A 54897-nucleotide genomic window follows, 5' to 3' on the forward strand; every position below is an offset into this window, starting at 1 on the left:
GCATCACCAGGCGCTTGCCGGGGAAGGACCGGCGGGCCAGCGCGTAGGCGGCCGGGACGCCGACCGCCACCGACACGGCGATCACCACGAGCGCGACGACCGCCGTCGTCAGGAGGACGTCCGAGAGGCCGAACTCGCGCCACGCGTCGGCGTACCAATGAGTGGTGAAGCCGTCCGGGAGCCAGGTGCCGAACCACTGCTCGCCGAACGAGTCGACGACCACCGAGAGCACCACGCCGGCGAGGTTGACGAAGAAGAACGCGACGACGGCCCAGACGACCCAACGTCCAGGACGCGCGACCCAACCGGTCATCCCTTGCCTCCGGTCGCTCCGCGGTACAGGGTGGCGCGCCACGCCATGACCAGGCCGATCACGAGCAGCATGACCACCGCCATGAGCATCGCGACGGCCGAGCCCATCGAGTAGTCGTACTCCTCGAACGCGGCGTGGTAGGCCGCGATCGAGATGACGCGGGTCTCGTTCGCGGGGTCGCCGACCAGCTGCGCCGAGGGGAACACCGAGAACGCCATGACGAACGACAAGCAGAAGGTGATCGCCAGCCCGGGAGCCAGCAGGGGCAGCGTGATCCGCCGGAAGCGCTGGACGCCGTTCGCGCCCAGCGTCGCGGCGGCCTTCTCCAAGGAGGGGTCGATGCCCGAGAGATAGGACAACGTCAGCAGGAAGGAAAACGGGAAGCCGGTGATCACCAGTGACAGCAGCACGCCGGTGTAGTTGTGGATCAGCGGCAGCGGCTGGTCGGTGCTGCCCAGGACCGTGAGCACCTTGTTCAGCCAGCCCGCCGGGCCGCCGTACATGATCAGGCCCTGCGCGGTGAGCACGGTGCCGAGCGTGATGGGCACGACCAGGATCGTGGTCAGGAGGCGCTTGCCGCGGACGCGGCCGCGCAGGACGTACGCGATCGGGATGCTGGCGAGGACGTTGATGAACGTCGCGGGCAGCGCGATGCCGAGCGTCGTCCAGATGGTGTCGCGCAGGTAGGGGTCGCCGAAGAACCGGGCGTAGTTCGCGAAGACGCCGCCCCGGCGTGGGGCGAAGGACAACTGCAGGCCGTAGAGGAAGGGGTACAGGAACAGGCAGGCGATCACCAGCAGGCCGGGAACCAGCAGGAGCAGGGTGCGGTCGATGCCGCGTTCGGCCAGGCGGTGCCGGAGGGCCGGGCGGGCCGTCGTCACGGCGGTCACGGCGCGAACACCAGGACGCGCTCGGCCGGGACGCCGATCTTCGCGGTGTCGCCGGGGGCCAGGCGCTTGTCCGTCCGGAAGTACACCGGCACCCCGGTCGGCAGCCGGGCGGAGACGGACAGCTCGCGGCCGTGGTACTCGACGATCTCGATCGTGACGTCGAGGGCGTTCTCCGCGCCGTCGCCGACGACGAAGTCCTCGGGGCGGATGGCCACCTTCGCGGGGCCTTCCGCGAGCGAGCCGCGGTTCGCGCCGGTCAGGCGGACGCCGTCGCCTTCGACGGTGACCGAGGAGCCTGCGGTGCCGGTGACCGTCACGTCCAGGAGGTTGCGGTAGCCCATGAAGGAGGCGACGTAGCTGTTCACCGGCTGCGCGTAGACCTCCTCGGGGGTGCCGATCTGCTGGACCTCGCCCTCGCGGAGCACCACCAGGCGATCGGCCAGCGACAGGGCCTCCTCCTGGTCGTGGGTGACGTAGACGGTGGTCAGGCCGAGCGTCTGGTGGAGGCGGCGGATCTCCATCCGCATCTCGAGGCGGAGCTTGGCGTCCAGGTTGGACAGCGGTTCGTCCATCAGGACCACCGGTGGCTCCAGCACGACGGCGCGGGCGATGGCGACGCGTTGCTGCTGGCCGCCGGAGAGCTGCGCCGGGAACTTCGCCGCGTGCTCGGTGAGCTGGACCAGGCGGAGGGCTTCGTCCACCCGGCGGCGGGCTTCGGCGCGGGCGACCTTGCGCATCTTGAGGCCGAAGCCGACGTTGGCGCGGACGGACAGGTGCGGGAACAGCGCGTAGTTCTGGAACACCATCCCGAACCCGCGCTGCTCCGGCGGGCGGCCGTCGATGCGGGTGTCGTCGAGCCAGATGCTGCCGCCGGTCAGCGGGAGCAGGCCGGCCAGGCAGTTGAGGGCGGTCGACTTGCCGCAGCCGGACGGGCCGAGCAGGGCCACGAACTCGCCGCGCGTGATGGCGAGGTCGAGGTCGCGCAGGGCGTTCGCGGTGCCGAAGCTGCGGGAGACCCCGTCGAGGCGGAGCTGCTCGAACGTCACTTCTTGCCGACCTTCGAGCCGCCGACCAGCTGGTTCCACTTGTCGAACGCCTTGACCTGCTGTTCGGCGGGCAGCGACGTCTCCTTGGGGTACTGCGCGATCCACTGCTCGTACTCCGGGCGCCCGAACTGCTTGATCGTGTCCTGGCTCTTCTGCGGCGCCATCCGCAGGGTGACGTCCTTGACGGCCGGGCCGGGGTAGAAGTAGCCGTCGTCGTAGGCGATCGCCTGCTGGTCCGGCTTGAGCATCCACGCGATCAGCTGGAGGATCGCCGACTCCTGGTCGGGCGAAAGGCCCTTCGGCATCAGGGCGTACTGGGCGTCGGTGACCCAGTGCATCGGCTGCATGATCGCGGTCTTGACCGTGTTCGGCACGGTGCCGAGCTTGCGCGGGTTGATGTCCCAGCCGGTGGTGGACATGATCATGTCCACCGAGCCCGAGGCGAGGTTCTTCATCGTCTCGGTGGTGCCCGACGGGTAGTACTTCACGTACTTGCCCAGCTCCTGCAGGTACGCCCAGGTCTTGTCCCAGCCCTTGTCCGGGTCCTTCGGGTCCTTGTCGCCGAGCAGGTACGGGAGTCCCATCAGGAACGTCCGGCCCGGGCCGGAGTTGGCCGGCTGCGCGTACTGGAACTTGTCGGGGTGCGCCTTGGCCCAGTCGAGCAGCTGCTGCGGGGACGCGGGGGCGGCCGGCACCGCGCCGGGGTTGAACTCCAGGAGCGGGCCGGAGGGGTAGTACACGACCTCGACGCCGTAGCCGTTGGCGAGCTCCTGCATCTTGGCGGCCGGTTCGAGGTAGTTCTGCATCAGGTTCGGGAAGCGGCCGGCGAAGTCCGGGAGGACCTTGGCCAGGGTGCCGTTGGCGATTCCGGCGGAGAGGCCGTCGGTGCCGCTGAGGACCAGGTGCGTCTGGGCGACGCCGCCGTCCTGTTCGGCCTTGAGCTTGCCCGCCATGCTCGGCGCGGGCGCGGTCGAGTACGTGACCTTCGCGAGGACTTCGGGGTGGGCGGCCTTGAAGTTCTCGATCATCTGCTTGGTGAGCTGCAGGTTGCCCGCGACGTCGAGGATGTTCAGCTCGACCGGCTTGCTCGGCTTGTCCGGCACCGCCTGGGGATCCGCGGCCTGGCCGCCGCCGTCACCGCCGGGGGCGCCGCACGCCGCCAGGCCGGCGGCGAGGCCGGCCGCCAGCAACATTCGTCGGAATCGGAAGCCGGTGCGACGGTGCATGGCTGCTCCTGGGTCCGTGATAATGTTGTACGCCGCATCGTATATCAGATAGGACATGCCATTGGCCACGTTCGAGGAGCAGAAGCACCGACTCTCGGGCGTGGTGGCCATCCCGGTCACGCCGTTCGACGCCGAGGGCGCCGTCGACGCCGGGACGTACGCGAAGCTGGTGGACCGGCTGGTCACCGGCGGCATCGAGGTCGTGACGCCGAACGGGAACACCGGCGAGTTCTACGCGCTCGACGCCGCCGAAGCCCGGCAGTGCCTGGAGATCACCGTCGAGGCCACCGCGGGCCGGGCCAGCGTGCTCGCCGGGATCGGGCACGACGTCGCTTCGGCGACGCGGGCCGCTATCCATGCGCGGGATGCCGGTGCCGACATGATCATGGTCCACCAGCCGGTGCACCCGTACGTCTCCGGCGAGGGCTGGGTGGACTACCACGCGGCGATCGCCGGCGCGGTGCCGGAACTCGGCGTCGTGCTCTACGTCCGCAACCCCGCGATCGCCGGCGAACAGCTGCGCGCGCTGGGCGAGGCGACGCCGAACGTCATCGGCGTGAAGTACGCGGTGCCGGATCCGGTCCGGTTCGGGTCGGTGGCCCGCGACGCCGGGTTCGAGCGGTTCGTCTGGATCGCCGGGCTGGCGGAGCTTTCGGCACCCGGCTACTTCGCCGTCGGCGCCACCGGCTTCACGTCCGGGCTGGTGAACGTCGACCCGGCGACGTCGCTGGCGATGTTCCACGCACTGTCCACACGGGACTACCCGGCGGCGATGGCGGTCTGGGAGCGGATCCGGCCCTTCGAAGAGCTCCGCGCGGCGAACGGGAACGCCAACAACGTCAGCGTGGTGAAGGACGCCCTCGCCCAGCTGGGCCTGTGCCGCCCCGACGTCCGGCCGCCGAGCCGGCTGCTGACGGCGGCCGAACGGGAGCGGCTCTTCGGGCTCCTGTCCTCGTGGGGACTCTCCTAGAGCTCCATCGGCAGGCCGAACGACGGGAAGACCGCCGGGACGAACGTCGTCACCTCGGTCACCCGGTCACCGTCGATCGACAGCGCGTTCAAGCCGAACGCGTGGAAGCGGCCGTCGTGGCGCAGGTACGTCGCCACGGCCGGGCCGCCGTTCGCGCGGGTCGGCCGCATGCGCAGCTCCATCGACACCGGGCCGTGCAGCACCGGGGCCCAGCCTTCGAGGACCGTCGCCAGGCCGCCGTACCAGGTCGGTTCCGGACCGTCGTGGCCGCCGGCGCCCGGCTGGTGGCTGCAGCGGACGTCGTCGCTCAGCACGGCCGCGATGGCCGTGTCGTCCGCGGCCGTGATCGCCGCGATGTAGCGGGACACGACCGCGCGCTCCTCGCTGCTCGACTCGACGCGCCACTCCGTGCGCCGCGCGGGCAGCTGCTCCTTCAGCTCGGCTCGCGCGCGCTGAAGCGAGCTACTCACCGAAGCGGGGGTTGTCTCCAACGCGGCCGCCGTCTCCTTCGCCGACCAGCCGACGACGTCGCGGAGGATCAGCACCGCGCGTTGCCGGGGCGAGAGGTACTGGAGGGCGGCGAGGAACGCCAGCTCGACCGTCTCGCGAGCGATCGCCGCGTCCAGCAGGTCGTCCGGTGCCGGCTGCAGCCACGGGACCGCCGCCGCCGGCCGGGGCGCCAGGTGCGAGCCGGACGCCACCGGCAGGTCCACCGACGGAACCACGCGCGGCGTGCGGTCGAGGAAGTCGAGGCAGGCGTTCGTGGCGATCTTGTACAGCCAGGCCCGCACGCTCGCCCGGCCCGCGTACTGCTCACGGCCGCGCCAGGCGCGCAGGAAGGTCTCCTGCACCAGGTCCTCGGCCTCGTCGAGCGACCCCAGGAACCGGTAGCAGTGCACCCGCAGCTCCCGCCGGTGCTGCTCGGTCAGTTCGGCGAACTCGGTCTCGTCCATCGTGTCGGTAACCATGCCCGGTGTGACGCCACCCGGCACCGGAAATCAACTCTTCGCAGGTCAACCAGGGTGTGGCCGAAGTTACTCGCGCGTTAAGGACGAGTAAGCGACCGGGTACCGGCCGTCAGGACCGCATTCACGGGGGACGCCCGGCAGCGCGGACGGCGGTGTCCTGGCGGGGTCCGATCCGCCGCGATGCCCGGAGGCACCCGTGACGCTCAGCGAGCTTCTTCCCAGCCTCGGCTGCGAAGCCGCCGATCACCTCGAGCCAGGAGTCTGGCCGCGAAGCACCCGACTCGGCGAAGACGGCGAACTCCTCTTCGCCGGCGCGCGAGTCAGCCACCTCGCCGCCCGCTTCGGGACGCCGTCCTACCTCATCGACGAGCAGCAGGTCCGCGACACCGCCCGCGAGTACCGCGAAACACTCCCGGACGTCGAGGTCGCGTACGCGAGCAAGGCCCTCTGCACCCGCGCCGTGCTGCGCTGGGTCGCCGAGGAGGGGCTGTCGCTCGACACCTGCTCCGCCGGGGAGATCGCCGTCGCCCGGTCCGTCGGCTTTCCCGCCGAGCGGATGCTGCTGCACGGCAACGCGAAGACGCCAGAAGACCTGAAAGCCGCGCTCGGGTACGGCGTGCGGCGGATCGTGGTCGACTCGCTCGACGAGATCGAGCAGCTCGGCGCGCTCGCCCACGGCGGGCAGCAGGTGATGATCCGGGTGACGCCGGGTGTCGCGGCCGGGGCGCACGCCGCCATCAGCACCGGCGCCGAGGGGCAGAAGTTCGGGTTCTCGCTGCTGGACGGCGTTCCCGACAACGTCGACGCCGCCGCCGAGGCCGTGCTGGCGCAACCCGGGTTGCGGCTGGCCGGCCTGCACTGCCACATCGGCTCGCAGGTCTCGCGGGTCGACCGGTACGAAGCCGCCGCGCGGCGGATGGCCGGGGTGCTCGTCCGGCTGCGGGACGCCCACGGCGTCACGTTGCGGGAGCTCGACCTCGGCGGCGGGCACGCCGTGCCGTACGTCGGCGGCGAGCCCGCGTTCGACCTCGGCGGGTATTCGCGGCGGCTGCGCGTGGCGCTCGCCTACGAGTGCGCGGCGCACGGTTTCCCGTTGCCCCGCTTGACGATCGAGCCGGGCCGGGCGCTCGTCGGTCCGGCCGGCATCACGGTGTACCGCGTGTGCGCGGTCAAGCGCGGCAGCCGCACGTTCGTCGCGGTCGACGGCGGCATGAGCGACAACGCGCGGCCGTCGCTCTACGGCGCCCGGTACACGACGCGCCTGGTCGGCCGGCGCTCCACCGCGAAGCGCGTCCCGATGACCGTCGTCGGCAGGCACTGCGAAGCCGGCGACGTCCTGGCCGACGGCCTCGCCCTGCCCGCCGACCTGCGCGCGGGCGACCTGCTGGCCGTGCCGTGCACCGGCGCGTACCACCACTCGCTGGCGTCGAACTACAACCAGGTCGGCCGCCCGCCGCTGGTCGGCGTGAAGAACGGCGTCGCGACGCTGCTGGTGCGCCGCGAAACCGAGGAGGACCTCAGCCGCCGCGACCTGGGCTAGTCGCTTCCAGCCCGGCGAGCAGCACACCGAGGGCGTAGCGGAAGTCCTCCTCGACCGTCGACCCGGCGCGTTCGCGCAGGCCACCGGCCATCAGCGGGAACGGGAAAGCCGCCGAAGCGATCGCGGCGGCTTCCTCCTCGGGCGGCAGCCGCGTCTGGTCCTCGACGGCCCGGCCGAGCACGAAGTGCACCAGCAGCCCGGCCGCGCGGGTCGCTTCGCCGAGCGAGAAGCCCGCGTCGTGCAGGACACCGGTCGCGCGTTCGGCCAGTTCGCCGAGCGCGCGGGCCACCCGGAGGTCCGCGCCGAGCGCGACGCGGGCGCCGTCGCGGTGCGCGAGCAACGCCGTGTGCAGCGCGAAACCCGCGTCCTCGAGCCACTTCAGCCACGGACCGGAAGCGGGCAGCCCGGCGACGACCGGCGCCACGATCGCGTCCGCCAGGTGGTCGAGCAACGCCCGCTTGCTCTGGAAATGCCAGTACAACGCGGGTGCTTTGACGCCGAGCTCGGTGGCGAGCCGCCGCACGGTCAGCTTGTCGAGCCCCTCGTCTTCCAGCAGGTTCAGCGCGACGCGCACCGCGTCGGCGACTTCCAGCGGCATGCTGCTCCTTGACGCCTTAACTTGTTAAGGACATCCTAGCCCTTAACAAGTTAAGGAGAAAGCATGGATGCCGACGTGATCGTCGTGGGCGCCGGTCCGGTGGGCCTGTTCCTCGCCGCGGAGCTCAAGCTCGCGGGCGCCGAGCCGCTGGTCCTCGAACGCCGGGAGACGCCTTCCGGAGAGCCGAGAGCACGCGGTCTCGGCGCGCTGGCCACCGAAGCGCTCTGGCGCCGGGGCCTCGGTGAGCAGCTGGCCGCCGCCGACGTCGAAGGCACGAAGGACCTCGCGCGTGACCACGGCAGCACCCGCGGCCACTTCGCGAACATCTTCAAGATCGTGCCCAGCGACGACCGGCCGCGGACCAACATCTGGCAGCCGGAACTGGAGCGCGTCCTGGCCGAGCACGCGGAAGGCGTCCGGATCCTGCGCGGGCACGAAGTCACCGCGCTCGAGTCCGATGTGGACGGCGTCACGGTCACCGCGGGGAGGACCTGGCGCGCCCGTTACGTCGTCGGTTGCGACGGCGGCCGCAGCACCGTCCGCAAGCTCGCCGGGTTCGGCTTCCCGGGCACACCCGCACTGCTGCGCACGATCGCCGGCCAGGCGCGGTTCGCCGGCGACGTGCCGCCGGCCGGACGCCACCCCGGTGGCACGTTCCTGCACGGCGGCAGCATGGTCGGGGTCACCGAACCCGCGTCAGCCCCGGAGACGGCCGGCTTCGCCGCGAGCGTCCGGCGCGTCACCGGCGTGGACGTCGTCGTCGAGGAGTTCCGCGAAGAACGGCGGTTCACCGACCAGGCCCGCCAGGCCGACACCTACCGCCGCGGCCGCGTCCTGCTCGCCGGCGACGCCGCGCACGTTCACTCGCCGAGCGGTGGCCAGGGCCTCAACCTCGGCATCCCGGACGCGGCCAACCTCGGCTGGAAGCTCGGCGCCGTCCTCCGCGGCGACAAGCCCGAAGCGTTCCTCGACACCTACACCCGCGAACGGCACCCGGCCGGCGAAGCGGTGCTGCGCAACACAAGGGCGCAGTCGGCGCTGCTCGCGCCCGGCCCGCACGTCGACGCGCTGCGGGAGATCGTCGCGGACGTCATGGACCTGCCCGAGGCGAACCGGTACTTCGCGGAACTCCTGGCCGGCACCAAGATCCGCTACGACTTCCCGTACCCCGCCGGACGACCGGCCGGCGAACACTGCCCGGACCTCGAGATCGTCGATGCCGGCGGCCGGAAGTCCCGGCTGCACGAGCACACGCGCACCGGCCGCGGCCTCCTGCTGACGTCGGAGGACCTCGCCGATCCGCGTGTCGACGTCGTCCCGGCGGCCAACACCGGCCCGCTGCTGCTCCGCCCGGACGGGGTGATCGCCTGGGCCGGCGATGGCGACCTGGCCACCGCCCTCGGTACCTGGTTCTAGCCCGGTTCGATGACGTCGCCCCCGCGCCGCACCACGCCACGCGGCAGGCGGCGCCCGGCGAAGAAGTCGCGGCAGGCGCGGTGCACCGCGAACATCAGCGGCACCCCCAGCACGATCGACACCACGCCGATCACCGCGACGCCGCCGATGCCGAACACCGTCGTCTCGCCCGCGTCCGGCCGCGCGTACTCGATCAGCGCGAACCCCAGCACGGCCAGGAAGAACACCCCGCCGGCGAACGGCAGCAGCCCGCGCAGCAGGAAGTTGCGCACGCTCGCGAAGAGCGTGCGGCGGAACACCCAGACGCACGCGAGCGCCGTCATCGTGTACTCGATCGCGATGGTCAGCCCGACCGCGTCGACCGAGTCCGCCAGCACGTTGTCGCTGACCAGCGCCAGCAGCACGTACACCGCCAACGACACCAGCCCGAACGTCCAGGTGGCCACCGACGGCGTCCGGAACTTCGGGTGCACGCGCCCGAAGACGCGGGGCAGCGCGCCGTGGCTGGCCATCGACAACGTCGTGCGCGCGGCGGGCATGATCGTCGCCTGGCTGGTGGCCGCGCCGCTGGTCAGCACCGAGACGATCAGCAGCACGCCCAGCACCTTGCCGCCCGCGCCGTCGCCGAAGACCGCGCCGCCGAGACCGGCGAGGACGTCGTCGGAGTTCGCCTCGTTGCCCAGCCCGATCCCTTCGGTGCCGACGCCCGCGAAGGCCAGCGCGGCGACCGTGACGAGCAGGTAGTTCAGCACCAGCAGCACGGTCGAAAGCACCGCCGCACGGCCCGGCGCGTGCCGCGGGTCGGCGGACTCTTCGTTCACCGACAGCGAGCTTTCCCAGCCCCAGTAGATGAACACGGCGAGCAGCACCGCCGAAACCGCGGTCCCGGCGCCGACCCCGCCCGGCCACAGCCAGTCGAGGCGCGGGACCGTCGCCTGCGGGCCGGCCGTGCCCTCGAAGACGCGGACCAGCGCCACGACCGAAAAGAGCACGAGCACGACCAGCTCCACGCCGAGCAGGATCCACTGCGCCCGCGCGGACACCTCGATGCCGCGGTAGCAGAGCCAGCACAGCGCGAGCAGCCACGCGGCCCCGATCGCCGTCGTGACCCACCGGTTGCCCGCCGCGTCGGACGCGCCGAACAGCAGCAGCGTGTACCGGCCGGTGAGCGCGGACTGGCTGCTCATCACCAGCAGCTGCGCGACCGTGACGACCCAGCCGGTGAACCACCCGGCGTGCGGGCCGAACGCGCGCGCCGCCCACGTGAAGTTCGTGCCGCAGTCGGGTTCCGCGGTGTTCAGCTCGCGGAACGCGACCGCGACGAACAGCACCGGCACGAACGACAGCAGGACGAACGCCGCTGCCTTGAAGCCGGTGCCCGCCAAGACGATCAGCCCGAGCGTGGCCGCGATCGAATACGCCGGGGCGGTCGACGACATGCCGATGACCATCGACGACACCATGCCCAGGGCGCCGCCGCGCAGTCCCTTTTCCGGGATGGCGGGAGCGGCGCCGAGCGCCACGGCCTCCGACATGCGTTGGTCCTCCTGGGGTAACGGCAGACGACAGAGCCGCCAGACGGTACCCGGCGGCGCCCGCCGGGCGCGTGCGGCTGTGCGCGGGCGCACAAAACCGCCTCGGAAAGCCTCGTGATCGTCCTCCCGAGCCACCGATTCCTCGGCTGACGGCGACGTGCACGCCGGATCACGCGAAGCTGGCGCTGGGGTCTCGCTTTCTGGTCAGGTCTCGATACGCTGCGCACTTGACAAATCACATGCCGAAACACAGGGAGGGACGGCATGGGTGACGATTCACGTGCGCGCGGACTGGACAACACGGACAGATCGTTGATCGCCCTGCTCCAGCAGGACGGCCGCGCGTCGTTCACCGCGCTCGCGAAGGCGGTGGGGCTTTCGGAGGGAGCCGTCCGCCAGCGCGTGCAGCGGCTGCTGCGCGACGACCTCATGCAGATCGTGGCGGTGACCGACCCGGTCAACGTCGACCTGACCAGACAGGCGATGGTCGGGATCAGCGTCGACGGCGCCGATCCGCGCGAGGTGGCGGGCAAGCTCTCCGAACTGCCGAACGTGCACTACGTCGTGTTGTGCGCCGGGCGGTACGACCTGCTGGCCGAGCTGGTCTGCCGGGACGACGACCACATGCTCGAAGTGCTCGGCGAGGAGATCCGGCAGATCCCGGGCGTCTCCGGCACCGAGCTGTTCGTGTACCTCAAGCTGGCCAAGCAGAACTACTCCTGGGGCCGGCTCACCGCGTAGCGGTCGGCGAGCCCCGACAACACCGCCGGCAACGGTTCCCGGTGCAGCACCCCGAGGCGCTGCGTGGCACGGGTGAGCGCGACGTACAACTCGGCCGCGCCACGCGGGCCCTCGGCCAGGATCCGCTCGGGTTCGACGACGAGGACGGCGTCGAACTCCAGGCCCTTGGTGGCCGACGGCGGAACCGCGCCGGGCACGCCCGGCGGACCGATCACGACGGCCGTGCCTTCACGGCCGTCTTCGTCGCGGGTGAAATCGGCGATGGCGTCCGGCAATTCGCCATCCGCAACTTGTCTGGACCAAGGCCGGACGCCGCTCGCGCGCACCGATTCCGGCGGCCGCGCGTCCGGCGCGAACCGCGCCAGCAGGGCGCCGGCGACGGTCATGATCTCCGCCGGGGTGCGGTAGTTCACGGTCAGTTCCCGGTACTGCCACCGGTCGCCGGCGTACGGCGCCAGCATCGCGGCCCAGGACGTCGCCCCGGCCGCCGACCGGCGCTGGGCCAGGTCGCCGACGATCGTGAACGACCGGCTCGGGCACCGCCGCACCAGCACCCGCCAGTCCATTTCGGACAGTTCCTGCGCCTCGTCGACGACGACGTGCCCGTACGTCCAGTCGCGGTCCGCGGCCGCGCGTTCGGCGAGGTCACGCGTGTCGCGCTCGCCGAAGCGGTCGGCCAGGTCTTCGGCGTACAGCAGGTTTTCCGCGCTCAGCAGGACGTCTTCGTCCATCTCCTCGCGGTCCAGCTTGAGCACGTCCAGGACCCCGGCGGAGTACTCGGCCGCTTCGGCCGCCCGCCGTCGCGCGGCGGTCCGGTCGGCGGCGTCGTCGCGGCCGAGCAGGTCGACCAGCTCGTCGAGCAGCGGCACGTCCGACACCGTCCAGGCACCGCCGTCCGCGCGGAACAACGCGGGATCGGCGCCGGCGGCGGCCAGCCGGCGCGGCGACATGTACAGCGGCGCCAGCAGCGTCTCCGGCGTCAGCTCCGGCCACAGCCCGTCGAGGACGGCGTCGAGCTGCTCGTGCTCCGCCAGTTCTTCGCGGACGTCGGCGCGCAGATCGGCCCACGCCCCGCGATCCGCCGGGGTCAGCCAGCCCTCGCCGATCTTCGCCACGGCGCGCTCGGCGAGGAGCGCGACGACGTGCTCGCGGAACACCGCACGGGCTTCGTTGTGCGGCAAGCCCGACCGACGGGCTTCGAGCCTGGCTTCGGCCGCGACGCCCCGGTCGAGGTCGACGGTGACGTCGGCCAGCTCGACCGGCACCGGCTCGTCCGGCACCCGCTGCCGGTCGGCGACCGCTGCCGCGAGGACGCCGACCATCTTCGAAGACCCCTTGAGCCGCGCCACCTCCGGCGCGTCTTCGGCGGTGACGCGCAGGCCGGGCACGAGGTCGCCGGTGGTCGCGAAGACGACGTCCGATTCGCCGAGCGAAGGCAGCACGCGGCCGATGTGGTCGAGGAACAGCGGGCTCGGCCCGACCACCAGCACGCCGGTGCGCGACATCCGCTCGCGCTGGGTGTAGAGCAGGTAGGCGACGCGGTGCAGCGCGACGGCGGTCTTCCCGGTCCCCGGGCCGCCCTCGACCACCAGGACGCCCGCGTGGCCCAGCCGGATGATCTCGTCCTGCTCGGCCTGGATCGTCGCGACGATGTCCCGCATGCCCTCGCCCCGGGGCGCGGTGACAGCGGCGAGCAAGGCGGCATCCCCGCGCTCGCCGGCCCCCGGCCGACCGAACACCTCGTCGGTGAACCCGGTGACGCGGCGGCCGACGGAATGGAACTGACGGCGGCGGCGCATGTTTTCCGGCGACGCCGCGGTGGCGACGTAGAACGGGCGCGCCGCCGGCGCCCGCCAATCCAGGAGCAGGGGCTCGTAGTCGTTTTCACCGTCGAAGAGGCCGATCCGGCCGATGTAGCCGCGTTCGCCCGAAAGGGTGTCCAGCCTGCCGAAGCAAAGCCCGTTGTCGACGGCGTTCAGCCGCGTCGCCTCCCGGGCCCGGATGCGCACGTCGGCGTCCCGGTCCACCAGCGCGATCCCGGTTTCCCCCAGCGCGGCGCGGTAGCGGGCCCGCGCCTGTTCGCGTTCGCGGTCGAGCCGCGCGTACAGCCCCGCGATGTACGCGCGCTCGTCCCGCAATTCCTCGTCGTACCCCTGATTTGACAATTTCCCCTCACAGCGGTTAGACTGGCACCAGATTCGGCGAGTTCTCCTTTTCGTTTCGGAGAGCACGCCGATTTTTTATTGTCCACCCGCTGTCAAGGGGCTCAGCCCAGCATGAATTCGCGCGGGTTCAGCGGCCGGTCCACCACCCGCACGTCACCCAGCAGCCCGGCGAAGCTCCGGTCGACCTTCCCGTCGTAGGAGGAGGCCCCGACCAGCCACGAGCCACCCGGGTCGGCGAGCCCGACCGCCGGCGTGGCCGGGTTCCGCACCACCGGGCAGCCGTCGACGTAGACGATCGTGCGCCGGCCGTCGTTGACCACGGCGACGTGCCACCACTTTTCGACCGCCAGCTCGTGCCCCCAGTTCGTCGAGGTCCGGTCCTGGTTGAGCGGGTACACCGCCCACTGCAGCTCCCCACCGTCCGAAAGGGACAGCGTGGCGGCCGATTCCTTCGGGTCGTCGCCGGTCTTGCCCGCCGCCGCGCCGCTGCCCTGCCGGGCGAACAGGCCGCACCAGCCGTGGTGGCCGTCCTTGAAGTTCGCCGGCAGCCGGAAGAACGCCTCGACGGTGTAGCCGCGCTCGAACTTCAGCCGGTTCATCGGCGCCGAGTCGACCGTGCGCAGGTACGCGCCCCGGCTCGGGTCGCGGCCGCCGTCGAAGCGCAGGCTCGCCCGCGACGGCTGCCGCGGCGAGAACTCGCTCGCGTACTTCAGCGCGTCGGGCCCGCTGCCGGGCGCGGTGACGCGCGTGAGGTCGTTGCCGCGGCCGGTCTGGTCCCGCACGACAACGCTGTCCGGCACGGGCTTGCCGTCCTGGCCGCCCTCGAAGCGCCAGTAGGCGACGGTTCCGGGCACGAGCAGCTGCTTCGCCGGACGTCCCGGCGGGACCGGCACCGGCGCGAAGCCCTTGAACCGCTCGGCGAAGTCGATCTCGAGGCTGAAGTAGTCGGCCGAGCCGCTGCGCTCGACCTCGATCCGCTGCATCTCGCTCAGGTGGTCCTGCGCGGCGAGCCACGGCGAGAACGTCCGGACGTCGATCACGCCGCGCGCGAGGTCGAACTGGTAGAGCCGGACCATCGCGCTGCCGCCGTAGTAGCGGTCCTGGTAGTTGGCGATGTGGACGTGGACGTCGTGCCCGGCGGCGTTCTTGCGGACCGTGCGCCCGGTCGGCCAGTAGTGGCCGTTCAGCGTCAGGAAGATCTGGTCGTTGCCGTCGACGAGCTCCTTCCAGACCAGCTCGCCGAAGGTGGAGAACTGCGCCTGGTGGTCGTCGTCGGCCCAGACCAGCTCGTGGATGGTGAGGATCGCGGGCAACGCCGGGTGCTGCGCGAGGACCTGCTTCGCCCAGTTCAAGCCACCCGCCGACGGCCGCCAGTCCAGGGCGAGCAGCAGCCATTCGCGGCCACCGCCGCGGAAGATGTGGAAGGTGTTGTAGCCGTCCTTGGACGCGCCCTTGAACGTCGGCGAGTTGCGGTGGCGCTGCGGGCCGAAGGCGTCGAGGTACGGCGAGGGCCCGCGCTGGTCGTCCTTCGAGCCGTCGATGTCGTGGTTGCCCGCGAGGGTGCTGTACGGGAACCGGCGGCGGTCGAGCGCCTGGAACGACTTGCTGATCCTGGCGAACTCGTCGGCGCGGCCGTTCTGGGTGAGATCTCCGAGGTGAGCGAGGAAGACAACGTTGTCATCCGACTCGTCGAGGACGTACCGCAGCGACGCGTCCAGCGGGGCCGCGTCGCCGCGGTCCTCGTCGAACAGGTACTGGGTGTCCGGCATGACCACGAGCGTGAAGCGCGGGTCTTCCTGGTCCGGGCGGTGCGGGCCCTGCGCGTGGGCGGCCGGCGCGCCGAGGACGCCCGGCAGGGTCGCGGCGGCGGCGACGGCCGGGGCGCCGAGGAGGAAGGTCCGGCGAGAAGTGTCAGTCACGGGCGGGAAGCTACGGGCGCCGCCCGACCGCACCGGCAACTGCCGCCGAACGCGGGATGAACAGCGGTACTGTTCGCGCATGAGCGGCCCGCGGGTGTTCCGGTTGATCCAGCCCGTCGACGACGTCGAAGTCGCCGTCGCGTTCTACACCGCCGTCCTCGGCGACCCCGGCGAGCGGATCGCCGTCAACCGCCACTACTTCCGCTGCGGCGACGTCGTGCTCGCCTGCGTGGAAGCGCCGCTCGAGCACCGCGAGCCGCGGCCGCGGCGAGACCCGCGGATCGTCTACCTCGCGGTCGACGACGTCGACGAGACCTTCGAGCGCGTGCGCGCGGCCGGGCCGCGCTGGATCGACGACGCCATCGAGACGCAGTTCTGGGGCGAGCGCTCCTTCTACGCCGACGACCCGTTCGGCAACCCGCTCTGCTTCGTGCAGGAGGACACGCTCTACTTGGGCGGGCCCGTCGGCTGATCGCCGTTGGCCGGGTGCATCCGGATCGGCATGACGAACCAGAGGATCCCGAAGATCAGCAAGCAGAGCGCGGCCATGACGACCATCGCGATCCAGCCGTAGACGACCTTCGCGATCAGCGCGACGGTCGACGTGATCGCCAGCGCCAGGCAGACCAGCCCGACCAGCACGAGCCGGTTGCCCACGGTCAGGATCCGTTCCCGGCTCCCCGTGCGGAACAGCAGCCGGTGCCAGGCCGCGGGCGCGGTCAGCAGCGCCGTCGCGGCCACGGCGAGCGCGACCGCGGACAGGTGCAGCGACTTCTCGAACCCGCTCGCGTCGTGGAAGCGGTCGGTGAACACCACCGACAGCAGGAACCCGAACAGGATCTGCACGCCGGCCTGCGCGACCCGCAGCTCTTGCAGCAGCTCGCCGACGTTGCGCGTCAGCTGCTCGTTGCGGGTCTCGCCGGTGTGTTCGGGCACACAACGACCTTAACCGGGCCCGGGATCTCCCACCGGATGGGAAAAGCGTGAGTTTCCCCCGCCGCCGGCCACTCCTTCGTGTGAAGATCATGGCGACCGGCGTTCGCGCTGCTAGAGAAGGACCATGCGTCTCCTCCCGGCTTTCGCCGCCGCGGCGGCCCTCACCGCGTTCTTCCCCGCCGTCGCGTCCGCCTCACCCGTGCACGTCGCGACCGCGCACGGCACGTTCACCGCGTATGCCCCCAGCGCACACGCGGTGACGTACCGCCCCGACCTCGTCCCCGCGGGTGCCCGCGCGCACGTGTTCAGCCTCTCGGCGGCGCACGCGGGCACGACGACCACGCTGGTCGTCACCGGCCTGCGGCCCGGGCGCGCGTACGGCGCCCACGCGCACGCGCAGCGGTGCGGCGCCACCGGTGACGCCGCCGGGCCGCACTTCCAGCACGTGCCGGACCCGGTGAAGCCGTCGACCGACCCCGCGTACGCCAACCCCCGCAACGAGATCTGGCTCGACTTCACCACCGACCGGCTCGGCACCGGCTTCGCCCGGTCCACTGTGGACTGGACGTTCGCCGGGCGGCGGGCCCGGTCCGTGGTCGTGCACGAGACGCACACGCACACCGATCCCGGTCACGCGGGCACGGCGGGCGCCCGGCTGGCCTGCCTGGACGTGGACTTCTAGTCACCACCCCCAAGAGCGCTCGGGCACCACGCGGATGCGCACGGAGTACTCGGCGTCGAAGGCTTCCGGTGTCCCGAAGCCGATCGCCGCGTAGTCGGAGCCGTACTTCTCGAGGTACCCCGGCGCCTCCGACGCCTTCGCCTCGTCGACGGTCGCCTTCCCGTTGACGACGAGGATCGAGCCGCCGTGCTCGTCGCCGTTGAGGTGGAAGCTCACCTCGGGGTTCGCCTCGATGTGCCGGAGCTTCGCGGTGTCCGGCTTGCTGAACAGCACGACGTCGTCGCCGTCGAGCACGAACCACACCGGCCGCGGTGCCGGCCGGCCCTTCGGCGTGACGGTGGTCAGCCACGCGATCTTCTCGCCCGCCCGGTCGGCGAGCTTCGGTTCCGCCATGTCGGTGCCCCCTGGCTCCTCGGTCCTGTGACCCAGGTAACCACGGGGCACCGACAATTCTTCCCGGCTAGCGCGAGGCGACCCGGCGGGCGTAGCGCGTCCCGGCCGCCAGCAGCACCAGCCCGGCGCCGAGGAACGCGCCGACCCGCGCCAGCCCGTCCAGCGCCGACAGGTCGAACAGCACCAGCTTGAGCACCGCGGCACCGACCAGGACCAGCCCGGTCACGCGCAGCCCGACGACGTCGATCCCGCGCAGCAGGAGCACGAGCGCGGCGACCGTCCAGGACACCGTGATCAGCGCGTGGCCGAGCAGGAAGCCCGAGCGGCCGGGTACCGCGAGCAGCGACCCGCACAGCACCACCCCGGCGGCGCCGTACAGCGCCGCGACCCCGGCGAGCAGCCACACCGGCAGGTCGTCGGCCGGCCCGCGGAACACCGCCAGCCGGGCCGCCGCCCACGGCAGCGCGACCGACACGGCGAGGATGAGCGCGGCCACCGCGAGCGCGCCGGCCAGCTCGGCGGCCGAGCGGGTGCGCGGGACGATCAGCAGCGCGGGCGTGACGTCGAAGAACACGCCGATCAGGCCGCCGATCGCGGCGAACCCGAGCGCGGCGCCGAGCGCGAACCGGTTGCGGCCGGCGACCGCGGCCACGACCAGCAGCAGCGCCTCGCCGAGCAGCACCCCGGCGCGGGCCGCGCCGTCGAACTGCGTGACGGTCGCCTGCAGGATCGCGAGCAGGCCGGCCAGCCCGGCCAGGTGCCCGGCGACGCCCGGCCAGAAGCGACGCGCCGCCCAGACGGCGAGCAGGAGCGCGCCGGCGCCCGCGGTGATCGGCACGGCCTGCGCCTTCGGCAGCAGCAGCGCGGCGAGGAGCGTGGGCAGCACGGCGGTCGCCAGCACCGAAAGCGCGGCGGGGTCGTTCTCGCGGCGGCGCAGCACGATCAGCGCGAGGACGATCCCGACGACGCCGGCCCCGCCCGCCGCGGCCGTGTTGGCCCAGCCGCCGCCCTGGCCGAGCACCGCCGTGCTGATCACGGAGGCGAACAGCGGCGGGACCCCGGCGGCGAGCGTCAGCGACGACCAGTCGCGGCGCAGCTGCACCGGCGTCGTCGCGAGCTGGACCATGAGCAGGAAGGTGACCAGTTCGGCGGTGAACCCGCGGGTGATCATCGGCGCGCAGACGACGCAGCCGACGACGACGGCGGAGGCCAGCAGCGGCGACTCCCAGCGCACGGCCACGAGCAGCCCGCCGACGGTGATCGCCAGCCCGGCGGCCAGCCCGGCGAGCACCGGCAGGAATTCGTAGAGCGACGTCGCGGCGACGGCGTCCAGGTAGAGCGTCGCGATGCCGGTGGCGGCGAGCGCGAAGGCCCCGGTGCGCCCGGCGGGCTTGCGGTGCAGCCACACGCCGGTGCCGGTCAGCGCCAGCCCGAAGGCGGCGCCGACGAGCACCCGCGGCAGCGGCCCGAGCCAGCCCCGCTGGACGGCCAGCACCAGCAGCAGGACGACGCCGAGCAGCGTGACGGCCCCGCCGACCCAGGCGAGCACGCGGCTGCCCGCGCCTTCCTTGCCGAGCTTCTCGCCCAGCGTCGGGCGCGGAACGGGCGGCTGGGGAGGCTGCGGGAAGTACTGCGGCCGGGGCGGCTGCCATTGGTACTGCGGCCACGGCGGCGGCATCGGCTGAGGTTGCGGCTGGGGCTGGGGTTGCGGCTGGGCCGGTGCGGCCTGCTGCGGAGCGGGCTTCGGCTGCTCGGCGCGGGCGGTCCGCAGTTCGGCACCCACCACGGCGAGACGACGCCCCAGGTCGTCGATCTCGCCGGCGAGCCGGAGGAGCACATCTGCTTCGGTGGTCATACCGCACAGGGTCACGCACCGGCGCCCACCTGCGGATCCGTAGCACTACTCAAACCCGGGTCACGTCCTGGTCGCGGCCAGCACCTCGTCCACGGTGGTCATGATCGAAACGGTCTCGGCCAGCGGCATCAGCGGGCTCTCGGTCTCGCCGTTCGCCAGCCGGAGCGCCACCTCGTCGGCCTGGTACCGCAGGCCACGCCCCTCGTCGACGTACTCGAACCGGCTCCGCTCGCCCTCGCGCGGGATGAGCGTGAAGGAGGCCGGCGCGTAGAAGGCGCCCTCGATCTCGATGCGCGCGTCGGTGCCCACGATCGACGCGGTGGTCGGCGAAGCCGCGCTGAGCGTGCAGCTGAGCACGGCCTGCGCGCCGCTCTCGTAGCCGAACAGCATGGACATCTGCGCGTCCACGCCGGTGAACGCGGGCGTCGCCATGGCGGCGACGCGCGCGGGCGGGCCGAGCACCATCGAGGCGAACGAAACGGGGTAGATCCCCAGGTCGAGCAGGGCGCCGCCGCCGAGTTCGGGGGCGAACAGCCGGAACCCGGGGTCCTCGGCGAACCACTGCCCGTGGTCGGCGGACACGGTGACGACCCGGCCGAGGCGCGGCAGCAGCTCGCGGACGTGCCGGATGTGCGGGAGGAACCGCGTCCACATGGCCTCCATGAGGAAGAGGTCCTTCTCCCGCGCCAGCTCGACGAGGTCCCGCGCTTCGGCGGCGTTCATCGTGAAGGGCTTCTCGACGAGCACCGGCTTGCCTGCTTCGAGCGCGAGCCGCGCGTTGGCGTGGTGCAGGGGGTGCGGCGTGGCGACGTAGACGACATCGATGTCAGGGTCGTTCGCGAGGGCTTCGTAGCTGCCGTGCCGAGCGGGGACGCCCCGCGCGTCGGCGAACCGCCCGGCGGCCTCGGCGGTCCGGGACCCGACGGCGGCGACGACGCCGGAGCTGGTCAGCGCCAAGTCGTCGGCGAAGGCCTTCGCGATGCCGCCGGTGCCCATGATTCCCCAGCGCAGGGGCTTGTCGTTCATGCCGACGAGCCTAGGCGCCCCACTTCGCGGCGCGCCCAGGCCGCGGCGAGCGAGCGCCGCCACAGCTCCTGCTCGTGGTCGGCCAGGTAGAAGGAGGCGGCCTGCCCGGTCGAAACCCCGTCGGGGACGGGGAAGACGAACCAGGCGTGCGTCGGCGGAGCCGTCACGCACCCGCCGCTTCGAAAGCAGGACTTCCCCCGCGCCGCCTTCCGTCAGTGACCGGTTGTGGCCACTCGCTTTTGGTCCACGCGGAAGGAAGGGAACGTGATCGGGGTGACGAACACGGTGGTGATCTGCGCGGCGCTGGACGTCGAATACCTCGCCGTCCGCGAACACCTCCGCGGTCCCGTCACCGAACGCGAAGAACGCGGTGCCCTGTACGACGTCGGCGCCTTCGGCGGCTGGACGGTCGCGCTGGCGCAGACCGGCGCCGGCGGTACCCCGGCGGGAGTCGAGCTGGAACGGGCCATCGCCGCGTTCCGCCCGCGGGTCGTGTTGTTCGTCGGCGTCGCGGGCGGCCGCAAGGACGTCTCGCTCGGCGACGTCGTGGTCGCCGACCACGTCTACGACTACGAGTCCGGCAAGGACACCGCCGACGGCTACCTGCCGCGCATCAAGACCGCCGCCGCGTCCATGCCGCTGGTGCGCCGGGCCCGGCAGCTCGCCCGCGACTCCGCGTGGCAGCACCGCATCCGGCCCGCGGTCCCGGACCCGGCGCCGCGCGCGGTGGTGAAGCCGATCGCGGCGGGCGGCAAGGTCGTCGCCGGCACCGCGTCGGCGACCGCCGGGTTCCTGGAGCGGCATTGCGGCGACGCGGCCGCCGTCGAGATGGAGGCCCACGGCTTCCTCTACGGCGCCTACGTCAACGAAGGCGTGCAGGCCCTGGTCGTCCGCGGGATCTCGGACCTGCTGTCCGGCAAGACCGGGACGGCCGACGAGCACTGGCAGCCGGTGGCGTCCCGGCACGCGGCCGCGTTCGCCTTCGAGCTGCTCACCGTGCTGAGCGGGCGGGACACCGAGCAAGCCGAGCAGGCCTACGCGACCGCCGGCGAGCTGAGCCTGAAGTGGGACAAGACGGCCGACGACCTGGTCGAGATCGAGCGGCTCTACCGCCAGGCGGCGGACGGCGGCCACCCCGATGCGATGGCCATGGTCGGGCTGAGCGCCGAAGGCAGGCTGCGGGCGAGCGTCCTCGGCCAGCCGTCCGGCGACCCGTCCGCCGCGGACGTCCGGGCCGCGCTGCACTGGTACGCCAAGGCCGCGGACCACGGCAGCGCGTTCGGCGCCTTCCACCTCGGCCGGGTCCACGAAGAGCACTACGGCGATCCCGACGAGGCCCTCAAGTGGTACGAGAAGGCCGCCGCCGGCGGTCACGGAGCCGCGCGCGCGAGCTTGGCCGGGCTGCGGCGCCGGCTGGAGCTGGGCCTCGGCGCGCTCGCGGGCCACACACCTTTCGAACGCCCACCGTTGGAGCAAGACCCGAGCGAAGGGGAACCCATGCCAGTCGACACCGAGTACGCGCGCTGGGCCAAAACGGAATTCCGCAGCGAGGTGGAGGCCACCGCCATCTGCCTCGGCGAATTGCAGGAAGCCTGCGGCGGCCAGTACGGGGAATGGGGCACGCTGGCCGAACAGGAGGTCGCGGCGGTCCTCAGCCACTTCTGCACCCTCATGCCCGCACAGGCGCACCTGCCCGCGGTCGCGTTCGAGTACTACGACCGCATCGGCGAAGGCAACCTGCGGGCGTTCGCGGCGCGGCTGCGGTCATCGGGCGCCCCGGCGCCCGCGGAGTGCACCCCCATCTGGTGGCGGCAGCGCGCCGAAAACCGGGTCAGCACGGTGGAAAACTTCTACGGGTTCAAGCTCTCCGTGCAGGACTACGACTGGACGACGTCCCTGGTCGGCGACCTCATCGAGCAGCTGAGGGGCGACGCGAAACCCGACGCCGGCCTCCGCGAGACCATCCTCCACCTGCGGCTGGTAGTCCGCGTCATGACGAAGCGGCGCGACCTGGCCACCCCCGTGGGTTCCGGCCAGGACGAGGCGTGGTTCTCCCTGCTGCTCACGCCGGAGCAGTTCGCGGTGCTCGTCCGCGTCGCCGCCAACGCGTCCCAGGTGACGGACGCCGAACCCGGCTTCCGCGAGTTCTGGCAGCGCGTCCACCGGGCCCTCGTGACGGCGAACGTCGAGCAGTTCGAGTAACAGCCCTAGCGGACAGCTCACTCCGGCGAAGTCGTCCACAAGGCACTGATCGGAAGACAAGCGAGATTCTCCCCGAAAGGGAGTTTCTGGTCGCCACAATAAAGTACGAAGCCGGCGCGCAAGCGGTCACCGAGACGCCGTTGGAGCACCCGAAGAGAACGAAAGTCGTCAGAGCGAACGGTTTCAGCGGCTTTCACCTCGACGGCGACGACACGGCCGGAGTTGTCCTCGAGAACGGCATCGACCTCGTAGCCATCACGGTCACGATAGTGGTGCAGGCGCGGCATCGTCTGGCTCCAAGTGACCTGACGCGCGAGTTCGCCGATGACGAAGGTCTCGACGAGCCCACCTGTCGTTGCGTCGTTGGCGACGCCGGACACCAGGTGCCCGGCCAGGCCGACGTCATTGAAGACCAGCTTCGGCGTGGCGACAGCTCGGGCCGTCGCGTTCGCAGACCAAGCGGGGACCAGCTTGATCAGGTAGACCAGTTCGAGGAGTCCGACATAGTCACGGACGGTCGACGCGGGTAGACCCAAGTCCGAGGACAAGCGACTGTAGTTGAGCAGACCGGCGGACTGAGCGGCAAGAGCTCCGACCAAGCGTCGCATTTCAGAGCCGCGCTGGATGTCCGCGACCTGGTGTACGTCCCGGCTCATGATGTCGTCGAGGTACGACCTGAAGAACTGGGCTCGCCGCCGAGGCGAAGTCCGGCGAACGGCCTCGGGGTACCCGCCGCGGGTCGCAAGAGCCAGGTAGTCGCGGCGCCGAAGTTCTGAAGGGACCGCTCGGATCCCACTACCGTGCTCGAACGCGGCATCGACGAATCCGTCGGGGTTGCCGTTGATCTCCCCTTGGGACAGGGGGAACAGCTCGATCGTCTCCGAGCGTCCGGGCAGTGCATCGGGAAGCTGACTCAGGCCGAGCAGTCTTGCCGAGCCGGTCAGCAGGAACCGGCCGGGGCGAGGGTCACGATCGACTACATGCTTGATCGTCAACCACAACTCCGGAACACGCTGGACCTCATCGATGAGCATGGGACCCGGAGCGTCGAGGAAAGCTACCGGATCCGCGGCGGCGGAGGCCCTCGTCCGAGGATCGTCGAGGTACCGCCGCAAGACATCCGGCTGGTCGCGCAAACACAACTCGGCAAGCGTGCTCTTACCCGTCTGGCGTGCTCCGTTGACGATGACCACGCGCGTGTCTCCGAGCGCTTCCGCGACCAGCTCAGCGGCCTTTCTCGGAAGGTAGTCGTCAGCTTCGCGCACGACTCGACAGTACCAGCCCTCCGTGGATCTGCCGATGAACGCTTCGCTGATTTGCCGATACCTCCGTCGCTGATCTGCCGACGCACGTGTCGTGCATCTGCCGAAGGATAGCCAGCTCAGCCGGCGCGGCCAGGCGTCATCAGCTGCTGACGTCGTAGAGTACTGGGCCGATCACTTGACGCCGACTGGGCGCAGCACGGAAGGACGCGTCTTTCTCCTTAACGTGTCCTCGACGGGAACACGCTTCGCACCCATGTCACCGTCTGGAACAAAAGACGCGGTAACAGCCCCTGGTCGACGTGATCGACACCACAAGCGACAATGGAGCACGTGACCGCCACCCTGAGCAAGCCCGCCCTGAAGATCGGCCCCTACCAGGTCGATCCGCCAGTCGTGCTCGCTCCGATGGCCGGCATCACCAACGTCGCCTTCCGCCGGCTCTGCCAGGAGTACGGCGCGGGCATCTACGTGTGCGAAATGATCACCGCCCGCGCCGTCGTCGAACGGCACCCCGGCACCATGCACATGATGACCTTCGGGGCGAACGAAAAGCCCAGGTCCATGCAGCTCTACGGCGTCGACCCGAAGACCATGGCCGAAGCCGTCCGCATCATCGTCGGCGAGGGGCTGGCCGACCACGTCGACTCCAACTTCGGCTGTCCGGTCGCGAAGGTGACGCGCAAGGGCGGCGGGGCGGCGCTGCCGTTCAAGCGGAAGCTGTTCGAGGCCATCGTCCGCGAGTCCGCCCGCGCGGCGGGTGACGTCCCGTTCACCGTGAAGTTCCGCATCGGCATCGACGACGACCACCGCACCTTCCTCGACGCCGGCCGCATCGCCGAGGCCGAGGGCGCCGCCGCCGTCAGCCTGCACGCGCGCACCGCCGCCCAGCGCTACTCCGGCCAGGCCGACTGGACCAAGATCGCCGAGCTGAAAGAAGCCGTCACCAGTATCCCGGTGCTCGGCAACGGCGACATCTTCTCCGCCGACGACGCCCTGCGCATGGTCGCCGAAACGGGCTGCGACGGCGTCGTCGTCGGTCGCGGCTGCCTGGGCCGGCCGTGGCTGTTCGGCGAGCTGGAGGCGGCCTTCCGGGGCACCGAAATCCCGACCCCGCCGAACCTCGGCGAAGTCGCCCGCGTGCTCCGCCGCCACACCGAGCTGCTCATCGAGCACGACGGCCACGACAAGGCCATGCGCGACATCCGCAAGCACATGGCCTGGTACCTGATGGGGTTCCCGGTCGGCTCCGAACTGCGCCGCGGGTTCGCGATGCTGTCGAGCATGGCCCAGCTGGACGACCTGATCGCCCAGCTCGACCACGACGCGCCCTTCCCCGAAGCCGCCACCGGACCCCGCGGCCGCCAGGGCTCGCCGGGCAAGGTCACGCTGCCGCACGGCTGGCTCGACGACCCGGACGACGACTGCGTCCCCGAAGCGGAAGACATGCACTCAGGCGGCTGAGGCTCACCCCGAACAGCAGCACCCCGAGCGGCACGTGCACGGCCGTGACGTGCGCGATCCCCAGCACGACCTGCGCGGTCACGAGCGCGAGGAAAACCACGGCGTACCCGATCGGCCACGGCGAACCCCCGCCCGGCTTCCACGCCAGTACCGCGGCGACCACCTGGACGACGGCGACGACGAACACCGTGTACGCCGCCGCGCTGTGCAGCGCATGCCCGTTCGGCGTGGTGAGCAGCAGGCCGGCGGTGACCGCCGAGAGGAAGACCGCGAGGGTCGGCAAGACGCGCATGAACGTTCCCATGCCCACCCGACGACGCAGCCCCGCGGAACGTGAGGCCGTGACATCTGTCAGGCCGAAGTCGTGGCGGACGGCATCCGTCCCACACCTCCCGCCGCGACAAGCTTTTCGCATGACGAAGAACGGTTCCCCGCTCCAGACCCTGGCCATCGAGATCGCCGTCCCGATCGGCGTCTACTACGGGCTCCACGCGCTCGGCGTCAGCGTCTTCCTGAGCCTCGCCCTCAGCGGTGTCGTCCCGCTCGCCCGGACGCTCCACCAGTTCGCGAAGAACCGGACCCTCAACGGCCTCGCGCTGGTCGTGCTGGTCACGAACGTCGTCGGCATGCTGCTGACGTTCGTCTCCGGCGACGCCCGCATGATGATCGCGAAGGACTCGATCGGCAGCGGCATCACCGGGCTCGTCATCCTCGCCTCCGCCTGCACCGCGGCGCCGATCATGACCAAGACGATCCAGCCGTTCCTCATCCGCGGCAAGGCCGAGAACGAAGCCGCGTGGGCACGCCTGAGCGGCACCCGGCCGTTCGACTCGATCCTGCGCCGCACCAGCGTCATCTGGGGGATCGGGTTCGTGCTCGAGTCCGCCGCCCGCGTCGTCGGTGCCTTCACGCTGCCGATCGAGACCATGGTGTGGCTGAGCACCGTCATCTTCGCGGGCACGTTCGCCGTGCTGATGGTCGTCGGCGGGAAGGTCGCCGAGCGGGCGGGCAAGCTGATCGTCGCCGACGTCGAGGCGCACTCCCGGCCGCTCGTCGCCGCTTGACCTGCGGCAACCCGGGGTGTACAGGTGTGTACATGTACAGCAAGCGGCAGCAACTGGTCGGCGACCTCACCGACCTGATCCGCTCCGGGCGCCTCGCCAACGGCGAACGCCTCCCCGGGGAGAACCAGCTCGCCCTGCGGTACCAGGTCAGCCGCGGCACGGTCCGCAGCGCGCTGTCCGAGCTGCAGCAGCTCGAACTCATCTCCACCCAGGCCGGCGTCGGGTCGTTCGTCACCTTCGACGGCGTCCAGCTCGACCAGCGGATCGGCTGGGCCCGCGCGCTCGCCGACGCCGGCGCGCCCGTCACCACCGAGCTCCTCGGCATCGAAACGGTCCAGGACCAGGCGCTCCACGAGGAGTTCGGCCAGGAGACCTACGTCGCCGTCCGGCGGCTGCGGCGGGAGCGCGACCGCGGGGTCTCCCTCGAAACCGCCACCGTGCCCGCCGTCGGGCCGCTCGCCGACCTCCCCGGCACCGGCCTGCGGGACGGCTCCCTCACCAAGACCCTCGAAGCCGCCGGCCTGGTCGCCGTCGGCGGCGACCAGTGGATCAGCACCGAACGCCTCGACGCCTGCGCCGCGGAGCTCCTCGGCCGCAGCATCGGCGAGCTCTTCCTCCGCGCCGAGCGCACCTCGGTCGACGTCGAGGGACGGCTGGTCGAGCGGGTGGTCAGCCTGCTGGACCCGGACCGCTTCCAGTTCCACCTCACCTTCGGACACCGGTGAACGCGCGGGACCGGGCGCTCGGCGCGTTCACCGGGCTGGCGGTTGGCGACGCGCTCGGGATGCCGACGCAGTCGATGTCCCGCGCCGCGATCGCCGCCACCTACGGGCCGGTCACCGGCCTGCTGACCGCCGCCGCCGAGCAGCCGGTCGCGCCCTTGATGCCCGCCGGGTCGGTCACCGACGACACCGAGCAGGCCGTCCTGCTGGCCCGGCTGCTCATCGACGGCCGCGGCACGGTCGAACCGCACGTCTTCGCCGACGCACTGCTCATCTGGGAAGCGGACATGGTCCGCCGCGGGTCCGCGGACCTGCTCGGCCCGTCGACGAAGCGCGCGCTTTCCCGGCTGCAGAACGGCGTCCCGGCCGACGAAGCCGGCCGCACCGGCACCACCAACGGCGCCGCCATGCGGGTCACGCCGGTCGGCATCGCCACGCCGGCCGACGACCTGCACCGCCTGGTCGACGCCGTCGTCGCGACCGCGCGGGTCACGCACAACACCAGCCTGGGCATCGCGTCCGCCGCCGCGGTCGCGGCCGCCGTCTCGGCCGGGGTCGACGGCGCGAGCCTGGCCGAAGCACTCGACGCGGGCGAGCGCGCCGCCGTCGTCGGCGGGGAACGCGGGCACTGGGCGCCCGGCGGTGAGATCGCCGCCCGGATCGGCTGGGCCCGCGGCTGGGTGCGGGGCATGGCGCCGGCCGCCGTCGCCGACGCGGTGGCCCGGGTGATCGGGACTTCGGTGGCGTCGCAGGAGTCGGTCGTGGCGGCGTTCGCGCTGGCCGAAGCCATGGGCGACGACCCGCCGTCGGCGCTGCGGCTGGCCGCCGGGCTGGGTGGCGACACCGACACCGTGGCCGCGATCTGCGGCGCGATGCTCGGGGCCGCGCACGGCGTCGACGCCTTCCGCCCCGACGTCGTCGAGACCGTGCTCAGCGTGAACCGCCTGGAGTTCGGTCCGCTGGTCGACGAGCTCCTCAAGCTGCGCCGTCGATGACCGGCCGGCTGGTGCACACCGGGCAGGTCGTCCTCGACCTGGTCATGGCGGTACCGGCCCCGCCCCCGCCCGGCGGCGACGTCATGGCGACGTCGACGAACCTCTTGCCCGGCGGCGGGTTCAACGTGATGGCCGCGGCCGCGCGGTCCGGTGCGCGGGTGCTCTACGCGGGCACGCACGGCACCGGCGTGCTGGGCGACCTCGCGCGCGCCGCGCTGGCCGCCGAGGGGGTCGAACTGGCCCAGGAACCGACGCCGGGCCTGGACACCGGCGTCGTCGTCGCGCTGGTCGACGCGAGCGGTGAGCGCACGTTCGCGACCGGTACCGGCGCCGAGGGGCAGCTGGAACCCGCGTTGCTCGACCGGGTCCTACTAAGTGATGACGACGTGGTGTACGTGACTGGCTACAGTTTGTTGCACGAGATCAATCGCGGGGCTCTCGTCGAGTGGCTGCCCAAGCTGCCCGGCTCGAGGATCCTGTTCGACCCCGGCCCGCTGGTGGCCGAAATCAACCCTGGAGACCTCCATGACATTCTGTCCATTGTAGACATCGTGAGCTGCACCGCCCGCGAAGCCGACGTGCTCGGCGAGCTGCCCGACGTCGCCGTCGTCCGCGAAGGCGCGAAGGGCTGCCGCGTCCACGAGCACGGCCGGACCACCGAGGTCCCCGGCCTCGCCGTCGACGCGGTGGACACCAACGGCGCCGGGGACACGCACTGCGGCGTCCTGGCCGCGGAGCTGCTGCGCGGCAGTACCCTCCTCGACGCCGCCGTGCGCGCCAACACGGCGGCGGCGCTTTCGGTGACCCGCCGCGGCCCGGCGACGGCACCGAGCCGGGCGGAGATCGACCACTGGGTGGAGGCCACGACATGAGCGGTACCCGCAGGCTCGAGGTGGAGACCAACGGCCTCGACGTGATCGACGACGCCGAGCGGCGCGGCAGGCCGCGGCAGCTGTTCTGGCCGTGGTTCGGCGCGAACGTGTCGGTGCTGGGGCTGAGCTACGGCTCGTTCACCCTCGGCTTCGGCATCTCGTTCTGGCAGGCGCTGGTCGCCGGCGTGGCCGGCATCCTGTTCTCGTTCCTGCTGTGCGGGTTCATCGCGATCGCCGGCAAGCGCGGGTCGGCGCCGACGATGCTGCTCTCGCGGGCGGCCTTCGGCGTCCGCGGCAACCGGCTGCCGTCGGCGATTTCGTGGCTGCTGACGGTCGGCTGGGAAACCGTGCTGACGGCGCTGGCGACACTGGCGACGGCGACGGTGTTCGACCGCCTCGGCTGGGGCGGCGGCACGGTGACGAAGGTGGTCGCGCTGGTGGTCGTCGCCGCGCTGACCGTCGCCGCCGGCGTGCTGGGCTTCGACGCGATCATGAAGCTGCAGACGTGGATCACGGCGATCACCGGCGTGCTCACGGTCGTCTACGTGGTCCTGGTGGCGGGCGACGTGCACTGGGAAGCTGTCAGTGCGCTGCCGTCCGGCTCGGCGCAGCAGTGGGTGGGCGCGCTGGTGTTCCTGATGACCGGCTTCGGCCTCGGCTGGGTCAACGCGGCCGCGGACTACTCGCGTTACCTCCCGCGCTCGTCGTCGAGCCGGGGCGTGGTCGGCTGGACGACGTTCGGCGCGTCGGTGGCGCCGCTGGTGCTGCTGGTGTTCGGGCTGCTGCTGGCGGGATCGTCGCCGGACCTGAACAAGGCGATCGCGGCGGACCCGATCGGCGCGCTGACGACGTTGCTGCCGCTGTGGTTCCTGGTGCCGTTCGCGATCGTCGCGGTGCTCGGCCTGGTCGGCGGCGCGGTGCTGGACATCTATTCGTCGGGCCTGGCGCTGCTCTCGGCAGGCCTGCGCGTCCCCCGCCCGGTGGCGGCGCTCGTCGACGGCGTGCTGATGGTGCTGGGCACGGTCTACATCGTGTTCTTCGGCGGCGAGTTCCTCGGCCAGTTCCAGGGTTTCCTGGTCACGCTGGGCGTCCCGGTGGCGGCCTGGTGCGGCGTGATGCTCGCGGACGTCCTGCTGCGCCGCCGCGACTACGCCGAGCCGGAACTGTTCGACCCGGCGGGCCGCTACGGCGACGTCCGCGCCGGCCCGATCGCACTGGTGCTGGCGGCCACCGCGCTCGGCTGGGGCCTGGTGACGAACACGTCCGCGGACTGGCTGAAGTGGCAGGGCTACCTGCTGGAGCCGTTCGGCCTCGGCGGCCGCGAAGGAGCGTGGGCGTTCGCGAACCTCGGCGTACTGCTCGCACTGGCCCTCGGTTTCCTGGTCACGTTGCTGACGCGGCAGCGGGTCCGCGCGCAGGAGGCGGCGTGAAAGCGATCCTGGCGGTCATCGACCTGCAAAACGTCTTCGCCGACCCGGCCAGCGAGTGGTTCACCCCGCGCTTCGCGTCGGTGGTGCCGCGGATCCGCCGCTTGGTGACGGCGTTCGGCGACGACGTCGTGTTCACCCGGTTCGTCGCGCCTTCGCGCCCGGAAGGTGCGTGGAAGCAGTACTACGCGCAGTGGCCCTTCGCCCTGCAACCCCCGGACGCCCCGCTGTACCAAGTAATCTCGGACTTCCAGCCGAAGTCCACAGTGGACGCGACAACGTTCGGCAAGTGGACCCCGCGCATGGCGACCCGAGTGGGCGGCGCCCGCCTGGTGCTGGCAGGGGTGTCGACGGACTGCTGCGTCCTGTCGACAGCCCTGGCCGCGGCGGACGCGGGCGTCGCGGTGACGGTGGTGTCCGACGCGTGCGCGGGCGTGGACGACGAGAGCCACGAGAAGGCCCTGGACATCATGAGGCTGTACGGCCCCTTGGTGACGGTGGCCGGCACGGAGGAGGTGCTCGGTCAGGCTCGTTGACCTCACGTTCACCCCGGCGAAGTAGATTCGGCCCCGTGATCGACCACATCAGCATCCCCACCGAGGCCGGAACCTTCGACGCCATCGCCGCCGGGCCCGAGGACGGGCGGCCCGTGCTGCTGCTGCACGGCTTCCCCGAAGCCGCGACCGAGTGGGAGCACCAGGTCGCCACGCTCGGGGTGCTCGGGTTCCGGGCCGTCGCGCCCGACCAGCGGGGTTACTCGCCCGGGGTGCGGCCGGAGCAGGCCACCGACTACTCCATCGACCACCTCGTCGAGGACGTCGTCACGATCACCGAAAAGCTCGGGTGGCAGCGGTTCGACCTCGTCGGGCACGACTGGGGTGGCGCCGTCGCGTGGTGGACCGCCGACGCGCACCCCGAGCGGCTGCGCAGCCTCGCCGTCGTCTCCACTCCGCACCCCGCCGCGCTCGCCGAGGCCATGAAGACCGACGAGGACCAGCACCTGCGCACGCGGTACATGACCGAGTGGCGGCAGACCCGCGTCACCGAGCGGCGCATGCTGGAGAACGACGGCCGGGCGCTGCGGGACATGTTCGAGCGGCGGGTGTCGCCCTCGAAGGTCGACGACTACGTGCGGCGGCTGTCCGAGCCGGGTGCGCTCACCGCGGCGCTCAACTGGTACCGGGCGGGGCGGCCGGGCGGGAAGATCGGGAAGATCGCCGTGCCGACGCTGTACGTCTGGAGCACCGAGGACGTCTCCTTCGGCTCGGCGGCCGCGCTCGACACCGCGAACTGGGTGACCGGGCCGTACCGCTTCGAGATGCTCGAGGACGTCACGCACTGGGTGCCCGAAGAGGCGCCGGAGGCCGTCACCTCGCTGCTCGTCGAACACCTCAACGCGCGGTAACCGCCCGTCACCCCGCCGGGCGGATCGCGGGTAACCCACCCACATCGCGGTACGGCCGGTTCGGCGCGTTCGTGTTCACTGGGGCGCGTGGATACCGCGACCGAACCCGAGACCGAGCAGGTCGTCTTCGTCACCGAAGACGGCGTGCCCACCGGCGAAACCGGCCCGAAGCTGGCCAGCCACCACGAGCACACCCGGTTGCACCTGGCCTTCTCGTGCTACGTCCTGCGCCGCAGCGACGACGCGCTGCTGATCACCCAGCGCGCCTTCGAGAAGCGGGTCTGGCCGGGGGTCTGGACCAACAGCGTCTGCGGCCACCCCGCGCCCGGCGAGTCGCTCGAAGCCGCCGTCGGCCGCCGCGCGGCCTACGAGCTCGGGCTGCCGTCGCTGTCCGGGCTGCGCTGCGTGCTGCCGAACTACCGCTACCGGACGCCGCCGTTCCAGGGGATCGTCGAGAACGAGTTCTGCCCGGTGTTCGTCGCGTGGGCCGACGACGAGCCGTCGCCGAACCCGGTCGAGGTCGGCGACTGGCGCTGGGTCGCCTGGGCCGACTACACCGAGCTACTGAACGACGTCACGGCGGATGTGAGTTACTGGGCCAAAGATCAGTTCGCGCAGCTCAAGGGCATCGAGCCGTTCTCCGGCCTCTGAGGTGCCCACTCCGCAGAGTCACCACCGCTGTCCCGTTTGAGCGAAATTCACCTTCGTCCGCACCGACGCCTCAAGAGTGGCCTCCGCCGCGACGACAACCAATGCGTGGTGGAGGTGGGCATGGTCGCCGAGGGTGAAGGCGCGCTGAGCCGGCCCGGTCGCCCTCGGCCGCCGGACCTGCTCCGCCTGCACGAAGCCATCGCCGGCCTCTTCGCGACCCAAGGCGACTGGCGGCGCGCGTACCACCACCTGCGGTCCGCGCTGGACATCGCCCGCGACGGCAGCCTGCGTGACGCACTGACGTCGAGCTACAACCGCCGCTACCTCGACGAGCGTCTCTACGGACCGTTCACCGACCGTCCCCCACTCGGGATCGCACTGGTCGATCTGGACCGCTTCAAGCGCATCAACGACACGTACGGTCACCTCGTGGGCGACCGCGTCCTCCGCCGGGTCGCCGATCTGCTGCAGGAGGAACTGCCCCCGGAGGCCTTCTGCGCCCGCTACGGCGGCGAAGAGTTCGTGCTGTGGCTGCCGGGTGTCGACGCCGGCCACGCGATCCGCATCGTCGACGCGGCCCGGGCACGCGTGGCCCGTCATCCCTGGTCAGAACTCCAGCCGGGGTTGCACGTGACGATCAGCGCCGGGCTGGCGCACGAGGCCGGGGCGCCGTCGTCCCCCGAGCGCCAGCTGCGAAGCGCCGACTGCCTGCTTTATGCGGCGAAACGCGCGGGCCGCAACAAAGTGGCCTATCACGACGCGGAAAGCACGCAGTTAATAACCCACTCTGAGTAACGTAAACACGGCATTACTCCGGATTGCCGACGAGGTGCTTCACCCGTTTGTCGACGCCGACCGGCCGTTCGTCGACTCAAGGTGAAGAAATTTCCGGGAGGGTGTCGTCACGAACGGGGGGTATCCGTACGATAACGAAAACCTCCGGGGGAACGATCACCTCCTGCGGGGGAGGACGTCCTAGTCGAGATCGTGCGGAAGGAGACCGAGTGCCGGACGAGCACGACAGCCCGGGAACCGGTCGCCGCACCGAGGGTCCGGCGCGACCCCGGACGGGTAGACGCAGGTCGATGGAGGACCAGGGCGGCATCAGCGTCTCGGACGTCGTGGCCAAGACCACCGGTGTGCGGCCGACGCCTCCAGACCAGCCGGGTCGCCGGGCCGCGGAGCCGCCGTCCCGGACGCGGGCACCGCAGCCTCCCGCCGAAGACCCAGTACCCACGGACGCGAACCGTCAACCACGCCCCCCGCGTCCCCGCCAGCCCCGCCGCACGACAGCGGCGGCCCCGGCTCCGGAGGCTCCCCTCCAGCGCCGCCCCCCGGCGGCCAACCCGGGCCCCCAGCAGACCTCGGCGGCCCCCCAGCCCCCGCGACGGCCCCGCCGCCCAGGCGCGGACGCAACGCCGCCGGCCGACGGCGCCGCACCCCGCCGCTCGCTCGAGGGCCCCGCGGCCCGCCGGGCGACCGCGCCCGAGGACCCCGCCCGCCGCAACCCCGCAGCCGACATCCCCGCCGGCCGACGTACAGCGGCACCCGAGGACCTCGCCGCCCGACACGCGCCCGAGGACGTCACCGGTCGGCGCGGCCCCGCAGCCGACATCCCCGCAAGCCGACGCGCCACCGCACCCGACGACGCCCGACCTACTCCCGCCACCGACGGCACCGCTCGTCGCACCGGCGCGCCCGACACCGCGGCCCCCGCAGGCCGACGCGCAGCCGTACCCGACGACGCCGCTCCTCGACGCGCCCCCGCCGCCGATGGGCCCGCCCGTCGCGCGGGTGCGCCGGACGGTGCAGCACCTCGCCACCCTGCCGCCGACATCCCCGCCGGCCGACGTGCGCCGGAGGGGCTCGCTCCCCGGGATGCCGCCACTCGCAACGCTCCGGTGGTCGATGGGCCTCGCCGGGGTGCCACACCGGACGGGCCTGCCCCGCACCGTTCTCCCGAAGCCGGCGGACCTCGGCGACCCGCGACCGCCCGGCCGGTCGGACCGCCCGGCACCCCGGACAGCCCGGCACCTCGCCGGGGAGCCGCGCCCGAGGACCACGTCGGCCGCGCCGCCATGCCCGAGGGGGCGCCCCGCCGTCCCGTTGCCGACAGCCCGGCCAGCCGGCGCCCCGACAACGTCGCCGCCGCGCCGGCCGACAGCCCGGCGCCCCGGCCCACGTCCGATGTGCCGCCGCGGGCCGCGCTCGATCCGCTCACCATGACCGATGAGATGGAAGCGATCGACGAGGCGACCCAGTACCGGCGCAAGATCGACCACACGCTCGCCCGGTTCTCCGCCGCGCACGACGAGATGGAAGCCGAAGAGGCGAAGCGGCGCGAACGCCGTGAGCGCCTCTCGCCCGCGTCGATCATCGAGAGCACCCGCACCGCCCTTCAGCGCGTTGTCACCGCCACGCCGCAGGGGGAAAGCGAAGCCGTCTCCGAGGAGCAGGCCGCGCAGACGCGGTTGCAGGAGAAGAAGGCGCGGAAGATCGAACGCTCCGTGCGGTTCGGGCGGATCGCCGCGGCCGTCGTCGCCGGGCTCGTCTTCCTCGGGATCGGGGGCGCGTGGGGCGCCCAGACGTACTTCGACGCGAAGTTCACCCAGGTTTCCGCGCTCGACGAGAACTCGTCCGACATCCAGGACGCCGACGCGCAGGCCAACGACGAGAACTTCCTGATGGTCGGCTCCGACACCCGCGACGGCGCCTCCGCCGAGGAGGGCGTCGGCACCGCGGACAGCAACCCGGGCGCGCGCTCCGACACCGTGATGGTGGCGCACATCCCCGCGGACCGGAAGCGGGTCGTCGTCACGTCCTTCCCGCGTGACCTCGAGATCGACCGGCCCGAGTGCCAGCGCTGGGATCCCGCGCAGAGCAAGACGACCGACGAGAAGGTCCCCGAGCAGAAGATCGCGAAGCTCAACACCGCCTACGCGGTCGGCGGCCCGCCCTGCACCACCAAGGTCATCCAGCAGCTCACCGGCCTGCGGATCAACCACTTCGTCGGCATCGACTTCAACGGCTTCAAGGAAATGGTCGACGCCGTGCACGGGGTCACCGTGCACAACGAGACCCCGATCGACGACACGACCCTCGGCAAGGTGCTGATGGAGACCGGCGACGTCACGATCTCCGGTGACCAGGCGCTGAACTTCGTCCGCGCGCGGCACGTCAAGGGCGACCCGACGTCGGACTACGGCCGGATCAAGCGGCAGCAGGAGTTCATCGGCGCGCTGCTGAAGAAGGTCATGTCGTCGGACGTCGTGCTCGACCCGGGCAAGCTCAGCGACTTCATCACCGCGTTCGCGAAGGCCACCTTCGGCGACAACCTCGGCGTCAAGCAGATGATGACGCTGGCGCAGTCGATGAAGGGCCTGGACGCCTCGAAGATCACCTTCCTCACCGTGCCGACGGTCGGCCTGCCCAACTCGCGCGGCAACGAGGTGCTCGTCCGCAGCAAGACGAAGGCGCTCTTCGACGCGCTGCGCAACAACACCCCGCTGCCCGACCCGAACGCGCCGGTCCCGGCGAGCGAGCAGGCGCCGCCGACCAGCACGTCGAAGTCGAAGACCGGCAGCTCCAAGAGCACCACGACCAGCAAGAAGAGCAGCACCACGGGCTGATCCGCGAGGATCGTTAGGCCGGGTTCACGTGCGGTTCACCCGGCGATGCGGTGTTTGGTCACGGTTGCCCGTAGGGTTGGGCCATGCGTGAGGCTTACCATGTCGAACTCGAACAGCTCGCCGACCACCTGGCCGCCATGTCGGTCCAGGTCGCCGACGCCATGGAGCGGGCCACGAGGGCACTGCTGGAGGTCGATCTCAGTCTCGCCGAGCAGGTGATCAGCGACGACGCCAAGGTCGACGACGCACGCGCCCAGTGCGAGGAGCAGGCGTACGCCCTGCTGGCCCTGCAGGCGCCCGTGGCGACCGACCTGCGCACCGTCCTCGCGGCGATCCACGCCGCGGAAAGCCTGGAGCGGATGGGCGATCTGGCGCTGCACGTGGCGAAGGCCGCGCGGCGCCGCCACCCCGACCCGGTGCTGCCCGAGTCCGTGCGTCCCTACTTCGCCGAGATGGGCGAGGTCGCGGTCAAGCTGGCCCGCTCGACCGAGCAGGTCATCAAGACGAAGGACGTCGAAGCGGCGAAGACGCTCGAGTCCGACGACGACCAGGTCGACGACATCCACCGCCACCTGTTCACGGTCCTGATGGACCGCGAGTGGCCGCACGGCGTCGCCGCGGCGGTCGACGTGACGCTGCTGGGCCGCTTCTACGAGCGCTACGCCGACCACGCGGTGTCGGTCGCGAAGCGGATGATCTTCGTCGTCACCGGCAAGATGCCGGGCTACGGCTCGGACGACGACATCTGAGTCCTGGCAAGGAAAAGCCCCCGGTCGCCACCGGGGGCTTTTTCGTTGCTCCACTTAGGACAAAAGAAGAAGGCCTTTCCCGCCGACCCCGAGCACCGGCGAGAAAGGCCTTCTCCGACAACGACAACTCAGCCGAAACGGCCGGAAATGTAATCCTCCGTGGCCTTTTCATCCGGGTTGGAGAAGATCTTCTCCGTGTCGTTGAGCTCCACCAGCCGGCCCGGCTGCCCCACGCCGGCCAGGTTGAAGAACGCCGTCTGGTCGGAAACCCGGGCCGCCTGCTGCATGTTGTGCGTGACGATGACGATCGTGTAGTCCTTCTTCAGCTCCCCGATCAGGTCCTCGATCGCGAGCGTCGAGATCGGGTCCAGCGCCGAGCACGGCTCGTCCATCAGCAGGACGTCCGGCTGGACCGCGATCGCGCGGGCGATGCAGAGGCGCTGCTGCTGACCGCCGGACAGGCCGCCGCCTGGCTTGTTGAGGCGGTCCTTGACCTCGTTCCACAGGTTCGCGCCGCGCAGGGCGCGCTCGGCGATGTCGTCGAGGGTCTTCTTGCCCTTGGTGCCACCCAGCTTCAGGCCCGCGACGACGTTGTCCTTGATGGACATCGTCGGGAACGGGTTGGGGCGCTGGAACACCATGCCGATCGTGCGGCGGACCTGGACCGGGTCGACCGAGGACGCGTAGATGTCCTCGCCGTCGAGCAGCACCTGGCCGTCCACGCGGGCGCCGGGGATCACTTCGTGCATGCGGTTGAGCGTGCGCAGCACCGTCGACTTGCCGCAGCCCGACGGGCCGATGAACGCGGTGACGTTGCGCGGCGGCACGGACAGGGTGACGCCGTCCACGGCGTGGAACTTGCCGTAGTAGATGTCGACGTCCTTGACATCGATTCGCTTGGCCATCAGGAACAGCTCACTTCTTCTTCGGGGCGACGAGGCGCGCGAACACGGTGGCGAGGAGGTTGATCAGCGCGATGATGAGCACCAGGGTCAGCGCCGCGCCCCAGATGCGGTCGAAGCCGACCGTGCCGGGGTCCATCGGGTTGCTGACGCGTTCGTTGTTCATCAGCAGCGGCAGCGCCGCCTGTTCGCCGCTGAAGATGTCCCAGTTCGTGTAAGCCGAGTAGCCGACGAGGACCAGCAGGGGCGCGGTCTCGCCCATCACGCGGGCGAGGGCCATCATGACACCGCCGACGATGCCGGACAGGGCCGTCGGGAGCACGATCTTCATGATCGTCTTCCACTTCGGCACACCCAGCGCGTACGACGCCTCACGCAGGTCGTCGGGGACGATCCGCAGCATTTCCTCGGACGACCGGACGACCACCGGGATCATCAGCAGCACCAGGGCCAGCGACACGGCGAAACCGCTGCGCGGCAGGCCGAGCGTGGTGATCCAGAGCGCGTAGATGAACAGCGCGGCCACGATCGACGGGACACCGGACAGGATGTCCACCATGAACGTGGTCGCCTTGGCGAGCTTGCCGCCCCGCCCGTACTCGACGAGGTAGATCGCGACCAGCATGCCGATCGGCACCGCGATGATCGCGCAGACCAGGCCCTGCAGCAGGCTGCCGATGATCGCGTGCAGCACGCCGCCGCCGACCTCGTCGGACAGCACGTCCCCGAAGTCCTCGGTCCACCAGTTGCTGTACGGGATGCGCGTGATGCCGTCGACGACGACCGTGTAGAGCACCCACACCAGCGGGATGACGGCGATCAGGAACGACAGCCAGACCAGCGTGGTCGCGACGCCGTTCTTGACCTTGCGGGCCAGGCTGACCTGCTGGAACGCCGGGGTCGCGGCGGGAGCTTCGAGCGTCGTGGTGGACATGCTCAGTCCCCCTTCTTGCCGATGATGGACCGCGCGGCGAAGTTGACGAGGAAGGTCAGCACGAACAGCACCAGGCCGGCCGCGATGTACGCGCCGGCCGAGACCTCGTTGTTGAACTCGCTGTAGTTCGCGGCGATCTTCGAGGCGAACGTCGAGCCGCCGTCGAAGAGGCTCCAGTCGAAGTTCTTGCCCTGCGGGATGAGCAGGATGACGGCCAGCGCGATCGTCTCGCCCAGCGCGCGGCCGAGGCCGAGCATGGACGCGCCGACGTAGCCCGCCTTGCCGAACGGCAGCACCGTGGTGCGGATGACCTCCCAGCGGGTGGCGCCGAGGGCCAGCGCGCCTTCGATGTGCGGCGTCGGCGTCCGCTCGAACACCTCGCGCGAAAGCGAGGTGATGATCGGCAGGATCATTACAGCGAGCACGATGCCTGCGGTGAAGATGGTGCCGCGCACGCTGGGCGCCACGTTGCCGGGCGCCAGCAGCGGGAACCACGAGAACGTGTCGTTGACCCACTTCGAGAACGGCTCGATCGCCGGGGCGAAGACGAGGATGCCCCAGAGGCCGAAGATGATCGACGGCACCGCGGCGAGCAGGTCGACGATGTAGGCGAAGGGCCGCGCGAGCCGCCTCGGCGCGTACTGGGTCAGGAACAGCGCGATGCCCAGCGAAACCGGCATCGCGATGATCAGCGCCACGACCGACGTCGCCACGGTGACCTCGAGCAGGTCGAGGATGCCGAACGACATGTTCGCCGGGTCGTTGGTCGACCAGCCGTGGTTGGTCAGGAAGTTGACCTTGTTCGCCTGCAGCGCGGGGATCGCCTGGATGAGCAGGAAGAGCCCGATCAGGCCGATCAGGGCGACGACGAAGATCCCGGCCCCGGTGGTCAGGTTCTGGAAGATGCGGTCACCGGCCCGCACCTTCTTCGCTTTCTCGCCCGCGGGCGGCGGCGCCGCCGGCGGGGCTGGTTGCTCCGAAATCGGGACCTCCGGGGGCGTCGTGGCGGACGACGAACGCCCACCGGGGTCGCCGGTGGGCGTTCGCGTCGAGGATGACTCGCTCATCAGGACTTCTGACCAGCCTCTATCACTCGTGTGTCAGTCGCAACGCCGGGTCAGGAGATGGCCTTGATGGAGTCCAGGACCTTGGTCTGCAGCGACTGCGGGATCGGCACGTAGCCCTTCGAGGACAGCGGCTGCTGGCCGTCGGTGGCGGCCACCGTCAGGAACGCCTTGACGGCCTTCGCGACGTTCGGGTCCGCGTACTTCGAGCAGACGATCTCGTAGGTCGTCAGCAGCAGCGGGTAGGCGCCCGGGGTGTTGCTGGCGTAGATGCCGTTGAGGTCGAGCGCGAGGTCCTTCGAGCCCTCCTTCAGGAACTTGGCCGCGTCCAGGGACTTCGCCACGTTCGCCGCGTTGAGCTCGACGCCGCCGGAGCCGCTGTCGATGAGGGCCGCGCTCAGGCCGTCCTTGGCGAACGCGCCCTCGACGTAGGTGATGCCGCCGTCGGAGGCCTTCACCGCGGTCGCGACACCGTTGGAGCCCTGCGCACCGTTGCCGACGCCACCGTTGAACTTCTTGCCGGCGCCCTTGGTCCAGTCGGCCTTCGCCGCCGCGCCCAGGTACTTCTGGAAGTTGTCGGTGGTACCCGACTCGTCGGCGCGCGAGACGACCTGGATGGCCTTGTCCGGCAGGTTCAGGCTCTCGTTGCCCTTGACGGCCTTGATGGCCGGGTCGTTCCACTTGGTGATGGCACCGCTGAAGATCTTCGCGGTCACGGCCGGGGTCAGCACCAGCTTGTCCACGCCGGACAGCTTGTAGGCGACCGCGATCGGGCCGACGACCAGCGGGATGTTCAGCGCGTCGCTCGCGCAGCGCTTGTTGGCCGCCTCGAGGTCCGCGTCCTTGATCGGCGAGTCCGAGCCGCCGAAGTCGATCTGGTTGGCGTTGAACTGCTTGACGCCGGCGCCCGAACCACTCGGGTTGTAGTTGACCTGCTGGCCGGAGCACTTCTTGCCGTACTGCTGCGTGAAGATGTCGATGGCGTTCTTCTGCGCCGACGAACCTTCCGCGGAGAGCGGGGTCTTGCCGCCGCACTCCACGTCGGCGGTGCCGGTCGCAGCGGGCGCCGAAGCCGAGTTCGAGCTGCTGCTGTTGGTCGCCGCGGGGTCGGAACCACAGGCGGCGAGCACGAGGGCGGCGCTCGCGACGATGCCCACCGCGCTCAGGGGCCGCATGATCTTCACTGCTGTTTCCTCCATCAGGAGCTTGACCGGGTCGCCGCGGCGTGCTGCCGCAACGGATCCGGACATTAGGCAGCGCCGGTGGACGGGCGCCCCTCTCCAGATGAACGAAAAGTGAACAAGGCTCCGGATGTGAGGAGTGCTACTGCCCCGACAGGATGCCGTGTCCGGGCCGTGACCTGCGCGTTCGCACACCGTGACGAGGTGTTCGCGCCGCGTCCACCGTGGTCACCGACCGTACTGGACGTCGGTTTCGTGACGGGCAAACCCGAGCTTGGTGTAGACCGCGAGCGCCGGCGCGTTGTCGCCCTCGACGTACAGGATGATCTGCCCCAGCCCGCGGCTCGCGAGGTACCGCAGCCCGGCCAGCGTCAGCGCCCGGCCGAGGCCGCCGCCCTGCGCCGCCGGGTCGACGCCGACGACGTAGACCTCGCCGACGCGCTCGCCGCCGAACCGGCCGGGGGTGGGCTCGTGGACCTTCGTCCAGTGGAAGCCGATGACCTGCCCGGCCTCTTCGGCGAGGAAGAAGCCGTCGGCGTCGAACCAGGCGCGCGCCTCGTCGGCGCGGATGTCGTCGGCGGTCAGCGCGCCCTGCTCGGGGTGCCAGTCGAAGGCGCGCGCGTTGACCCGGACCACGGCGTCCTCGTCCCGCCCCGGCACGAACGTCCGCAGCGAGACGCCGTCGCGCAGCCGCGGCTCGGGCCAGTCCGCGCCCTTGACGTCGGTGTGCAGGATCAGCAGCTCGCGCTTGCGTTCCAGGCCGGCCTTCAGCGCCAGTTTCCGGGCGGCGGGGTGGTCGCCGTGCGCCCAGAGCCGGAAGCCGACCGCGGCGCGCTCGTCGAGCGCCTGAAGCAGCTTCGCGCCGTAGCCGCGGTTGCGGTGGGCCGGGTGCACGAACAGCTCCGCGACCTGGTGCCCGAAGGAGTCGCCGGTGGTGTCGAGGTGCGCGTAGCCGACGACTTCGCCTTCGACGCAGGCGACGAGGTGCTCACCGCCGTCGAACTCGCCGGGCAGCGGCCCGTCCGGTTCGACCTCGGGCCGCCCGTCGGCGTCGCGGACGGCCAGCAGCAGCCTCCGGACGTCCTCGAGCTGCTTGCCGTCCAGTTCCTGCCGCCACTCGCCTTCACCGGTCACCCTGCGACCGTACCCGCGAGCCCGCACTTTCACGTGAAAGTGCGGCTTTGGTGGTGTCAGCGGGCGAGCTCGGGGGTCTCCGCCGGTGCCTCGGCCGGGGCCGGCTGGCGGGGCACGCCGCCCTTGGCGGGCCGCTCGAACTTGTAGCCGACGTTGCGCACGGTGCCGATCATCTGCTCGTGCTCCGGGCCGAGCTTGGCGCGCAGCCGCCGGACGTGCACGTCGACCGTGCGGGTGCCGCCGAAGAAGTCGTAGCCCCAGACCTCCTGCAGCAGCTGGGCGCGGGTGAAAACCCGGCCGGCGTGCTGGGCGAGGTACTTGAGCAGCTCGAACTCCTTGTAGGTGAGCTCGAGGGTGCGCTTGCGCAGGCGGGCGGTGTAGGTCGCCTCGTCGATGACCAGCTCGCCGACCCGCAGCTCGGCGTCGACCTGCGCGGAACCGCCGTCGCGCGTGGTGACCAGCCGCAGCCGGGCGTCGACCTCGGCCGGGCCGGCGGTCGGCAGCAGGATGTCGTCGGTGCGCCACTCGGCGCTGACCGCCACCAGGCCGCCTTCGCCGACGACGGCGATGATCGGCGTGGCCGCCTCGTCCTCACCCGCTCCCTTGAGCAGCCGGCAGAGGCTCTTCGCCGAGGCCAGGTCGCTGCGGGCGTCCAGGACGATGACGTCCCGGTGGCCCGCGTCGAGCAGGGCCGTCACCTCGGGCGGGCGGACGCGTACGGTGTGCGGCAGCAGATCCAGCGCGGGCAGCACCGAGGTGGCGTCGGCTTCCGCAGTCAGCACCAGAAGGTCCAGGCTCATGAGCCGCACCGCCTCCACAAATCGTCGCCGCACGGTGGCGTTGTTCGGTGCTAAGTGAGAATAGCGGTTCGACCGCCCGGTACCTAACCCTTGCTGGATCGATCACACCTGGAGAAACCCCGGTGGACCCGACGAACAGGAGTACGGACGCGATGGTGAGCAGGCCCGTGACCCGGGACGACCGACCCGGACCGCCGCCGGACGCGCGGCGCCGCGGACGCCGGGCGCGGCGCTGGGTGATCGCACTGGTCGTCCTGGTGCTGCTGCTGGTCGGCGCCGATTTCGGGGCTGCCGCGTTCGCCGAGCACATGATCTCGCAGAAGGCGCGCGAGCAGCTCCAGCTGAGCGACGACCCGTCGGTGACGATCCACGGCTTCCCGTTCCTCACGCAGGCGCTCGGCGGTGACTACCGTCACATCAGCGTGTCCGCCGCCGGCCTCCCGGTCGCGGACAAGCTCCAGGACGTCGCGGTGAACGCCGAGCTGGAGAACGTCTCGGCGCCGCTGTCCGACCTCACGGCGGGCAACACGAAGTCGATCACCATCGGCGAGCTGACCGGCTCGGTCACCATCAAGGCCGCCGACCTGGCCCGCCTCTCGCCGCTGGACAAGATCAAGGACCTGCGGATCGAGCCGTCGAGCACCGACTACGTCGAGAACGGCGACTCCGGCCAGAGCGAGCCGGCGCCGACCACCACGACCGGCGCCGACGGCCAGCCCGTCGACGAGTCGAGCACCGGTGTCCGCATTTCGGGACACCTTCAGTTCGCGGGCAAGGATCTGGAAATCTTCTGCTTCGCGATGATCGAAGCCGACGCGAAGGGCGGGACGATCAACTTCGTCCCCAAGCGGCTGCAGTTCGGGAACGACCAGGAGACCACGGTCGTCCCCGCGGCGGTGCAGAAGGCGCTGATGCCGAACTTCAAGGCGTCGATCAACACGAAGGACCTGCCGCTGTCGGTCACCCCGACCGGAGTGCGGGTGCAGAGCGGATCGGTCACGATCAAGGGCGAAGCGACCAATGTGTCCTTCGCGGACCTGAGCAAGTAAGAGGAGCGGTGCGGTGACGGGACTGTGGGTGCTCGCGGCGACGCTGGTGGCCGCCGTGGCCGTCGGCGTCCTGCTGAAGGCCCGCAACGGGCGCGTGCGCGAGGCGAAGCCCGCCGCGCGCGAGCTGCCCGGTCCCGTCGCCGCCGCCCTCGACCCGGCGTCCGCCGTGACGCTGGTCCAGATCTCCACCACCTTCTGCGCGCCCTGCCGGCACGCGAAGGCCGTCCTCGGTCCGCTCGCCGAGCGGACCGAGGGCCTGCACCACGTCGAACTCGACGTCACGAACTCCCCGGAGGTCGCGCAGTCGCTGTCCGTGCTGCGGACGCCGACCACGATCGCGCTGACCCCGGACGGCCGGGAGCTGCTGCGCGTCGGCGGTGTCCCGAAAGGACCCGAGCTGCTGGCCGCGCTGGAGCCCCATCTCACGACTCGGACGTCCTGACCAGGGGCCTTCCCGCCAATTGGGATTTCTCCCAGAGTGTGAACGTGGTTCCCACTCTGAGGGAGAGCTGGGTACGCTCGCACCCGTGACCAGGCTGAGCACATTCCTCACGCAGCGACGCGCAGTAGACCTCTGCCGCGTCCGCAGCAGCCTGTGTCGCGCGTCGTCCGACCGGCGCTGAACCACGCCCGTCCCCGCCAGCCCTGATGCCGCTGACTCGTGCCGTTCGCACGTAATCTCTCGCTCCAGCTGGAGGATCCATGTCCGCCGGACCGGCCGTCGACCCGCGAGGCCCGCGGTTCGCCGCCATCCTGACCACGATCGTGCTCGCGGTCGTGCTGGTCACCCAGTGGTGGCCGCTGCTGGCGTTCCAGACCGTCGTGTTCGCCATCGGCGCCTTCGTCGGGCTCAAGCCGGCGCCCTACTCGATCGTGTACCGCACCCTCGTGGCCCCGCGCCTCGGCCCGACCGACGAGCGCGAGGACGCGGCACCGCTGCGGTTCGCCCAGGCCGTCGGGTTCGTGTTCGCGCTCGTCGGCACGATCGGCTTCGCCGCCGGGATCACCCCGCTCGGCATCGTCGCGACCGCGTTCGCGTTGTTCGCGGCCTTCCTCAACGCGGCGTTCAACTTCTGCCTCGGCTGCGAGATGTTCTTGCTCATCAAGCGTTTCACCCCCGCCCGCGCGTCCTGAAAGTTCAACCCCAGAAAGAGAGTCCGTTCCATGAGCCGTGAAGACGTCCTGGTCACCACTCAGTGGGCCGAGGAGAACCTGGACACCCCCGGCGTCGTGTTCGCCGAGGTCGACGAGGACACCACCGCCTACGACGGGGGCCACATCCGGGGCGCGGTGAAGTTCGACTGGCGCAAGGACCTCCAGGACGGGGTGCGCCGCGACTTCGTCTCCAAGGAGGGCTTCGAGAAGCTCCTGTCGGAGAAGGGCATCTCGAACGACGACCGCGTGATCCTCTACGGCGGCAACAACAACTGGTTCGCCGCCTACGCGTACTGGTACTTCAAGCTGTACGGCCACGAGAACGTCCAGCTGCTCGACGGCGGGCGCAAGAAGTGGGAGCTCGACGGCCGTGAGCTGAGCTCCGACGAGGTCAAGCGCCCCGCCACCGAGTACAAGGCGCAGGACCAGGACCTGAGCCTCCGCGCGTTCCGCGACGAGGTCGTCCAGTCGATCGGGTCGAAGAACTTCGTCGACGTGCGCTCGCCCGACGAGTTCTCCGGCAAGCTGCTCGCCCCGGCGCACCTGCCGCAGGAGCAGTCCCAGGTTCCGGGTCACATCCCCGGTGCGCTGAACGTGCCGTGGGCGAAGGTCGCCAACGAAGACGGCACGTTCAAGACCGAGGACGAGATCAAGGAGCTCTACAAGGAGGAGGGCATCGACGAGGGCAAGGGCACCATCGCCTACTGCCGCATCGGCGAGCGCTCTTCGATCGCGTGGTTCGCGCTCCACGAGCTGCTGGGCTACGAGGACGTGAAGAACTACGACGGTTCATGGACGGAATACGGCTCGCTCGTGGGCGTGCCGGTCGAGTTGGGAGCCAAGTGATGGCGGTTGACGACAGCTGCGGCGCACCGGTCCAGGAGGCCACGCCCGCGGATTACGACACGCGTGGCCAGGTCGTGCTGGCCGGCAAGGTGACGGGTGCGAACGGGCCGGTCGGCGGCGCGTTCGTCCGGCTCCTCGACGGTGGCGGCGACTTCACCGGCGAGGTGGTCTCCTCGGCCGAGGGCGACTTCCGCTTCTACGCGGCGCCGGGCGACTGGACGGTCCGCGCCCTGCACCGCTCCGGCAACGGCGAGGCCTCGGTCACCGCCGAGGGCCCCGGCCTGCACCAGCTGGCGATCTCGGTCGCCTGAGTCCCGAGTCCGTGAAGGCCTCCTTACCGGCTTTTATGCCCGGTAAGGAGGCCTTCACGGCTTTTCGGCGATCGCCAGTCGCCGTGCTCCGGGCCGCGCAGGACGGCGGCGATCTCGTCCAGGCTGAGCAAACCCGTGTCCTGCAACATCTTCGCCGCGGCCAGGCGGTGCAGCTCGTCCGGCCCGTAGTGGCGCTTCCCGCCGCGCCGCGCCGCCGGGGTGACGAGGCCGCGCTCGTCCCAGTACCGCAGCGTGGACACCGAAACCCCCACGGCCGCCGCCGCTTCGCCGATCGAAAGCATGCGGGGAGTTGACCTCAAGCCGGGTTGAGGTCGCAAGCTGATTAGGTGACCCTAACGTCCCCCGCCACCCGCACCGGCCTGCTCACCGCCGTCTTCCTGGGCAGCTTCATGGCCCTGCTCGACGTCAGCGTGGTGAGCGTCGCGCTGCCGACCATGCAGCGGACGCTCGGCGCGGGCTTCAGCGGCCTGCAGTGGATCGTCGACGGCTACACCGTGGCGCTCACGGCCGTGATCCTCTCCGGCGGGACGCTGGGCGACCGCTACGGCCGCAAGCTCGTGTACCTGAGCGGCCTGACCGTCTTCACCGTCGCCTCGGTCGGCTGCGCGCTGGCGCCGACGCTCGGATGGCTGGTCGCCGCCCGGGTCGTCCAGGGGTTCGCCGCCTCCGCCGTGATCCCCGGCGCCGTCGCGCTGCTCGCGCACGCCTTCCCGGAACCCGCCGCGCGGGCGCGGGTGATGGGCCTGTGGGGCACGGTCGCCGGCTGCGCGCTCGTGCTCGGCCCGCTCGTCGGCGGCCCGCTGACCGACGCGTTCGGCTGGCCGTCGATCTTCCTGGTCAACGTGCCGATCGGGCTCGTCGCCGTGCTCACCGGCCGCCGCGGGATCACCGAGTCCCGCGACCCGGCGCACGGCGCGCTCGACCTGACCGGGCAGCTGCTCGGCGCGCTGTGGATCGGCCTGCTGACGTTCGCCGTGATCGAGGCAGGCCGGCTCGGCGCGAGCCCGTCCGTGCTGGTCACCGGGGCCGTCGGGCTCGCCGCGCTGATCGCCTTCGTCGTGGTCGAGCTGCGCGTGCCACACCCGATGCTGCCGGTGCGGCTGTTCGCGCGCACCCGGTTCTCGGTGGCCATCTTCGCCGCGTGGAGCCTCGGGTTCGCGGCTTACCCGGCGGTCTTCCTGATCGGCATCTACCTGCAGCAGGCGCGCGGCGCGACGGCGTCCGAGGCGGGCGTCCAGATGCTGCCGTACGTGCTGGCCAACGTCGCCGCCGCCTTCACCGCCGGCCGGCTCTCCGCCCGCTACGGCGCCGAACGGCTGCTGCCGGTCAGCTACGCGGTCGCGGCGGCGGGCTCGTTCGCGTTCCTGCTCCTCGACGCCTCGACGCCGTATTGGCTGGTCGCGGTGGCTTTCGCGGCCGCGGGAGCCGGGGTCGGGCTGTCCGTGACGCCGTCGAACATCGTCGGGCTCGCCGGGCTGCCGGGGCACCGCAGCGGGATCGCGTCGGCGACGGTCAACGCCGCCCGCCAGACCGGCACCGCGCTCGGCGTCGCCGCGCTGGGCGCGCTGGTGGCCGCCGGTCCGACCCTGCCGAGCGGCCTGCACCTGGCCATGGCGGTGGCCGGGCTGGTCCTGCTGTCGGTGACCGTGCTCACCGCGGCGACCCTGCGCCGGGCCGCGTGAGGCCGGGCGGACTATCCTCCGAGGCGTGGAAATCCTGTTTACGACCCTGCTGGTGCTGGCGGGCATCGCGATCACCTGGTTCGCCGTGTACGTCGTCTACCGGCTGTACGCGGACCAGCGCTGACCCATGACCGCCAGCGGCGACGAAGCCATCGCGGCAGCGGAGAGGCGCGCGGAGAGCACCCGGGCGCGCAACCTCCCGCTGTGGGACGACCTGCCCATCCCCAACGACACCGCGAACCTGCGCGAAGGGGCGAACCTCAACGACGCCTGCCTCGCGCTGCTGCCGCTCGTCGGCGTCTGGCGGGGTGAGGGCGAGGTCGACTACCCGACCATCGACGGCCCGCGCAAGTTCGCGCAGCAGCTCACGATCTCGCACGACGGCCGGCCGTTCCTGATCCACGAGGCCCGCGCCTGGCTGCTCGACGACGAGGGCAACGTCATCCGCCCCGCCGCCCGCGAGTCCGGGTTCTGGCGGCCGCAGGAGGACGACACCATCGAGCTGCTGCTCACGCACAACACCGGCATCGTCGAGCTGTACTACGGCAAGCCGCGCAACCAGACGTCCTGGGAGCTCGGCACCGACGCGGTGGTCCGCACGGCCACGGCGAAGGACGTCACCGCCGCCCAGCGGCTGTACGGCCTGATCGAGGGCTCCCTCGGCTACGTCGAGGAGCGCGCGATGGTCGGCCAGGAGATGCAGCCCCACAGCTCCGCGCTGCTGCACCGCGTCGTCGGCTGACGCCGTGCGCTGGCGGCGGTGCGGCGAGGACGCCGCCCTGCTCGACTGCGACTCGCCCGGCCAGGTGCGGGCCGCGCACGCGATCGTGCTGGCCGCCCGGCCCGCGGCGGTCGTCGACCTCGTGCCCGGCGCGCGCAGCCTGCTGGTCGTCGGGGGTGTCGCCGCGGTGCGGGCGCTGCTGGACGGCGCCGATCTCTCCCACCCGCCCGACGGCGAGCCGCGCGAAGTCACCCTCGACGTCGTCTACGACGGCGAGGACCTCGACCTGATCGCTTCGGACGCCGGGATCTCCGCCGACGCGGTCGTCGAGCTGCACACCGGGGCCGTGTACACGGTCGCGTTCACCGGGTTCGCGCCCGGCTTCGGCTACCTGACCGGCCTGCCCGAACCGCTGCGCCAGCCGCGCCTGGAGTCGCCGCGGACCCGCGTCCCGGCCGGCTCGGTCGGGCTGGCGGGCGAGTTCACCGGCGTCTACCCGCGCGAATCACCGGGCGGCTGGCGGCTGCTCGGGCACACGTCGGCGACGCTGTTCGACCCGCACGCGGATCCGCCCGCGTTGTTCGCGCCGGGCGACCGCGTCCGCTTCCGGAGCGTCCGATGAGGTGCCTGGAAGTCGTGGACCCGGGCCGCTACGCGCTGGTCGAGGACCTCGGCAGGCCCGGCTACGCGCACCTCGGCGTCGCGCCTTCCGGGGCGCTCGACACGGCGTCGCTGCGGCTGGCGAACCGCCTGGTGGGCAACGCCGAAGCCGCCGCGGGGATCGAAGCCCTGCTCGGCGGCCTCTCGGCGCGGTTCCCGGCCGCCGCGACGGTCGCCGTCACCGGCCCGGCGGTCCCCGTCGCCGTCGACGGCCGTCCCGTCGGCTCCCACGCGCCGGTGCCGGTGCGCGCCGGGCAGACGCTGTCCATCGGCACCCCGGCGACCGGGCTGCGCTGCTACCTGGCGGTGTCCGGCGGCATCGCCGTCGAGCCGGTGCTGGGCAGCCGGTCGCGGGACGTCCTGTCCGGCATCGGACCCGAACCGCTGCGCGCCGGCGACGTGCTCCCGCTCGGCGCGCCCACGGGGATCCCGGCGGGCGCGGACGTCGTCGTGCCCGTCCCGGCGCCCGGCGAACTCGTGGTGCCGGTGACGCTCGGCCCCCGCGACGACTGGCTCGAGGACGCGGCAGGCGGCCTCTCGGCGTGGTGGACGGTCACGGCCGAGTCCAACCGCATCGGCCTGCGCCTCGACGGGCCACCGCTGCGCCGGGCGGTCGACGGCGAGCTGCCCAGCGAAGGCGTCGTCACCGGCGCGGTCCAGGTGCCGCCCAGCGGTCGGCCGGTGGTGTTCCTCGCCGACCACCCGACCACCGGCGGCTACCCGGTCGCCGCCGTCGTCCGCGCGGCCGCGCTGAGCGCCCTCGCCCAGGCCCGGCCGGGCACCCGCGTCCGATTCCGGCTGTCCTGAAAGCCCGGTACCGCCAGGCAGGTGAGACCTGCCCGGTGCACCCGTCCGGGTAAGGGCCGGAACCATGTCGCGCCGTCGCCCGTCCTGATAACTGTGGAACAGGTGACGATCAGCGGTGGCACGGGTTTCCTCGACGTGAACACGCGGGCGCGGGCGGAGCTCCCGCAGTCGCTGCGGATCGCGCTGGCGACCGGGCAGCTGCGCCGACCGCTGGCCACCACGCTCGGCCCCGTCCTCGACCTGCTCGTCGACGGCGACTACCGCGTGAGCGGGCCGGAACGGCTCGCCGCGGACCAGGAGCTGACGCCGACCGACACCTGGCCGCCGTCCGACGAAGCCCGCGTCGGGTACTACCGGACCGCCATCCGCACCGGGCACCGGCCGGTCGCGGTGGTGCTGGCCGACGGCGAACGCGAGCTGATCATCGACGGCCACCACAAGATCGCCGCGTACCGCGAAGAAGCGGTCGAGCCGGCGATCGTGCGGATCATTCAGGCGTACTCGCCCTCGTAGGCCGCCACCAGCTCGGCGTACACCGCGGAAGAGTCGGGGAGGCGTTCGCCGTCGAGCGTGTGCACCCGGGTCAGCTTGCGCACGCTGGAGGCCATGAAGACGCCGTCGCCCTCCACGAGGTCGCGGACCGCCAGCGGCTCCACCTTGACCGCCCAGCCCGCCTTCTCGGCGCCGCGGAACAGCGCGGCCTGGGTGGTGCCCGGCAGGATGCCGATGCTCGACGGCGGCGTGTAGAGCGTCCGGCCCTTCGCCAGCACGACGGTCGACGTCGGCCCTTCGAAGACCGAACCGTCGGCGGCGGTGAAAATCACATCTTCGGCGCCGCGCCGCCCGGCTTCGCGCACCGCGGCCATGTTCATCGCGTAGGACAACGGCTTCGCGCCGAGCAGCAGCCAGGGCGCGCGCTCGGCGAGGTCCGGCGGGAAACCGCGTTCGAGGGTGATCGCGGCGACGCCTTCGGCACGGGCCTTCAAGATCGACGGCGGCACCTCGGAACCGAGCGCGAACCCGGTCGGCTTCGCGGCGGGATCGCCGTCGGATCCCCTGGTGTACACCAGTTTCAGCGTCATTTCGGGGCCGCCGGTCCACCTTTCGAGCACCTGCGCGACCACGCGTTCCCACGCGGCGAGGTCGGGCTCGGGCAGGTCGAGCATGGCCGCCGACCGGGCCAGCCGCTCGAGGTGCGGGCGCAGCTCACGGGGCTTGCCGTCGACGACGAGGATCGTCTCGAAGACGCCGTCACCGCGCATCAGACCGAGGTCGTCGACCTTGATCTGGGCGACGTCGGGGTCGGCCGGGGTTCCGTCGAGGAAGACGAGGACGCGCATGCGGCCACGGTACTCACCTAGGCTGAGGGGTATGCCGTACCGCTCGCCGCTGCTGGACGTGCCCGGATCGATCGCCGCCCCTGACGACCACCCCGAGGCCGGAGTGCCCTGGCACTGGGGAGACCCGTTCGCGGAGCAGCGCACGGCCTCGCGCGGTGTGGTCGTGATCGACCGGTCGCACCGCGAGTTCCTCGCCGTCACCGGCGAAGAGCGGCTGTCGTGGCTGCACCTGGTCATCTCGCAGCACGTGACCGGGCTCGCCGAGGGCTCCGGCACCGAGGCGCTGGTCCTCGACAGCCAGGGCCGCGTCGAGACGCACATGGTGGTCGCGCACGTCGACGGCACGGTGTACCTGGACACCGACCCGGGGCCGAGCGTCACCAGCGCGCTCCCCAAGGGCGGCCCGCAGACGCTGCTCGAATACCTCGAAGCCATGAAGTTCTGGTCCAAGGTGGACATCCGCGACGCGACCGCCGAGCTCGCGCTGCTCACCGTGCTCGGCCCGGACGCCGAACGCGTGCTGAGCGCGGTCGGCGCCGAGATCGGGCCGGAGCCGTACGCGGTGGCGCCGCTCCCGGGCGGCGGCTTCGCGCGGCGGATGCCGTGGCCGGGCCGCTCCAGCGTCGACCTGGCCGTCCCGCGGGCGGCGCTGCTCGACTGGTGGAAGCGGCTGACCGACGCGGGCGCGCGGGCCGCGGGCAGCTGGGTGTTCGACGCCCTGCGCGTCGAGTCGGTGCGCCCCCGGCTGGGCGTGGACACCGACGACCGCACGATCCCGCACGAGGTCGGCTGGGTCGGCTCGGCCGCGCACGTCGCGAAGGGCTGCTACCGCGGCCAGGAGACGGTGTCGAAGGTGCACAACGTCGGCCGCCCGCCGCGCAACCTGCTGCTGCTGCACCTGGACGGTTCGCCGGAGGTCACGCCGGAACCGGGCGACCCGCTGCTGCTCGACGGCCGCACGGTCGGCCGGATCGGCACGGTCATCCAGCACCACGAGCTCGGCCCGATCGCGTTGGCGCTGGTCAAGCGGTCGACGCCGGTGGACGCGGAGCTGCTGGCGGGGTCGGAGGACAACCTCGTCCAGGCGGCGATCGACCCGGACTCGGTGCCGTCCGAGCTGCCCGCACCGGGCCGCGCGGCGGCGGCGCAACTCCGTGGCTGAACGAAAGCCCCTGACAGCGAGATCACGCTCAACCGGGATAAACTGCGCTGTGATCGAAGTGCGGCCCGGCGGCAGGCGGCGGATCGACCGCGTGCTCGGCCCGGGGTACCTCAGCGGCTTGGGCGAGTTGCCGTTGAAGGTGCTGCGCGAGCGGCGCGACGAAGCCGCGCAGGAAGAGACGGACCTGTCCTACCTGCGGCGGCTCCTGCACGCGCGCATCGACATCGTGCGCGCCGAGCAGGTGCGGCGCAGCTCCGGCGGCGAAGCGAGCATCGTCGACCAGCTGGCGACGATCCTGGCCGACAACGCGCTGGGCCCGGCCGCGGGTTCGGGCCGCCACCAGCAGCTGGAGCCGTCCCGGGCCGGCGAACACCGGCGGCACGCGGAAGCCCTGATCGGCGACACCGACCTCACCGACGTCGGCTCCCTCTCGGACGAGAAGCTCGCCTCCGCTTTGGACACCTACGCCAGCGAAGAGCTGTCGGTGTCGTCCTTCCGGCGCGAAGTCCAGGGCGTGATGGACACGCTGAACGCGGAGATCGCGAAGCGCTACCAGCAGGGTTCGGCCACTGTGGACGAGCTGCTCGAGAGCGAACGAGGACGCGGCGAGCAGTGACCAACCCCGTACTGGCCGAGGTCGTCCGCTCCGGTTTCGTCGAAAGCGTCCACCGCGGTGCCCTGGTCGTGACCGGCCCCGAAGGCGAAGCCCGCCTGGTGCTGGGCGACGTCACCTCGCCGGTGTACCCGCGCTCGTCGAACAAGCCCCTGCAGGCGGTCGGCATGCTGCGCGCGGGCCTGGACTTCGACGGCGAGGACCTCGCACTGGCGTGCGCGTCGCACTCCGGCGAGCCGGGCCACGTCAAGCGCGTCCTGGAGCTGCTGGAAGCGGCCGGCCTGCGCGAAGACGAGCTGGCGTGCCCGCCGGACTTCCCGCTGCACGTCCCGAGCATGCGCGACGCCGCCGAGCCCCGCCGCGTGATGATGAACTGCTCCGGCAAGCACACGGCGATGCTGACCACCTGCCTCCGCGCCGGCTGGCCGACGTCGGGGTACGAGGCCCCGGACCACCCGCTGCAGCAGGAGATCGCGGCCGCCGTCGCCGAGCTGACGGGCGAGCCGATCGCCCACACGGGAGTGGACGGCTGCGGCGCCCCGCTGTTCGCGTTCTCCCTGACCGGCCTGGCCCGCGCGTTCGGCAGGCTGGCGGTCGCGCCGGACGGCCCCGAAAGCCGGGTGGCCACGGCGATGCGGACGCACCCGTGGCTGGTCGGCGGCACCGGCCGCGAGGACACGGACCTGATGTCCGCGGTGGACGGCCTGGTCTCGAAGGCGGGCGCGGAGGGCGTCCAGGCGTTCGCGCTCCCGGACGGCTTCGCGGTGGCGATCAAGATCGACGACGGCACCAAGCGCGCGTGCGCGCCCCTGGCGGTGGCGGCCCTGCGCTACCTGGGGGTCGACGTCTCGGCGCTGCCGGAGCTCGCCCACGGCTCGATCCTGGGCGGCGGCCGCCCGGTCGGCGAGATCCGGGTCCCGGAACTGCGCGGCTGAGCTCAGTTGGCGCGTTCGCGGGCGGCGATGTCGCCCCAGAACTCGCGCAGGTCCGAGAACAGCTCGGCCAGCTCCTCCACGTTGCCCGAGCGCAGCGCGTCCAGGATGTCGTGGACCTCGTCCGCGGTGTTGTCGGCTTCCAGGACCGCGTCGGCGAAGAGCTGGACCAGGCCGCCGTAGTCGAGCTCGATCACCGAGTCCGGGTGGAAGTTGTCGAGCCAGCGACGGGTCTCGAAGAGCACGCGGCCCGGGCCGGAGTCGCCGAAGGTCTGCTCCAGCAGTTCACCGGCCTCGCGGGCGCGGTGCTGGGCGTCGGCGAGCGTCGCGCGCCAGGAGAGTTCGCGCTTCGGGTCGTCGCGGCCGTCGCCGAGGACCAGGCGGCGGTCGTCCGGGTCGATCAGCACGAACCACGGCAGCGGGACCGTCCACGTCGTCGACAGCGTGTGGGCCGCCGACGTGCTCAGGTCCGCCATCGCCGACTTGGTGCGGGCGCGGATCGTCTCCTGGGTGAAGCCGCCCTCGTCGAGGACGACGTTCTTCAGCGCCGGGTGCGCGTCGCCCAGGAACGTCACCAGCGCGGCCGCCGACCGGGCGCGCAGTTCCAGCGGGCAGACCAGCGGGCCGGCTTCGGCCTTGCCGCCCGGGACGTCCTGCGGGTCGAGCACCAGGACGTCGGTCAGCAGGCTCGGCGCCGGACGGCCGTCGGCCAGCTCGGCGGGCAGCAACCGCCGCGGGGCGGCGACCTGTGACTTGAGCCACATGGCCTGCTCACGAGCGCCCGCGTCCGTCCGCCGCAGCTTGGCCGCCGCGACGGCCGCACGCAGCCGTTCGTCCGGCGGGTCGCCCAGGGCGAGCAGGGGTTCGTACACCCGCAGGTAGGCCACGAAGGGACGGAGCACGGGTAGATCGTGGCACGTTT

At 71.5% G+C, this 54897-nt stretch carries 57 protein-coding genes (1 of these 57 only partly in view); 32 read left to right on the plus strand and 25 right to left on the minus strand.

Features of this window, described 5'->3' with window-relative positions:
- The 4 genes in view from EIY87_RS15800 to EIY87_RS15815 are tightly spaced (each overlapping or abutting the next) and all read right to left on the minus strand, a layout consistent with a single transcriptional unit that may run on beyond the window.
- On the minus strand, positions 1-313 hold the 5' portion of the coding sequence (locus EIY87_RS15800) for an ABC transporter permease (RefSeq protein ID WP_125308549.1). 515 nt of this gene lie to the left of the window's left edge; only the first 313 of its 828 coding nucleotides appear in the window; the start codon lies at positions 311-313; its stop codon lies off the left edge, out of view.
- Complete coding sequence (locus EIY87_RS15805; RefSeq protein WP_125308552.1) at positions 310-1203, minus strand: ABC transporter permease; 894 nt, start codon at positions 1201-1203, stop codon at positions 310-312. Before EIY87_RS15805 ends, EIY87_RS15800 begins: the two co-directional genes overlap by 4 nt.
- On the minus strand, positions 1200-2249 hold the full coding sequence (locus EIY87_RS15810; RefSeq protein ID WP_125308555.1) for an ABC transporter ATP-binding protein: 1050 nt from the start codon (positions 2247-2249) through the stop codon (positions 1200-1202). Before EIY87_RS15810 ends, EIY87_RS15805 begins: the two co-directional genes overlap by 4 nt.
- Entirely contained in the window at positions 2246-3442 is a 1197-nt protein-coding gene (locus EIY87_RS15815; protein WP_125308560.1) for an extracellular solute-binding protein, read from the minus strand. Before EIY87_RS15815 ends, EIY87_RS15810 begins: the two co-directional genes overlap by 4 nt.
- Positions 3443-3530: 88 nt before the next feature.
- Here EIY87_RS15815 and EIY87_RS15820 point away from each other — a divergent pair, with 88 nt between their 5' ends.
- Positions 3531-4445 (plus strand): dihydrodipicolinate synthase family protein, encoded by a 915-nt coding sequence (locus tag EIY87_RS15820; protein ID WP_125308565.1) that lies wholly within the window; start codon positions 3531-3533, stop codon positions 4443-4445.
- Here EIY87_RS15820 and EIY87_RS15825 read toward each other — a convergent pair.
- Entirely contained in the window at positions 4442-5398 is a 957-nt protein-coding gene (locus EIY87_RS15825; protein WP_125308569.1) for an RNA polymerase subunit sigma-70, read from the minus strand. The genes EIY87_RS15820 and EIY87_RS15825 overlap by 4 nt on opposite strands.
- 211 nt (positions 5399-5609) lie before the next feature.
- Between EIY87_RS15825 and lysA the strand changes: the two genes are divergently transcribed.
- Positions 5610-6953, plus strand: a complete 1344-nt coding sequence (gene lysA, locus EIY87_RS15830) for a diaminopimelate decarboxylase (RefSeq protein WP_125308572.1) — start codon at positions 5610-5612, stop codon at positions 6951-6953.
- On the opposite strand, the gene EIY87_RS15835 is transcribed toward lysA, so the two are convergent.
- Positions 6931-7551, minus strand: a complete 621-nt coding sequence (locus EIY87_RS15835) for a TetR/AcrR family transcriptional regulator C-terminal domain-containing protein (RefSeq protein ID WP_125308574.1) — start codon at positions 7549-7551, stop codon at positions 6931-6933. The genes lysA and EIY87_RS15835 overlap by 23 nt on opposite strands.
- Positions 7552-7614: 63 nt before the next feature.
- Between EIY87_RS15835 and EIY87_RS15840 the strand changes: the two genes are divergently transcribed.
- Positions 7615-8967, plus strand: coding sequence for an FAD-dependent monooxygenase (locus EIY87_RS15840; protein ID WP_125308577.1), 1353 nt, complete (start codon positions 7615-7617; stop codon positions 8965-8967).
- On the opposite strand, the gene EIY87_RS15845 is transcribed toward EIY87_RS15840, so the two are convergent.
- Complete coding sequence (locus tag EIY87_RS15845; protein ID WP_125308580.1) at positions 8964-10502, minus strand: APC family permease; 1539 nt, start codon at positions 10500-10502, stop codon at positions 8964-8966. The genes EIY87_RS15840 and EIY87_RS15845 overlap by 4 nt on opposite strands.
- Positions 10503-10766: 264 nt before the next feature.
- Here EIY87_RS15845 and EIY87_RS15850 point away from each other — a divergent pair, with 264 nt between their 5' ends.
- On the plus strand, positions 10767-11243 hold the full coding sequence (locus tag EIY87_RS15850) for an Lrp/AsnC family transcriptional regulator (protein WP_125308583.1): 477 nt from the start codon (positions 10767-10769) through the stop codon (positions 11241-11243).
- Here EIY87_RS15850 and helR read toward each other — a convergent pair.
- Both helR and EIY87_RS15860 read right to left on the minus strand, forming a co-directional pair.
- Entirely contained in the window at positions 11216-13408 is a 2193-nt protein-coding gene (gene helR, locus EIY87_RS15855; protein WP_125308586.1) for an RNA polymerase recycling motor ATPase HelR, read from the minus strand. The genes EIY87_RS15850 and helR overlap by 28 nt on opposite strands.
- 101 nt (positions 13409-13509) lie before the next feature.
- The gene (locus tag EIY87_RS15860; protein WP_125308588.1) at positions 13510-15327 is read right to left on the minus strand and encodes a LamG-like jellyroll fold domain-containing protein; all 1818 of its coding nucleotides are present in this window, start codon (positions 15325-15327) and stop codon (positions 13510-13512) included.
- A gap of 79 nt (positions 15328-15406) precedes the next feature.
- Here EIY87_RS15860 and EIY87_RS15865 point away from each other — a divergent pair, with 79 nt between their 5' ends.
- A complete protein-coding gene (locus tag EIY87_RS15865) occupies positions 15407-15799 on the plus strand; it encodes a VOC family protein (RefSeq protein ID WP_125308591.1) in 393 nt (130 codons plus the stop codon).
- Here the strand turns inward: EIY87_RS15865 and EIY87_RS15870 are convergent.
- Positions 15775-16263 carry a DUF6328 family protein gene (locus EIY87_RS15870; protein WP_125308594.1) on the minus strand — a complete coding sequence of 163 codons (489 nt, stop codon included), beginning with the start codon at positions 16261-16263 and terminating at the stop codon, positions 15775-15777. The genes EIY87_RS15865 and EIY87_RS15870 overlap by 25 nt on opposite strands.
- Before the next feature lie 124 nt (positions 16264-16387).
- Here EIY87_RS15870 and EIY87_RS15875 point away from each other — a divergent pair, with 124 nt between their 5' ends.
- Complete coding sequence (locus EIY87_RS15875; protein ID WP_125308597.1) at positions 16388-16945, plus strand: superoxide dismutase family protein; 558 nt, start codon at positions 16388-16390, stop codon at positions 16943-16945.
- Here EIY87_RS15875 and EIY87_RS15880 read toward each other — a convergent pair whose 3' ends face one another.
- The 4 genes from EIY87_RS15880 to EIY87_RS47625 all read right to left on the minus strand — a co-directional run bounded on the left by EIY87_RS15880 (position 16946) and on the right by EIY87_RS47625 (position 20386).
- Positions 16946-17338, minus strand: a complete 393-nt coding sequence (locus EIY87_RS15880; RefSeq protein ID WP_125308600.1) for a TIGR03667 family PPOX class F420-dependent oxidoreductase — start codon at positions 17336-17338, stop codon at positions 16946-16948.
- Between the two features lie 67 nt (positions 17339-17405).
- A complete protein-coding gene (locus EIY87_RS15885) occupies positions 17406-19193 on the minus strand; it encodes a DUF2339 domain-containing protein (protein WP_225439893.1) in 1788 nt (595 codons plus the stop codon).
- Positions 19194-19253: 60 nt separating this feature from the next.
- On the minus strand, positions 19254-20219 hold the full coding sequence (locus tag EIY87_RS15890) for a Gfo/Idh/MocA family protein (protein WP_125308605.1): 966 nt from the start codon (positions 20217-20219) through the stop codon (positions 19254-19256).
- Complete coding sequence (locus tag EIY87_RS47625; protein WP_158641306.1) at positions 20216-20386, minus strand: hypothetical protein; 171 nt, start codon at positions 20384-20386, stop codon at positions 20216-20218. The genes EIY87_RS15890 and EIY87_RS47625 overlap by 4 nt, the downstream gene beginning before the upstream one ends.
- 97 nt (positions 20387-20483) lie before the next feature.
- Between EIY87_RS47625 and EIY87_RS15895 the strand changes: the two genes are divergently transcribed.
- On the plus strand, positions 20484-22421 hold the full coding sequence (locus EIY87_RS15895) for a phosphorylase family protein (protein WP_125308608.1): 1938 nt from the start codon (positions 20484-20486) through the stop codon (positions 22419-22421).
- A 17-nt stretch (positions 22422-22438) separates the two neighbouring features.
- Here EIY87_RS15895 and EIY87_RS15900 read toward each other — a convergent pair whose 3' ends face one another.
- Positions 22439-23686, minus strand: coding sequence for an ATP-binding protein (locus EIY87_RS15900; RefSeq protein ID WP_191984109.1), 1248 nt, complete (start codon positions 23684-23686; stop codon positions 22439-22441).
- Between the two features lie 321 nt (positions 23687-24007).
- Here EIY87_RS15900 and dusB point away from each other — a divergent pair, with 321 nt between their 5' ends.
- The gene (dusB, locus tag EIY87_RS15905; RefSeq protein ID WP_125308611.1) at positions 24008-25147 is read left to right on the plus strand and encodes a tRNA dihydrouridine synthase DusB; all 1140 of its coding nucleotides are present in this window, start codon (positions 24008-24010) and stop codon (positions 25145-25147) included.
- On the opposite strand, the gene EIY87_RS15910 is transcribed toward dusB, so the two are convergent.
- Complete coding sequence (locus tag EIY87_RS15910) at positions 25068-25439, minus strand: hypothetical protein (RefSeq protein ID WP_225439894.1); 372 nt, start codon at positions 25437-25439, stop codon at positions 25068-25070. The two genes, dusB and EIY87_RS15910, sit on opposite strands and share 80 nt — an antisense overlap.
- Positions 25440-25560: 121 nt before the next feature.
- On the opposite strand from EIY87_RS15910, the gene EIY87_RS15915 reads away from it, so the two are divergent.
- The 11 genes from EIY87_RS15915 (at position 25561) to phoU (ending at position 36661) form a co-directional block, all read left to right on the plus strand.
- A complete protein-coding gene (locus EIY87_RS15915; RefSeq protein ID WP_125308618.1) occupies positions 25561-26211 on the plus strand; it encodes a VC0807 family protein in 651 nt (216 codons plus the stop codon).
- A 32-nt stretch (positions 26212-26243) separates the two neighbouring features.
- A complete protein-coding gene (locus EIY87_RS15920; RefSeq protein ID WP_191984110.1) occupies positions 26244-26936 on the plus strand; it encodes a GntR family transcriptional regulator in 693 nt (230 codons plus the stop codon).
- On the plus strand, positions 26933-27928 hold the full coding sequence (locus tag EIY87_RS15925; RefSeq protein WP_125308624.1) for an ADP-ribosylglycohydrolase family protein: 996 nt from the start codon (positions 26933-26935) through the stop codon (positions 27926-27928). Before EIY87_RS15920 ends, EIY87_RS15925 begins: the two co-directional genes overlap by 4 nt.
- The gene (locus tag EIY87_RS15930; RefSeq protein ID WP_125308628.1) at positions 27925-28800 is read left to right on the plus strand and encodes a PfkB family carbohydrate kinase; all 876 of its coding nucleotides are present in this window, start codon (positions 27925-27927) and stop codon (positions 28798-28800) included. The genes EIY87_RS15925 and EIY87_RS15930 overlap by 4 nt, the downstream gene beginning before the upstream one ends.
- Positions 28797-30230, plus strand: coding sequence for a purine-cytosine permease family protein (locus EIY87_RS15935; RefSeq protein ID WP_125308631.1), 1434 nt, complete (start codon positions 28797-28799; stop codon positions 30228-30230). The genes EIY87_RS15930 and EIY87_RS15935 overlap by 4 nt, the downstream gene beginning before the upstream one ends.
- Entirely contained in the window at positions 30227-30763 is a 537-nt protein-coding gene (locus EIY87_RS15940) for a cysteine hydrolase family protein (protein ID WP_125308634.1), read from the plus strand. The genes EIY87_RS15935 and EIY87_RS15940 overlap by 4 nt, the downstream gene beginning before the upstream one ends.
- A gap of 35 nt (positions 30764-30798) precedes the next feature.
- The gene (locus EIY87_RS15945) at positions 30799-31632 is read left to right on the plus strand and encodes an alpha/beta fold hydrolase (RefSeq protein ID WP_125308637.1); all 834 of its coding nucleotides are present in this window, start codon (positions 30799-30801) and stop codon (positions 31630-31632) included.
- Between the two features lie 87 nt (positions 31633-31719).
- Positions 31720-32283, plus strand: a complete 564-nt coding sequence (gene idi, locus EIY87_RS15950; RefSeq protein ID WP_125308641.1) for an isopentenyl-diphosphate Delta-isomerase — start codon at positions 31720-31722, stop codon at positions 32281-32283.
- Between the two features lie 120 nt (positions 32284-32403).
- A complete protein-coding gene (locus EIY87_RS15955) occupies positions 32404-33078 on the plus strand; it encodes a GGDEF domain-containing protein (RefSeq protein ID WP_125308644.1) in 675 nt (224 codons plus the stop codon).
- A 1427-nt stretch (positions 33079-34505) separates the two neighbouring features.
- On the plus strand, positions 34506-35912 hold the full coding sequence (locus EIY87_RS15965; RefSeq protein WP_225439895.1) for an LCP family protein: 1407 nt from the start codon (positions 34506-34508) through the stop codon (positions 35910-35912).
- Positions 35913-35995: 83 nt separating this feature from the next.
- Entirely contained in the window at positions 35996-36661 is a 666-nt protein-coding gene (phoU, locus tag EIY87_RS15970; protein ID WP_125308651.1) for a phosphate signaling complex protein PhoU, read from the plus strand.
- A gap of 128 nt (positions 36662-36789) precedes the next feature.
- On the opposite strand, the gene pstB is transcribed toward phoU, so the two are convergent.
- From pstB to EIY87_RS16000, 6 genes are all read right to left on the minus strand, one after another.
- On the minus strand, positions 36790-37566 hold the full coding sequence (gene pstB / locus EIY87_RS15975; RefSeq protein ID WP_125308653.1) for a phosphate ABC transporter ATP-binding protein PstB: 777 nt from the start codon (positions 37564-37566) through the stop codon (positions 36790-36792).
- 10 nt (positions 37567-37576) lie between these two features.
- On the minus strand, positions 37577-38497 hold the full coding sequence (gene pstA / locus EIY87_RS15980; RefSeq protein ID WP_125308656.1) for a phosphate ABC transporter permease PstA: 921 nt from the start codon (positions 38495-38497) through the stop codon (positions 37577-37579).
- A gap of 2 nt (positions 38498-38499) precedes the next feature.
- The gene (pstC, locus tag EIY87_RS15985) at positions 38500-39420 is read right to left on the minus strand and encodes a phosphate ABC transporter permease subunit PstC (protein WP_125309825.1); all 921 of its coding nucleotides are present in this window, start codon (positions 39418-39420) and stop codon (positions 38500-38502) included.
- A 194-nt stretch (positions 39421-39614) separates the two neighbouring features.
- The gene (gene pstS / locus EIY87_RS15990; RefSeq protein WP_125308659.1) at positions 39615-40745 is read right to left on the minus strand and encodes a phosphate ABC transporter substrate-binding protein PstS; all 1131 of its coding nucleotides are present in this window, start codon (positions 40743-40745) and stop codon (positions 39615-39617) included.
- A 225-nt stretch (positions 40746-40970) separates the two neighbouring features.
- Positions 40971-41876 (minus strand): mycothiol synthase, encoded by a 906-nt coding sequence (gene mshD / locus EIY87_RS15995; RefSeq protein WP_125308662.1) that lies wholly within the window; start codon positions 41874-41876, stop codon positions 40971-40973.
- Between the two features lie 56 nt (positions 41877-41932).
- Positions 41933-42676, minus strand: coding sequence for a winged helix-turn-helix transcriptional regulator (locus tag EIY87_RS16000; RefSeq protein ID WP_225439896.1), 744 nt, complete (start codon positions 42674-42676; stop codon positions 41933-41935).
- Between the two features lie 152 nt (positions 42677-42828).
- Between EIY87_RS16000 and EIY87_RS16005 the strand changes: the two genes are divergently transcribed.
- The 5 genes from EIY87_RS16005 (at position 42829) to EIY87_RS16025 (ending at position 46037) form a co-directional block, all read left to right on the plus strand.
- Complete coding sequence (locus tag EIY87_RS16005) at positions 42829-43725, plus strand: LmeA family phospholipid-binding protein (protein ID WP_125308665.1); 897 nt, start codon at positions 42829-42831, stop codon at positions 43723-43725.
- Between the two features lie 13 nt (positions 43726-43738).
- A complete protein-coding gene (locus EIY87_RS16010; protein ID WP_125308667.1) occupies positions 43739-44167 on the plus strand; it encodes a TlpA family protein disulfide reductase in 429 nt (142 codons plus the stop codon).
- A gap of 260 nt (positions 44168-44427) precedes the next feature.
- Positions 44428-44859 carry a DUF4395 domain-containing protein gene (locus EIY87_RS16015; protein ID WP_125308670.1) on the plus strand — a complete coding sequence of 144 codons (432 nt, stop codon included), beginning with the start codon at positions 44428-44430 and terminating at the stop codon, positions 44857-44859.
- Positions 44860-44889: 30 nt separating this feature from the next.
- The gene (locus EIY87_RS16020; protein WP_125308673.1) at positions 44890-45726 is read left to right on the plus strand and encodes a sulfurtransferase; all 837 of its coding nucleotides are present in this window, start codon (positions 44890-44892) and stop codon (positions 45724-45726) included.
- Positions 45726-46037, plus strand: a complete 312-nt coding sequence (locus EIY87_RS16025) for a DUF1416 domain-containing protein (RefSeq protein WP_191984111.1) — start codon at positions 45726-45728, stop codon at positions 46035-46037. The genes EIY87_RS16020 and EIY87_RS16025 overlap by 1 nt, the downstream gene beginning before the upstream one ends.
- Positions 46038-46060: 23 nt before the next feature.
- Here EIY87_RS16025 and EIY87_RS16030 read toward each other — a convergent pair whose 3' ends face one another.
- The gene (locus EIY87_RS16030) at positions 46061-46339 is read right to left on the minus strand and encodes a helix-turn-helix domain-containing protein (RefSeq protein WP_125308679.1); all 279 of its coding nucleotides are present in this window, start codon (positions 46337-46339) and stop codon (positions 46061-46063) included.
- 45 nt (positions 46340-46384) lie between these two features.
- Between EIY87_RS16030 and EIY87_RS16035 the strand changes: the two genes are divergently transcribed.
- From EIY87_RS16035 to EIY87_RS16055, 5 genes are all read left to right on the plus strand, one after another.
- The gene (locus EIY87_RS16035) at positions 46385-47740 is read left to right on the plus strand and encodes a DHA2 family efflux MFS transporter permease subunit (RefSeq protein WP_125308682.1); all 1356 of its coding nucleotides are present in this window, start codon (positions 46385-46387) and stop codon (positions 47738-47740) included.
- A gap of 127 nt (positions 47741-47867) precedes the next feature.
- Entirely contained in the window at positions 47868-48482 is a 615-nt protein-coding gene (locus EIY87_RS16040) for an FABP family protein (RefSeq protein WP_125308685.1), read from the plus strand.
- 4 nt (positions 48483-48486) lie between these two features.
- On the plus strand, positions 48487-49083 hold the full coding sequence (locus EIY87_RS16045; RefSeq protein WP_125308688.1) for a 5-oxoprolinase subunit B family protein: 597 nt from the start codon (positions 48487-48489) through the stop codon (positions 49081-49083).
- On the plus strand, positions 49080-49928 hold the full coding sequence (locus tag EIY87_RS16050; protein WP_125308692.1) for a 5-oxoprolinase subunit C family protein: 849 nt from the start codon (positions 49080-49082) through the stop codon (positions 49926-49928). The genes EIY87_RS16045 and EIY87_RS16050 overlap by 4 nt, the downstream gene beginning before the upstream one ends.
- Before the next feature lie 93 nt (positions 49929-50021).
- A complete protein-coding gene (locus EIY87_RS16055; RefSeq protein WP_191984112.1) occupies positions 50022-50441 on the plus strand; it encodes a ParB N-terminal domain-containing protein in 420 nt (139 codons plus the stop codon).
- Here the strand turns inward: EIY87_RS16055 and EIY87_RS16060 are convergent.
- Positions 50420-51268 (minus strand): aminodeoxychorismate lyase, encoded by an 849-nt coding sequence (locus EIY87_RS16060; protein ID WP_125308698.1) that lies wholly within the window; start codon positions 51266-51268, stop codon positions 50420-50422. The two genes, EIY87_RS16055 and EIY87_RS16060, sit on opposite strands and share 22 nt — an antisense overlap.
- Positions 51269-51299: 31 nt before the next feature.
- Between EIY87_RS16060 and ygfZ the strand changes: the two genes are divergently transcribed.
- The 3 genes from ygfZ to EIY87_RS16075 are packed head-to-tail and all read left to right on the plus strand — an operon-like array spanning position 51300 to position 53978.
- On the plus strand, positions 51300-52430 hold the full coding sequence (gene ygfZ, locus EIY87_RS16065) for a CAF17-like 4Fe-4S cluster assembly/insertion protein YgfZ (RefSeq protein WP_125308701.1): 1131 nt from the start codon (positions 51300-51302) through the stop codon (positions 52428-52430).
- Between the two features lie 49 nt (positions 52431-52479).
- A complete protein-coding gene (locus EIY87_RS16070) occupies positions 52480-53046 on the plus strand; it encodes an RsiG family protein (RefSeq protein WP_086861421.1) in 567 nt (188 codons plus the stop codon).
- Positions 53043-53978, plus strand: a complete 936-nt coding sequence (locus EIY87_RS16075) for an asparaginase (protein WP_125308704.1) — start codon at positions 53043-53045, stop codon at positions 53976-53978. Before EIY87_RS16070 ends, EIY87_RS16075 begins: the two co-directional genes overlap by 4 nt.
- 2 nt (positions 53979-53980) lie before the next feature.
- On the opposite strand, the gene EIY87_RS16080 is transcribed toward EIY87_RS16075, so the two are convergent.
- The gene (locus tag EIY87_RS16080; protein WP_191984113.1) at positions 53981-54877 is read right to left on the minus strand and encodes a hypothetical protein; all 897 of its coding nucleotides are present in this window, start codon (positions 54875-54877) and stop codon (positions 53981-53983) included.
- Positions 54878-54897 lie beyond the last annotated feature (20 nt).

Source organism: Amycolatopsis eburnea, from assembly GCF_003937945.1.
Classification (GTDB): Bacteria; Actinomycetota; Actinomycetes; order Mycobacteriales; family Pseudonocardiaceae; genus Amycolatopsis; species Amycolatopsis eburnea.

What these genes read in the sequence shown, in the direction of transcription:
- EIY87_RS15865 (WP_125308591.1), top strand. Translation starts at nt 15,407, where the DNA reads ATGAGCGGCCCGCGGGTGTTCCGGTTGATCCAGCCCGTCGACGACGTC.
- EIY87_RS15885 (WP_225439893.1), bottom strand. Translation starts at nt 19,193, where the DNA reads ATGACCACCGAAGCAGATGTGCTCCTCCGGCTCGCCGGCGAGATCGAC.
- phoU (WP_125308651.1), top strand. Translation starts at nt 35,996, where the DNA reads ATGCGTGAGGCTTACCATGTCGAACTCGAACAGCTCGCCGACCACCTG.
- EIY87_RS15840 (WP_125308577.1), top strand. Translation starts at nt 7,615, where the DNA reads ATGGATGCCGACGTGATCGTCGTGGGCGCCGGTCCGGTGGGCCTGTTC.
- EIY87_RS16025 (WP_191984111.1), top strand. Translation starts at nt 45,726, where the DNA reads ATGGCGGTTGACGACAGCTGCGGCGCACCGGTCCAGGAGGCCACGCCC.
- pstA (WP_125308656.1), bottom strand. Translation starts at nt 38,497, where the DNA reads ATGTCCACCACGACGCTCGAAGCTCCCGCCGCGACCCCGGCGTTCCAG.
- EIY87_RS15835 (WP_125308574.1), bottom strand. Translation starts at nt 7,551, where the DNA reads ATGCCGCTGGAAGTCGCCGACGCGGTGCGCGTCGCGCTGAACCTGCTG.
- dusB (WP_125308611.1), top strand. Translation starts at nt 24,008, where the DNA reads ATGGAGCACGTGACCGCCACCCTGAGCAAGCCCGCCCTGAAGATCGGC.
- ygfZ (WP_125308701.1), top strand. Translation starts at nt 51,300, where the DNA reads ATGCCGTACCGCTCGCCGCTGCTGGACGTGCCCGGATCGATCGCCGCC.
- EIY87_RS15845 (WP_125308580.1), bottom strand. Translation starts at nt 10,502, where the DNA reads ATGTCGGAGGCCGTGGCGCTCGGCGCCGCTCCCGCCATCCCGGAAAAG.
- EIY87_RS16050 (WP_125308692.1), top strand. Translation starts at nt 49,080, where the DNA reads ATGAGGTGCCTGGAAGTCGTGGACCCGGGCCGCTACGCGCTGGTCGAG.
- EIY87_RS16020 (WP_125308673.1), top strand. Translation starts at nt 44,890, where the DNA reads ATGAGCCGTGAAGACGTCCTGGTCACCACTCAGTGGGCCGAGGAGAAC.
- EIY87_RS15890 (WP_125308605.1), bottom strand. Translation starts at nt 20,219, where the DNA reads ATGAACGACAAGCCCCTGCGCTGGGGAATCATGGGCACCGGCGGCATC.
- EIY87_RS15915 (WP_125308618.1), top strand. Translation starts at nt 25,561, where the DNA reads ATGACGAAGAACGGTTCCCCGCTCCAGACCCTGGCCATCGAGATCGCC.
- EIY87_RS15825 (WP_125308569.1), bottom strand. Translation starts at nt 5,398, where the DNA reads ATGGACGAGACCGAGTTCGCCGAACTGACCGAGCAGCACCGGCGGGAG.
- EIY87_RS16000 (WP_225439896.1), bottom strand. Translation starts at nt 42,676, where the DNA reads ATGAGCCTGGACCTTCTGGTGCTGACTGCGGAAGCCGACGCCACCTCG.
- EIY87_RS16015 (WP_125308670.1), top strand. Translation starts at nt 44,428, where the DNA reads ATGTCCGCCGGACCGGCCGTCGACCCGCGAGGCCCGCGGTTCGCCGCC.
- EIY87_RS15930 (WP_125308628.1), top strand. Translation starts at nt 27,925, where the DNA reads ATGACCGGCCGGCTGGTGCACACCGGGCAGGTCGTCCTCGACCTGGTC.
- EIY87_RS16005 (WP_125308665.1), top strand. Translation starts at nt 42,829, where the DNA reads ATGGTGAGCAGGCCCGTGACCCGGGACGACCGACCCGGACCGCCGCCG.
- EIY87_RS16060 (WP_125308698.1), bottom strand. Translation starts at nt 51,268, where the DNA reads ATGCGCGTCCTCGTCTTCCTCGACGGAACCCCGGCCGACCCCGACGTC.
- EIY87_RS15920 (WP_191984110.1), top strand. Translation starts at nt 26,244, where the DNA reads ATGTACAGCAAGCGGCAGCAACTGGTCGGCGACCTCACCGACCTGATC.
- EIY87_RS15820 (WP_125308565.1), top strand. Translation starts at nt 3,531, where the DNA reads ATGCCATTGGCCACGTTCGAGGAGCAGAAGCACCGACTCTCGGGCGTG.
- pstB (WP_125308653.1), bottom strand. Translation starts at nt 37,566, where the DNA reads ATGGCCAAGCGAATCGATGTCAAGGACGTCGACATCTACTACGGCAAG.
- EIY87_RS15850 (WP_125308583.1), top strand. Translation starts at nt 10,767, where the DNA reads ATGGGTGACGATTCACGTGCGCGCGGACTGGACAACACGGACAGATCG.
- EIY87_RS16030 (WP_125308679.1), bottom strand. Translation starts at nt 46,339, where the DNA reads ATGCTTTCGATCGGCGAAGCGGCGGCGGCCGTGGGGGTTTCGGTGTCC.
- EIY87_RS15875 (WP_125308597.1), top strand. Translation starts at nt 16,388, where the DNA reads ATGCGTCTCCTCCCGGCTTTCGCCGCCGCGGCGGCCCTCACCGCGTTC.
- EIY87_RS15955 (WP_125308644.1), top strand. Translation starts at nt 32,404, where the DNA reads ATGGTCGCCGAGGGTGAAGGCGCGCTGAGCCGGCCCGGTCGCCCTCGG.
- EIY87_RS16040 (WP_125308685.1), top strand. Translation starts at nt 47,868, where the DNA reads ATGACCGCCAGCGGCGACGAAGCCATCGCGGCAGCGGAGAGGCGCGCG.
- EIY87_RS15935 (WP_125308631.1), top strand. Translation starts at nt 28,797, where the DNA reads ATGAGCGGTACCCGCAGGCTCGAGGTGGAGACCAACGGCCTCGACGTG.
- EIY87_RS15965 (WP_225439895.1), top strand. Translation starts at nt 34,506, where the DNA reads ATGACCGATGAGATGGAAGCGATCGACGAGGCGACCCAGTACCGGCGC.
- EIY87_RS15880 (WP_125308600.1), bottom strand. Translation starts at nt 17,338, where the DNA reads ATGGCGGAACCGAAGCTCGCCGACCGGGCGGGCGAGAAGATCGCGTGG.
- EIY87_RS15910 (WP_225439894.1), bottom strand. Translation starts at nt 25,439, where the DNA reads ATGCGCGTCTTGCCGACCCTCGCGGTCTTCCTCTCGGCGGTCACCGCC.
- EIY87_RS15815 (WP_125308560.1), bottom strand. Translation starts at nt 3,442, where the DNA reads ATGTTGCTGGCGGCCGGCCTCGCCGCCGGCCTGGCGGCGTGCGGCGCC.